54 protein-coding genes and 1 tRNA gene (2 of these 55 only partly in view) are annotated in these 57,099 nt (G+C 64.4%); 28 read left to right on the forward strand and 27 right to left on the reverse strand.

Features of this window, described 5'->3' with window-relative positions:
• Positions 1-1,084: the 5' portion of a 23S rRNA (cytidine(2498)-2'-O)-methyltransferase RlmM gene (gene rlmM, locus GO608_RS07170; protein ID WP_169198736.1), read on the reverse strand. It extends 23 nt beyond the left edge of the window; only the first 1,084 of its 1,107 coding nucleotides appear in the window; its start codon is at positions 1,082-1,084; the stop codon falls past the left edge of the window.
• 101 nt (positions 1,085-1,185) lie between these two features.
• Entirely contained in the window at positions 1,186-1,590 is a 405-nt protein-coding gene (locus GO608_RS07175) for a hypothetical protein (protein WP_247002921.1), read from the reverse strand.
• A gap of 220 nt (positions 1,591-1,810) precedes the next feature.
• Between GO608_RS07175 and GO608_RS07180 the strand changes: the two genes are divergently transcribed.
• From GO608_RS07180 to GO608_RS07195, 4 genes are all read left to right on the forward strand, one after another.
• Positions 1,811-3,064: an extracellular solute-binding protein gene (locus tag GO608_RS07180; protein ID WP_169198771.1), complete on the forward strand. Its 1,254-nt coding sequence runs from the start codon at positions 1,811-1,813 to the stop codon at positions 3,062-3,064.
• Positions 3,065-3,080: 16 nt separating this feature from the next.
• Positions 3,081-3,881 carry a glycerophosphodiester phosphodiesterase gene (gene ugpQ / locus GO608_RS07185; protein ID WP_169198735.1) on the forward strand — a complete coding sequence of 267 codons (801 nt, stop codon included), beginning with the start codon at positions 3,081-3,083 and terminating at the stop codon, positions 3,879-3,881.
• Positions 3,882-3,934: 53 nt separating this feature from the next.
• On the forward strand, positions 3,935-4,903 hold the full coding sequence (locus tag GO608_RS07190) for a polyprenyl synthetase family protein (RefSeq protein ID WP_169198734.1): 969 nt from the start codon (positions 3,935-3,937) through the stop codon (positions 4,901-4,903).
• A 14-nt stretch (positions 4,904-4,917) separates the two neighbouring features.
• Positions 4,918-4,994 (forward strand) — tRNA-Pro (locus GO608_RS07195).
• Between the two features lie 142 nt (positions 4,995-5,136).
• Here GO608_RS07195 and GO608_RS07200 read toward each other — a convergent pair.
• Genes GO608_RS07200 through GO608_RS07215 form a run of 4 tightly spaced genes read right to left on the reverse strand, consistent with a single transcriptional unit; the run spans position 5,137 to position 7,122 of the window.
• Complete coding sequence (locus GO608_RS07200) at positions 5,137-5,595, reverse strand: periplasmic heavy metal sensor (protein ID WP_169198733.1); 459 nt, start codon at positions 5,593-5,595, stop codon at positions 5,137-5,139.
• Positions 5,592-6,047: a zf-HC2 domain-containing protein gene (locus GO608_RS07205; RefSeq protein ID WP_169198732.1), complete on the reverse strand. Its 456-nt coding sequence runs from the start codon at positions 6,045-6,047 to the stop codon at positions 5,592-5,594. The genes GO608_RS07200 and GO608_RS07205 overlap by 4 nt, the downstream gene beginning before the upstream one ends.
• Positions 6,040-6,609 carry an RNA polymerase sigma factor gene (locus GO608_RS07210; RefSeq protein ID WP_169198731.1) on the reverse strand — a complete coding sequence of 190 codons (570 nt, stop codon included), beginning with the start codon at positions 6,607-6,609 and terminating at the stop codon, positions 6,040-6,042. Before GO608_RS07210 ends, GO608_RS07205 begins: the two co-directional genes overlap by 8 nt.
• Before the next feature lie 21 nt (positions 6,610-6,630).
• Complete coding sequence (locus GO608_RS07215) at positions 6,631-7,122, reverse strand: hypothetical protein (RefSeq protein ID WP_169198730.1); 492 nt, start codon at positions 7,120-7,122, stop codon at positions 6,631-6,633.
• A 679-nt stretch (positions 7,123-7,801) separates the two neighbouring features.
• On the opposite strand from GO608_RS07215, the gene GO608_RS07220 reads away from it, so the two are divergent.
• Entirely contained in the window at positions 7,802-8,410 is a 609-nt protein-coding gene (locus tag GO608_RS07220) for a PRC-barrel domain-containing protein (RefSeq protein WP_169198729.1), read from the forward strand.
• Positions 8,411-8,420: 10 nt separating this feature from the next.
• Here GO608_RS07220 and GO608_RS07225 read toward each other — a convergent pair whose 3' ends face one another.
• The 4 genes from GO608_RS07225 to flgA form a co-directional block, all read right to left on the reverse strand.
• Positions 8,421-9,032 carry a retropepsin-like aspartic protease family protein gene (locus GO608_RS07225; RefSeq protein WP_247002924.1) on the reverse strand — a complete coding sequence of 204 codons (612 nt, stop codon included), beginning with the start codon at positions 9,030-9,032 and terminating at the stop codon, positions 8,421-8,423.
• Positions 9,033-9,175: 143 nt separating this feature from the next.
• Entirely contained in the window at positions 9,176-9,649 is a 474-nt protein-coding gene (locus GO608_RS07230) for a flagella synthesis protein FlgN (protein ID WP_169198728.1), read from the reverse strand.
• On the reverse strand, positions 9,646-9,948 hold the full coding sequence (gene flgM / locus GO608_RS07235) for a flagellar biosynthesis anti-sigma factor FlgM (protein ID WP_169198727.1): 303 nt from the start codon (positions 9,946-9,948) through the stop codon (positions 9,646-9,648). Before flgM ends, GO608_RS07230 begins: the two co-directional genes overlap by 4 nt.
• A gap of 145 nt (positions 9,949-10,093) precedes the next feature.
• Positions 10,094-10,744: a flagellar basal body P-ring formation chaperone FlgA gene (gene flgA / locus GO608_RS07240; RefSeq protein ID WP_247002926.1), complete on the reverse strand. Its 651-nt coding sequence runs from the start codon at positions 10,742-10,744 to the stop codon at positions 10,094-10,096.
• Positions 10,745-11,072: 328 nt separating this feature from the next.
• Here flgA and flgB point away from each other — a divergent pair, with 328 nt between their 5' ends.
• From flgB to GO608_RS07300, 12 genes are all read left to right on the forward strand, one after another.
• Positions 11,073-11,477, forward strand: a complete 405-nt coding sequence (flgB, locus tag GO608_RS07245; RefSeq protein ID WP_169198725.1) for a flagellar basal body rod protein FlgB — start codon at positions 11,073-11,075, stop codon at positions 11,475-11,477.
• Between the two features lie 16 nt (positions 11,478-11,493).
• Entirely contained in the window at positions 11,494-11,898 is a 405-nt protein-coding gene (gene flgC / locus GO608_RS07250) for a flagellar basal body rod protein FlgC (protein WP_169198724.1), read from the forward strand.
• Positions 11,899-11,917: 19 nt separating this feature from the next.
• Positions 11,918-12,595 carry a flagellar hook assembly protein FlgD gene (locus tag GO608_RS07255; RefSeq protein WP_169198723.1) on the forward strand — a complete coding sequence of 226 codons (678 nt, stop codon included), beginning with the start codon at positions 11,918-11,920 and terminating at the stop codon, positions 12,593-12,595.
• A 25-nt stretch (positions 12,596-12,620) separates the two neighbouring features.
• Positions 12,621-13,976, forward strand: coding sequence for a flagellar hook protein FlgE (gene flgE, locus GO608_RS07260; RefSeq protein WP_169198722.1), 1,356 nt, complete (start codon positions 12,621-12,623; stop codon positions 13,974-13,976).
• A gap of 74 nt (positions 13,977-14,050) precedes the next feature.
• Positions 14,051-14,791, forward strand: a complete 741-nt coding sequence (flgF, locus tag GO608_RS07265) for a flagellar basal-body rod protein FlgF (RefSeq protein ID WP_169198721.1) — start codon at positions 14,051-14,053, stop codon at positions 14,789-14,791.
• A gap of 139 nt (positions 14,792-14,930) precedes the next feature.
• A complete protein-coding gene (gene flgG, locus GO608_RS07270) occupies positions 14,931-15,713 on the forward strand; it encodes a flagellar basal-body rod protein FlgG (protein WP_169198720.1) in 783 nt (260 codons plus the stop codon).
• Positions 15,710-16,402, forward strand: a complete 693-nt coding sequence (locus GO608_RS07275; protein ID WP_247002928.1) for a flagellar basal body L-ring protein FlgH — start codon at positions 15,710-15,712, stop codon at positions 16,400-16,402. The genes flgG and GO608_RS07275 overlap by 4 nt, the downstream gene beginning before the upstream one ends.
• A gap of 97 nt (positions 16,403-16,499) precedes the next feature.
• Entirely contained in the window at positions 16,500-17,564 is a 1,065-nt protein-coding gene (locus GO608_RS07280; protein WP_247003015.1) for a flagellar basal body P-ring protein FlgI, read from the forward strand.
• A 2-nt stretch (positions 17,565-17,566) separates the two neighbouring features.
• Positions 17,567-18,544, forward strand: a complete 978-nt coding sequence (flgJ, locus tag GO608_RS07285) for a flagellar assembly peptidoglycan hydrolase FlgJ (protein WP_169198719.1) — start codon at positions 17,567-17,569, stop codon at positions 18,542-18,544.
• A gap of 73 nt (positions 18,545-18,617) precedes the next feature.
• The gene (flgK, locus tag GO608_RS07290) at positions 18,618-20,036 is read left to right on the forward strand and encodes a flagellar hook-associated protein FlgK (RefSeq protein ID WP_169198718.1); all 1,419 of its coding nucleotides are present in this window, start codon (positions 18,618-18,620) and stop codon (positions 20,034-20,036) included.
• Between the two features lie 13 nt (positions 20,037-20,049).
• Positions 20,050-20,949 carry a flagellar hook-associated protein FlgL gene (gene flgL / locus GO608_RS07295; protein WP_169198717.1) on the forward strand — a complete coding sequence of 300 codons (900 nt, stop codon included), beginning with the start codon at positions 20,050-20,052 and terminating at the stop codon, positions 20,947-20,949.
• A gap of 6 nt (positions 20,950-20,955) precedes the next feature.
• Positions 20,956-21,402, forward strand: coding sequence for a hypothetical protein (locus tag GO608_RS07300; RefSeq protein ID WP_169198716.1), 447 nt, complete (start codon positions 20,956-20,958; stop codon positions 21,400-21,402).
• 13 nt (positions 21,403-21,415) lie between these two features.
• Here GO608_RS07300 and fliR read toward each other — a convergent pair whose 3' ends face one another.
• The 13 genes from fliR to fliF form a co-directional block, all read right to left on the reverse strand.
• Positions 21,416-22,195 carry a flagellar biosynthetic protein FliR gene (gene fliR, locus GO608_RS07305; RefSeq protein WP_169198715.1) on the reverse strand — a complete coding sequence of 260 codons (780 nt, stop codon included), beginning with the start codon at positions 22,193-22,195 and terminating at the stop codon, positions 21,416-21,418.
• A 16-nt stretch (positions 22,196-22,211) separates the two neighbouring features.
• Positions 22,212-22,481, reverse strand: a complete 270-nt coding sequence (gene fliQ, locus GO608_RS07310; protein ID WP_169198714.1) for a flagellar biosynthesis protein FliQ — start codon at positions 22,479-22,481, stop codon at positions 22,212-22,214.
• Positions 22,482-22,497: 16 nt separating this feature from the next.
• A complete protein-coding gene (gene fliP, locus GO608_RS07315; RefSeq protein ID WP_169198713.1) occupies positions 22,498-23,262 on the reverse strand; it encodes a flagellar type III secretion system pore protein FliP in 765 nt (254 codons plus the stop codon).
• Positions 23,252-23,674, reverse strand: coding sequence for a flagellar biosynthetic protein FliO (fliO, locus tag GO608_RS07320; RefSeq protein ID WP_343316762.1), 423 nt, complete (start codon positions 23,672-23,674; stop codon positions 23,252-23,254). The genes fliP and fliO overlap by 11 nt, the downstream gene beginning before the upstream one ends.
• A gap of 177 nt (positions 23,675-23,851) precedes the next feature.
• Positions 23,852-24,325 (reverse strand): flagellar motor switch protein FliN, encoded by a 474-nt coding sequence (gene fliN / locus GO608_RS07325; RefSeq protein WP_169198712.1) that lies wholly within the window; start codon positions 24,323-24,325, stop codon positions 23,852-23,854.
• Complete coding sequence (gene fliM, locus GO608_RS07330; RefSeq protein ID WP_053422429.1) at positions 24,318-25,325, reverse strand: flagellar motor switch protein FliM; 1,008 nt, start codon at positions 25,323-25,325, stop codon at positions 24,318-24,320. Before fliM ends, fliN begins: the two co-directional genes overlap by 8 nt.
• A 13-nt stretch (positions 25,326-25,338) precedes the next feature.
• Positions 25,339-25,845, reverse strand: coding sequence for a flagellar basal body-associated FliL family protein (locus GO608_RS07335; RefSeq protein ID WP_343316763.1), 507 nt, complete (start codon positions 25,843-25,845; stop codon positions 25,339-25,341).
• 151 nt (positions 25,846-25,996) lie between these two features.
• Positions 25,997-27,409: a flagellar hook-length control protein FliK gene (locus tag GO608_RS07340; RefSeq protein WP_169198710.1), complete on the reverse strand. Its 1,413-nt coding sequence runs from the start codon at positions 27,407-27,409 to the stop codon at positions 25,997-25,999.
• A 19-nt stretch (positions 27,410-27,428) separates the two neighbouring features.
• Complete coding sequence (gene fliJ, locus GO608_RS07345; RefSeq protein ID WP_169198709.1) at positions 27,429-27,890, reverse strand: flagellar export protein FliJ; 462 nt, start codon at positions 27,888-27,890, stop codon at positions 27,429-27,431.
• A gap of 130 nt (positions 27,891-28,020) precedes the next feature.
• Positions 28,021-29,418: a flagellar protein export ATPase FliI gene (gene fliI / locus GO608_RS07350; protein ID WP_169198708.1), complete on the reverse strand. Its 1,398-nt coding sequence runs from the start codon at positions 29,416-29,418 to the stop codon at positions 28,021-28,023.
• A complete protein-coding gene (locus GO608_RS07355) occupies positions 29,418-30,125 on the reverse strand; it encodes a FliH/SctL family protein (RefSeq protein WP_169198707.1) in 708 nt (235 codons plus the stop codon). The genes fliI and GO608_RS07355 overlap by 1 nt, the downstream gene beginning before the upstream one ends.
• Before the next feature lie 57 nt (positions 30,126-30,182).
• Positions 30,183-31,184 (reverse strand): flagellar motor switch protein FliG, encoded by a 1,002-nt coding sequence (gene fliG / locus GO608_RS07360; protein WP_169198706.1) that lies wholly within the window; start codon positions 31,182-31,184, stop codon positions 30,183-30,185.
• Positions 31,181-32,839 (reverse strand): flagellar basal-body MS-ring/collar protein FliF, encoded by a 1,659-nt coding sequence (gene fliF / locus GO608_RS07365; RefSeq protein WP_169198705.1) that lies wholly within the window; start codon positions 32,837-32,839, stop codon positions 31,181-31,183. The genes fliG and fliF overlap by 4 nt, the downstream gene beginning before the upstream one ends.
• A 161-nt stretch (positions 32,840-33,000) precedes the next feature.
• Here fliF and GO608_RS07370 point away from each other — a divergent pair, with 161 nt between their 5' ends.
• The 6 genes from GO608_RS07370 to GO608_RS07395 all read left to right on the forward strand — a co-directional run bounded on the left by GO608_RS07370 (position 33,001) and on the right by GO608_RS07395 (position 38,800).
• Entirely contained in the window at positions 33,001-34,161 is a 1,161-nt protein-coding gene (locus GO608_RS07370; RefSeq protein WP_169198766.1) for a sensor histidine kinase, read from the forward strand.
• Positions 34,158-35,579 (forward strand): sigma-54-dependent transcriptional regulator, encoded by a 1,422-nt coding sequence (locus GO608_RS07375; RefSeq protein WP_169198704.1) that lies wholly within the window; start codon positions 34,158-34,160, stop codon positions 35,577-35,579. Before GO608_RS07370 ends, GO608_RS07375 begins: the two co-directional genes overlap by 4 nt.
• Before the next feature lie 84 nt (positions 35,580-35,663).
• A complete protein-coding gene (gene fliE / locus GO608_RS07380; protein WP_169198703.1) occupies positions 35,664-35,987 on the forward strand; it encodes a flagellar hook-basal body complex protein FliE in 324 nt (107 codons plus the stop codon).
• A gap of 183 nt (positions 35,988-36,170) precedes the next feature.
• Entirely contained in the window at positions 36,171-37,469 is a 1,299-nt protein-coding gene (locus GO608_RS07385; RefSeq protein ID WP_169198702.1) for a tyrosine-type recombinase/integrase, read from the forward strand.
• A 399-nt stretch (positions 37,470-37,868) separates the two neighbouring features.
• On the forward strand, positions 37,869-38,036 hold the full coding sequence (locus tag GO608_RS07390) for a helix-turn-helix transcriptional regulator (RefSeq protein ID WP_247002931.1): 168 nt from the start codon (positions 37,869-37,871) through the stop codon (positions 38,034-38,036).
• Complete coding sequence (locus tag GO608_RS07395; RefSeq protein WP_169198700.1) at positions 38,033-38,800, forward strand: hypothetical protein; 768 nt, start codon at positions 38,033-38,035, stop codon at positions 38,798-38,800. Before GO608_RS07390 ends, GO608_RS07395 begins: the two co-directional genes overlap by 4 nt.
• Before the next feature lie 1,022 nt (positions 38,801-39,822).
• On the opposite strand, the gene GO608_RS07400 is transcribed toward GO608_RS07395, so the two are convergent.
• From GO608_RS07400 to GO608_RS07410, 3 genes are all read right to left on the reverse strand, one after another.
• Positions 39,823-40,287, reverse strand: coding sequence for a GIY-YIG nuclease family protein (locus tag GO608_RS07400; protein WP_169198699.1), 465 nt, complete (start codon positions 40,285-40,287; stop codon positions 39,823-39,825).
• Between the two features lie 899 nt (positions 40,288-41,186).
• A complete protein-coding gene (locus GO608_RS07405) occupies positions 41,187-46,451 on the reverse strand; it encodes a hypothetical protein (RefSeq protein ID WP_247002933.1) in 5,265 nt (1,754 codons plus the stop codon).
• Positions 46,452-46,963: 512 nt separating this feature from the next.
• The gene (locus GO608_RS07410; RefSeq protein WP_169198698.1) at positions 46,964-47,698 is read right to left on the reverse strand and encodes a DNA/RNA non-specific endonuclease; all 735 of its coding nucleotides are present in this window, start codon (positions 47,696-47,698) and stop codon (positions 46,964-46,966) included.
• A gap of 519 nt (positions 47,699-48,217) precedes the next feature.
• Here GO608_RS07410 and GO608_RS07415 point away from each other — a divergent pair.
• The 4 genes from GO608_RS07415 (at position 48,218) to GO608_RS07430 (ending at position 55,158) form a co-directional block, all read left to right on the forward strand.
• Positions 48,218-49,765 (forward strand): class I SAM-dependent DNA methyltransferase, encoded by a 1,548-nt coding sequence (locus GO608_RS07415; protein ID WP_169198697.1) that lies wholly within the window; start codon positions 48,218-48,220, stop codon positions 49,763-49,765.
• Positions 49,755-51,089, forward strand: coding sequence for a restriction endonuclease subunit S (locus GO608_RS07420; RefSeq protein ID WP_169198696.1), 1,335 nt, complete (start codon positions 49,755-49,757; stop codon positions 51,087-51,089). The genes GO608_RS07415 and GO608_RS07420 overlap by 11 nt, the downstream gene beginning before the upstream one ends.
• Positions 51,079-51,828 (forward strand): HEPN domain-containing protein, encoded by a 750-nt coding sequence (locus GO608_RS07425; protein WP_247002935.1) that lies wholly within the window; start codon positions 51,079-51,081, stop codon positions 51,826-51,828. The genes GO608_RS07420 and GO608_RS07425 overlap by 11 nt, the downstream gene beginning before the upstream one ends.
• Positions 51,829-51,984: 156 nt before the next feature.
• A complete protein-coding gene (locus tag GO608_RS07430) occupies positions 51,985-55,158 on the forward strand; it encodes a type I restriction endonuclease subunit R (RefSeq protein WP_169200388.1) in 3,174 nt (1,057 codons plus the stop codon).
• Positions 55,159-55,213: 55 nt separating this feature from the next.
• On the opposite strand, the gene GO608_RS07435 is transcribed toward GO608_RS07430, so the two are convergent.
• Positions 55,214-56,059: an LAPAL motif-containing putative phage structural protein gene (locus GO608_RS07435; RefSeq protein ID WP_169200389.1), complete on the reverse strand. Its 846-nt coding sequence runs from the start codon at positions 56,057-56,059 to the stop codon at positions 55,214-55,216.
• A gap of 790 nt (positions 56,060-56,849) precedes the next feature.
• Between GO608_RS07435 and GO608_RS07440 the strand changes: the two genes are divergently transcribed.
• Positions 56,850-57,099: the 5' portion of a hypothetical protein gene (locus GO608_RS07440; protein ID WP_169200391.1), read on the forward strand. 155 nt of this gene lie beyond the right edge of the window; only the first 250 of its 405 coding nucleotides appear in the window; its start codon is at positions 56,850-56,852; its stop codon lies beyond the right edge, outside the window.

Genomic DNA, 57,099 nt, shown 5'->3' on the forward strand with positions numbered 1-57,099 from the left:
CGAGGTAGCCGGTGATCTCTTCGCGATCGTGATACAGGTGCTTGAAGCGCAGCTCGAACGGACCTGCCTGGGCGAGGCGCTTGGTGATCAGCGCGCGGCACTGTTCGACGGCCTCGAGGCGTTTTTTCATCGGCAGCTTGAGGTTGAAGATCGTCCTGCGGCAGCGGCCGGTCGCAATCCAGTCGGCGACCAGAGCTGCGATCCGTGTCGGCTGTTCGACCATGTCGCAGACCATCCACTCGACCGGTCGCTGCGGGCGCCATGTGAAGCCGTCGGCGCGTACGTGCTCGACCATCTCGGTCGCCATCACTGAAGGCGCCATCGGGCCGTTATCGACTGCCGTCACTCGCAGACCGCGATGCGCGAGCTGCCACGTCCAGCCGCCGGGCGCAGCGCCGAGGTCGACGGCGCGCAGCCCTGCCCGCAGGCTCGCGTTGCGCTCGGTTTCGGTCAGCAGCGTGAAGATCGCTTCGGCGAGCTTGAGCGTCGAACGGCTGGCGGCCTCACGCAGCATGCGCAGACGCGGAATCCCCATCGGCCACAGCGCGGCCTGACCGGGGAGTGCGGCGCACAGCCACGCGGTGGAGGGGTCGGGGAAGAGGATGTGCAGTTCGGGAAGGCCTTTCGCGCCTTCGCGAAACGCGCCGATCCTTTCGAGTTCATGCTGCAGCGGCACGGTGAAGCGGCGGCAGAAGCCGGATTGTTGCTTGGCCTCGTCGGTGTCGGGAGTTTCCAGCATCAGCTGGGCGAAGCGCTGGCCGGCATTGCGCGTCGCCGTGGCGATCGGAGTCGCCCGGTCGCGTTCGGGCAGGTCGGCGACCCGGGCAAACCACGGCAGCAGCTGGCGCGCGAAAATCAGCGTGCGCCAGTCGCAGCGTTCGGCGAGGTCCGCAAATGCGACCGGCTCGTGGGATTCGAACGTTGCGAACGCGCTGCCGGGGCGGGCGCGGACGAAGCCCATCAGCCCGATGCCGGCAGCGAAGTCGTCCAGTTCGGCGGCGACTTCCTTTTCAAACCCGGCGCGGCACAGCGCGAGCAGGCCGGAGGCGGTCAGGCCGAGACGATTCGGTGAAGTGGCGGGCATCGGGTCCGTTTTGCGGCAAGCGTGTTGTTTCGGGTCGCCGCGGATGATAAGGCAAGTCGGCGCCCGGGCGACGGCAAGTTTTCTTTTCGCCCAAGGCAGTTTCAGGACGTCGTGGGTGCGCGGCGCGGGCGACGCTCCCCGTCCGCCGCAGCCGGCGTAGCGGTCTCGTCGATTTCCTTCGCGCCGGCCGCGCCCGACGAAAGCGCCGACGGGGCGTTGGGCTGCGAAAGCTGCGAGGGTATCGACTGCATGTTGTTCTGCATCATGTAGTCGTTCATTTCCCGCCAGCCCGCGAACACCGCTGCCTTCTGCGCTTTGGCATTGAGCAGGTAGCAATCCTCGAGCGAGCGGCCGGAATGGCGGCATGCTCCGCCGATGGCTTTGCCTTCCGCTTCCGCAACGGCCGCCTCCTTTTTCGGATCGGGCAGTTCCAGCAGGATGCCGATCTGCTCGCAGCCGCCGAGTGCGACGAGCAGCAGCAGGGGAGTCAGGCGTTGCGCGAGCATGGGCAGGAGGACACCGGGGTGGGAAGCTGAAGCGGTTAACGTCATCGCCACCGAAATCTTGATGGTCCGCCGCCTGCAGCGGACTCGGCGACATCAGGGAACTCTATACTGTGAAGGTTCGAAGTGCAGGTGTCACGTGAAGGATTGGAGAATGAGAGTGCTGACCGGAATCGCAAGGAAATGGGCCGCGCTGCTGCTGTGCGGAGGAGGTTTGCTGGGGATGGGGGTGGGTGTCGCCCATGCGGCCAAAGCGGTTGTGCGTCCGCCTGCCGCAGTAGCGAGCGAGCCGAAGGAGATCCACCTCGTCCACCAGCTCGGCCCGAAGCGGGAAGAGGCGCTGAAGCAGCTCGTCGAGCGCTTCAACGAGCGCAGCAAGGATTATCGACTCAGTGTCAGGACAGGTACCTGGAGCGATGACGGCTCCCCTCACCTGATGATCCTGCCGGGCGAGGACATGGAACGCTTTCTCGCCGGAAAGCCGCGCTACAAGGCGCTGTCGGCCGTCATGCGCGAAGGCGGCGTGCCGCTGCCGGCACTCAAGCCGCCGGCGATCATGACGCGCGCACTGGTCGATGCGAAGGGCCAGTTGCTCGCACTGCCGGTCGGCTTGTCGACGCCCGTGCTGTACATCAATCGCGGCGAATTCCGCCGCGTCGGCCTGGATCCCGACGCGCCGCTGAAAACCTGGTTCGAACTGCAACAGGCGCTCGGGCAGCTGTTCGATTCGGGTTCGACGTGCCCCTACACAGTGTCGCAGCCCGGTCGGGTGATGATCGAGAACACCAGCGCCTGGCACAACGAGCCGGTGTCGGCGCGCCAGGGCAAGAGCGAGCGCCCGTCGTTCAACGGCATGCTCCAGGTCAAGCACGTGGCAATGATGGCGAGCTGGCACCGCGCCCGCTATCTGCGCATCTTCGGCGCCGAGAGCGAGGCCGAGCAACGGTTCGCGAGCGGGGAATGCGCGGTGATCGCCGCGCCGTCGGCGAGCTGGACCGATTTTCGGCGGACGGCGGAGTTCGAAGTCGGCATTGCGCCTTTGCCGTACCACGAGGACTTCCCCGGTGCTCCGCAGAACACTCTCGCCGACGGCGCCGCGATGTGGGTCGCCGCCGGCAAGCGGCCCGCCGAGTACAAGGCGATCGCGCGCTTCGTCGGCTTCTGGCTGCAGCCCGAGAACCAGGTCGCGTGGCAGCGTGAATCGGGCTATCTGCCGCTGAACCGCGCCGGCGTGTTCGCAACCCAGAGCGAGGTGCTCGGGCCGGACCTGGAGAACATCAAGGTCGCCGTATCGCAGCTGAACAACAAGCCGGCCACGGTCGAGTCCAGTGCGTCGCCGATCGCCGGTCGTGCACGCATGCTCGACATCCTCGACCAAGAACTCAGCGCGGTGTGGGCGGATCGCAAACCGGCGAAGGAAGCGCTCGACAATGCGGTGGCGCGGGTTCAGGCGACAGGGGCGCCGGTTCTGCGGTGATCCGTTTGGCACTACGATGACGCCGCCTCGTTCCTGGCCGCTCGCCCCGGTGCTGGCACATCGCTGCGGCGGTCTGCTCGCGCCCGAAAATACGCTGGCAGGCCTCGCCGCGGCGGCCGAGGCCGGATGTGGGGGCGTCGAGTTCGACGTGATGCTCAGCGGCAGCGGATCGCCGGTGCTGATCCACGACGAAACCCTCGGGCGCACGACTGACGGCCACGGGCGCGTCGCCCTGACGCGGGACGAAAACCTCCGCGCGCTCGACGCGGGACGGTGGTTCGATGCGCGTTTCGCCGGCGAAAGGGTGCCGACGCTAGACGAGGCGGCTGCACGATGCATTTCGCTCGGACTGTCCGTGAACCTCGAGATCAAGCCGGCGACGGGGCAGGACGACGAGACCGCCCGCGTCGTCGCGCGCCGTGCCGGCGAACTTTGGGCCGGGGTTGCGCTTCCGCCGCTGCTGTCATCGTTTTCCGAGCTCGCGCTGGAAGTTGCCGCGCAGCTTGCCGCGCATCTTCCTCGCGGGCTGCTCGTCGAGCGGGCGCCGCCGGACTGGCTGCAGCGCTGTCGCCGCGTCGGTGCGGCGGCCTTGCATGCGGACGCCCGATATCTGGATCGTTCCACCATCATCGAGGCCCGTAAGGCGGGCCTGTGGGTCGCGACCTACACCGTGAACGACCCGGGCCGTGCGCAAACCTTGTTCGACTGGGGCGTCGATTGCATCATCACCGATCGGCCCGATGTGGTACGCGCATCGGTGACGCGACACAGGAGCAGCACGGGATATCCTGCCGGCTTCGGCGTGCAGTCGTGTTGACGCCACGCCGGCCACCCCCATAACATCCGCCTTTTTTCCGCGAGTGCCCCGCCTTGTCGACTCAGCAGCTCTACGCGCCGATTGCCGCCGACATGCAGGCAGTCGACGCGGTCATTCGTGGACGTCTTCACTCGGACGTCGTCCTCATCCGGCAGGTCGCGGAATACATCATCCATAGCGGCGGCAAGCGGCTGCGGCCCGCACTGGTGCTCTTTTCCGCAGGCGCGATGGGTTACCAGGGGCAGTCGCATCACCAACTTGCGGCGGTCGTCGAGTTCATCCATACCGCCACGCTCCTGCACGACGACGTCGTCGATGAGTCCGAGCTTCGTCGCGGCAACAAGACGGCCAATGCGCTGTTCGGCAATGCCGCCTCGGTGCTGGTCGGCGATTTCCTATACACGCGCGCGTTCCAGATGATGGTCGGTGTCAACGACATGCGCGTGATGCAGGTGCTGGCCGACGCGACGAACATCATCGCCGAAGGCGAAGTCCTGCAACTGCTCAATTGTCACAACGCGGATGTCGAAATCGAGGATTATCTGCGCGTGATCCGCTACAAGACCGCGAAGCTTTTCGAGGCGGCGACACGCCTCGGCGCCATCCTGGGGCGCGCAAATGAGGAGCAGGAACGAAAAGTGGCCGCGTTCGGCATGCATCTGGGCACCGCCTTCCAGATCATCGACGACGTCCTCGACTATTCGTCCGACGAAGCGGCCACCGGCAAGCATCTCGGCGACGACCTGGCCGAAGGCAAGCCCACACTGCCACTGATCCACGTGATGAAGCACGGCACTACGGAGCAGGCCGCGCGGGTGCGCAACGCCATCGAAAGTGGTGGCCGCGAGGACTTCGAAGCAGTGCTGGCGGCAATCCGTGAAACCGGCGCGCTCGAGGAGGCACGGCGTTGGGCGCGCGCCGAGGCAAAGCTTGCGACCGACGCTCTCGAGGTACTTCCCCCTTCCATTTTCAAAGATGCGCTGCTACAATTATCAGACTTTGCAGTTGTCAGGAATTACTGATCGCTGCAGGGCGTCGGGGAATAGCTCAGCCTGGTAGAGCACTGCGTTCGGGACGCAGGGGCCGGAGGTTCGAATCCTCTTTCCCCGACCAAGAATTCCCGCAAAAAAGCCACTCGAAAGAGTGGCTTTTTTGTTTCTGTGCGAAGCCTTTTTCGGTGAAGACCGCATCGGAAGCGAATCTCTCGGGGGAGCCCGGCCCCGGCCTCATCGGCACTCTGCATATCGTTCCCCCGTCACCGCCCGTGCAGATCCTGCAGCAGTGACGGTTTGTCCGGCTGCGCGAGCAGGAGTCGCGCGAGACGGGCGCGTTGTGCCTCGTCGAGGATTTCGCGTTCGGCAAGCAACTGCTCGATCATCAGTCGTTGCTGCTCGTGTTGCAGGCTGGCGATGGCAACGCGCTCGGCTTCGATCGCCTTGCGATCCACGTTCGGCGCGAAAATTGCGCGGATCATTTCCGCACGATGAGCTTCGATGCGCGCGGCGGCGTCGCTGAACTGGCGCAGGAAAGGTTGCTCGGCGGCGTGCCAGCGTTCGAGTTGACGCGCCTCGAGGCCGAGGTGGACGGGCAGGGAGGGGGCTGACCCGGTGTCTGGCGAAGCCGGCCGCAGGATGTGGACGCCCGCCGCAGCCACGACGCCGAGATTGACCAGGACCGAACACATCAAGGCGAAGCGCAGCGTGGAAGGTTTCATCTGAAGTCATTTCCGGAAGGGCACGATTTCGGGACGGGGCAAAGATTGCCGGGCGGGATCGGATCGAACACCGCCATCGTCAGCATTGCGGGCCCCTGAGGCACATCGCCGGCAGGGGGCCGGAGCAGCGTGCTGCCGAGGTGGAGACCCAGCGTCAGGGCCGCGGCTCCGCCCAGCGGAAACAGGAGCCAGCGCAGCGCAGGTCGCCGCGTCCTCCCGGACGGGCGGGAGTGGGCCCGGATGCGGGCTTCGATCACGGCGCCGAGATCGAAGCCGAGCCGCTCCGGCGGCAGCGCGTGGAGCCGGTCGCGCAGCGTTTCCAGTTCGCGCAGCATTTCCCCGCAAGCCGCGCAGTGGTCGATATGCGCGAGCAGATTACGGCGCTGTCGCGGCGGGGTCTGGCCATCGAGCAATGCCGACAGCGCGCGCGTTTTCGGGCAACGGTCAGCCATGGCCCTCTCCTGTCTTGCGCCCAAGCCGTTCCAGCAATGCCGCACGCGCCCGCGCGAGGCGCGACTTCACCGTACCGGGGCGGATGCCGAGCGTCTGCGCGATATCGGTGTAGGTGAGGTCCTCGACCTCGCGCAGCAGCAGGATTTCCCGCTGCTCGGTCGGGATCCGTTGCAGTGCTTGGGCAAGCTGCGCGTCGCGCTGGCGAGTCGCGTAGCAGGCTTCCGGACCCATCGCTGTGTCGGCGAGGTCGAGTTCGTCGTCGAGCGGCGCGAACTGGACAACCTGTCGGCGGCGCAGCATGTCGATGCTGAGGTTGCGGGCGATCTGCAGCAGCCACGTGGAAAAACGCGCCTCCGGACGCCAGTCGGGCAGCGCCTGCCACGCTTTCATGAACACCTCCTGCGTCAGGTCCATGGCTTCATCGCGCGTGCCGGTGAGCCGCAGGATGAAGCTGAACACGCGATCCTGATAGCGTCGCACGATCTCGCCGAAGGCCCGCGCATCGCCGGCGCGCGCGAGGACGATGAAGGCGTTGTCCCGCTCCGCGTCCGCATCGTCCATGCCTCTGCCCGGCGTCGCAGCTCAGTGACCGGTAGCGACGCGCGTCCACGCCGGGTGGTCGAAGTAGGTGCCGTAGTTGTCGAGTGCCCTGACCAGGTGCACTACGCCCTTGCTGCGGTCGCCGACGGCCTTCTTGCCCGTGATCACTTCGACCCCGTCACCGAGTTCGGCGATGATGCCGTGCAACACCGAGTCGGCTTCGGGCGCAAGTTTGCAGTTCTGCACGATGTAGGCGATCTCGTTTTCGACGGTGTGGCCCAGGGAGCGGTACTGGTCATCGGTGAACGTGCCGCCGTGAACGGCCGGGAGGCTGTGTTCGACAGCAGCGCGGATTTTCAGCATGCCCTGCTGGAGGGCGGCGTCAGTATGCCATCTGCTGCCGGCGTTGAGTTTGAGGGCGGCAGCACCGTTGTCGTGATCATGGCCGCCGGCGGCAATGGCGGGAGGGAGTCCGGCGAGGCTCGCGGTGACGAGACAGGCAGCGAGCAAGGTCTTGGCAGTGCGTGTTTTCATTTTCCGTATTCCATGCGGGTGGGTTGAAGAGTCAGCGGACGCGCCGCAGCTACGTCGGCGTGCCTGCTGTCCTGTTCACTGAAACGAATGGGGACCGAGAATGTTCCATGAAAATGTTTTGACGACTTGTCGATCCTCGGAATCTGTCGTGTCACAACGACGGCCATCACTCCATGAAAACCTCAAGCCCTTGAAAAGTAACGAAAACATGAGAGTGGAACGGAGATCATGCGGTCGCACCAGGAGCGTAAACGGCTGAAAATACTGGGTGTCGAGTGTCGCCCCTGAACGACGGCAAGGGGTGCTTCGCGTTCATCGAAAGATTGACAAAGCGCGGAGCGGCGCTCTAAAGAATGAAAAAGTATTTTTATTCAGTATCTTGCATGTGTTATGGCGGATGTTTTCACGCTTTCTCCCGCATTGTTGCTAACGCGTTCAGACAAGGCCCGCCACTGTGGCAACGGTGGTCGTCTCCATGAAAAATCCCGGAACGGCCGTTGATGTCGGTAAAAAACTAAATAAAACCAAACACATGAATTAATTATTGAACGTCACCGGGAACTGCCGCGTCGCCGGGTCCGATTTTTGCACGACATGCTCGCAGTCGGACATTCCGACGCCCCGTCGCATTCTGCGGAGGGGGAACTGCTCAACCAGAGCCGCAAGGCAGGAGGACGAGATGAAGATCAGCTATCGCAAGTCGTTGCTCGCCGGCGCAATTGCCGTATTGGTCGCGACGCCCGGGTGGGCTGGTAGCGATGCCTCGAAAACTCACGATAGGATGCCCCAGGCCGAAGGCACTCAGAGTCCGCATCCCGGCATGGACACTTCACGGGCTAATCCGGGCGGCGTGGTCTACACGATGTCGCCTCGCGAACTGCGCGGGAAGGATGTCATCGGCCCGGGGGGTGAGGAAATCGGTTCGGTGAAGGCGGTCGTGCATAGCCGCCACGAGAAGGATATCCAGGCCGTGATTTCGGCTGGCGGTTTCCTCGGGGTCGGCGACAAGGCAATCACTGTTCCTCTGAACCAGTTGCAGTATGTCAATGGCGAGCTTCGCATCAACGCGAGCGAAGAGGAACTGAAGGCGAGGCCCGAGTATCAGCCTGAGCAGTACGTGGAACTCGAGCCGGGCGACCAGCCGATCAGCGAGTTCTCGGCGTTCGAACTGGAAGAGTCGAGCCGCGACGCCGCGCCGCGGTCGCAAGACCAGTCGCTTCGCTGGCAAGACTCCGAACGGGGAGATCGGAGTCCGAACACGGATGCGCAGGGGGAACTGCTTCCCTAACGTTGCTCTCTCAACGGTCGAAGGCTGCGAGGTCGGCAGCCTTCGTACGGGCGGCGGTGGCTGCTCCGCAATTGCTCAGGACGAGGCGCGGCGGATCGAACGAGAAGATGAACGGCGCAGCACGCTGCAGGGCGTTGAGCCCGAGGATGGCGCGAGTCTTTCCGGGGAATACCGCCGCCTCGACATTATTGAGCCAGCATCCGTCGCCGATGCTCACGGCCTTGATCGCATAAACCGGCACGTCCAGTTCGGTGCCGTTTGCAAGCCGGCCGCGCAACTGCCTGATGTATTGCGCCTGGCCGGCGCCTTGAAGGGTGGCAAGCATCTCTTCGTTGATGGTCATGTAGCCTGAACCGGTATCGACCATCAGGTCGACAGCTCCCAGCCCGCCAATTTTTCCCTGTACGTAGAAAGTCGTCGCGCTGTTCGCGCGCATGGCCACAGTGGTATCGAATTCCCCGGCACCGGCAAGGGAGGAGGTGCCCGCCCAAAGTGTGAGTAGCAGGCACATGAACTTCTGCATCGGATCGTCCTCGTCAAATCGCGTCGCGTGGTGAGCGTCCAGCGGATCGGACGCAGGACGAAAGGCAATAATGAAAGCAACAGATTGAAAGAAAGTCAAACATTCCGCGTGTAACAGTGTCGATCAATTCCTGCTCACCTCGCGCTACCGCGTCCACGGTATCCCAAGAGGGATAAGCGGAATCGCTAAGGGCAAGAAGAGTGAAGTCTGGGTGAGGCGAGGAAGGTAAGGGGTGCGGGCCGTCAGGCGCTGCCCAAATGCCGGCCGCTGCTGCGCGGGCGCGTCATGCCCATGGCGTTGTAGAGCTGGGGTTGCCCGGCCGCCGTCAGCAGGACCGAGAGCGCGAACTGATTGTGCTGCATCCGTTCGACGATCAGCTTGCCGTTGATCTGGTTGCGGTGTTGCGCGCTGTAGGCGAGTTTACGAATCTCCTCCCAACAGGCCAGCGTGCCGGGCAGCGACCCGCACAGTTCGCGAATCGACGCTTCGTCGTTCGGGCGCCGCAAGCGGCCGAGCAGCAGGGCGCGGTCGTTGTGCACGCGTTGCAGCTGTTGGTAGTGGTGCGATTTCTCTTGGGTCAGGGTGAGCAGCGCATCGGCCTCACCGGCGATCAGGAGCGTTTCCTCGCGTTCGAGGAGTACGAGAAAGGCCCGCAGCAGTGCCGCTTCGCTGTCGATCAGCGCCGCGAGGCGCTGCAGTTCCGGTTGCGGAGTCACGATTCGCGCCGAGAGTCGAGTATCTGGCGCACGGAGTCGATCAGGCCTTCGGCGATGCGATTGGCGTCGACCTTGAAGCGCCCTTCGCTGATTGCCTGGCGGATTTCGTTTACGCGGCCACGATCGACGACCGGAGTCGAAGCCATTGCCGCTTCGGCCTTGTTCAAGCTCGATGACAGCGACGACAGCTGCACCTTCTCGCCGTCGCTGATGGGTTTGGACGCCACGGGCTGCGACCGTGGCCGGCTCTCCGCGGCAGGTACGGAGCCGGCTGGCTTCGGGGTACCTTCGATCTTCACGGCGCAACTCCCATTAAATATTCTCTAACCGTGTCAACGGTCCGCGCAGCGAAAACTTTAACCCGTGGCGTTGGGCGACCGGCGCCGAGCGGGAACCCCGGCGATCGAAAGCAAGGGCTGTTCCGCCTGTCCATCGGCCCCGCACTCAAAATTGCACTTCGACGACTCCACCAGGGCGCGCGAGGCCCGAAACAACCTGGTCATTGCCGATCCGTACCCGTACGGGTTCGCCTTCGGCTGCGGCATTCAGGGCGCGTCCTTCGTTCGACACGCTGAAGCCGTTGCCGCTGCCGACGACTTTTACCGCCTGGCCCTGCCGCACCGCGGGCGGGAGGCGCAGCATTCCGGCGCGCAACGTGCTGCCGGCGGCGACCGCATAGCGCGCAGGGTGCCCGAGCGCCTGCGTCGGGTCGGCGAGCGTCCCGGACGGTTCCGCCGCGAGATCGCCGTGCCGCCGTTCGATATCGGCCGGGCCGACGATCTGCCCGGCGCGAAGCGCGCGCGCGGTGACGAGATATTCGGCCATCACCGCGACCCGCGCCGGCACATAAGCTGTCCAGGGGGCCGGCGAGTCGCAGCGCACACCGACGCTGATCTGTCCCCACGCCCGTGTGCCGGCCGGCAGGAAGGCTTCGAGCGCCGCGCATGCCGGAAGGCTATTCCGCGCATCGAACGCGCCGACGGAGATTTCGACTTTTCCCGGCAGGCCGGCAGTCTGCTGCTCGAGAAATGTCGTCACTGTCCGCTCGACGGGTTCGGGAGGCTGCTGCGCGCCTGCCGGCAGGGGCAGCAGCATTGCGGTCGTGACAGCCGCCAAGACGGCGGCAGGAAATCGGCGAAGCAAGGATTGATTTTTCAGCATGGGGCGATTGCACCACGCCCGCGTGCGCCCGGCAACCGCCGTCGCATTCCCGCTTCGCCCCTTCGCGGGCGGCAAGTTTTTCCGCCGGCCGGCAGGCACGCCGCCGAAGCCGGCCGCGAAAGCGGCGAAATTGACCGGTAATTTCCAGTCTTATCGGCGCAAGCCCGTGGTGAGGTGACGACTAAGATCGCTGGCATGAAAGGTGCGATGCCCCCACATGTTTTCGGTAACGGCGGCGACAGCAGGACCTTGAGGTGATGCCATGAAATCCCGACTCGACAGCGCGTTGCAGTTTCATCAGACGGCGCTCAACGTGCAGGCCCGACGCCAGCAGATGCTGGCGTCGAACATCGCGAACGCGGACACGCCGAACTACAAGGCGCGCGACCTGGATTTCGGCGCCGCGCTGAAGGGCGCGATGGGCGGGCGTGGGGGACCGCTGGCGCTCGCGGGCACTTCGGCGCGCCACCTCCCGGGCGGACAGGGGACGTCGTTCGAGCCTCATGTCGGCTATCGCGGCGAGTTCCAGGCGAGCGTCGACGGCAACACTGTGAACATGGACGTCGAGCGCGCGGCATTTGCCGAGAACTCGGTGCAATACGAAGCGAGCGTGACTTTCATCAACAGCCTGCTGCGCGGCATGCAGACCGCGATCAACGGCCAGTGAGCGAGGTGGGCGAACCATGAGCATGCTGAACGTTTTCACGATTGCGGGCTCGGCGCTGCATGCGCAGTCCGCTCGCCTCAACGCGACCGCGTCGAACCTCGCGAACGCCGACAGCGTCGCGGGCCCCGATGGCCAGCCTTACCGCGCCAAGCAAGTAGTGTTCACCGCGACGCCGGTAGCCGGGCCGGGGGGAGTGGGGGTGCGGGTCACGGAGGTCGTCGAGAGCGCGGCGGCGGGCCGCCTCACGTACGACCCCGCCAATCCCGCAGCCAACTCGGAAGGGTATGTCGAGATGTCGAACGTCAACGTCGTCGAGGAGATGACCAACATGATCTCGGCCTCGCGCGCCTACCAGACCAACGCCGAAGTCATGAACACGGCGAAAACCCTCATGCAGCGCACGCTGGCGATCGGCCAGTGAGCGGACGACCGGAGCAATCATGACAACCGTCAATAGCGGGACCTCCTCGGCGGCCGATGCCGTGATGTCGAATCTCGCGCGCAACAGCGCCGCTCCCGAAAAATCCGAGGAGCTCAGCCAGACCCGTTTCTTGAAGCTGCTGACCACGCAGCTCAAGAACCAGGATCCGATGAATCCGCTCGACAACGCGCAGGTCACTTCGCAGCTCGCGCAGATCAGCACTGTCGACGGCATCGAGCGGCTCAACACGATGCTCGGCCAGATCATGGAAGGCCAGCAGTCCTCGGAAGCGATGCAGGCGGCGTCGCTCGTCGGCCGCGGCGTGCTGGTGCCGGGCAAGGGATTGCTGCTTACCGAAGCCGGCGCGGTCGGCGGCTTCTCGCTCGATGCGCCCGCCGACAAGGTCACGATGAGCATAAAGGATGCGAACGGCCTCGAAGTCGCGAACGTCGATCTGGGCGCGTTCGACGCCGGCACGCACAACTTCCAATGGGATGGCGCCGCCGCCGACGGGACCCGTGCGGCGAACGGCAAATACACCGTAAGCCTCGCCGCGATGGCGGGCGACACGACTGCCGCGGCCGAATCGCTCGAGTTCGGCGCGGTATCGAGCGTGGTGCGCGGACCGAAAAGCACCGACCTGCAGATAGGCGATCTGGGCATCTTCAGGATGTCCGAGATCCGGCAGATTCTCTGATTACCGAACTCCAAGGGACAGGATCATGGCATTCCAGCAAGGATTGAGCGGCCTCGCTTCGGCGTCGAAAGCGCTCGACGTCATCAGCAACAACGTCGCGAACTCGAATACTGTCGGCTTCAAGGCCGGGCGCGCCGAGTTCGCGGATGTTTTCGCTGCTTCTTTCAATGGTACGGGGGCCAACTCGCAAGTCGGAATCGGCACGACGATTGCCGCCGTAAGCCAGAACTTCTCCCAAGGCAACGTGACCGTCACGAACAACCCGCTGGACCTCGCGATCAACGGCAACGGCTTCTTTCGCGTCAGGGCGCCGGATGGAACGGAAGCCTTCACGCGAAACGGCCAGTTCGATATCAGCAAGGACGGGTTCATCGTCAATGCTCAAGGCTATCGGCTGTCCGGCTATGGCACCGATGCCAATGGGAACATCCTGACGGGCGTCGTCAGTGACATCGTCGTCAATCCGTCGCTGGCAGGAGGGGCGCCGCAACAAACCGGCGTTACGCAGACCGACACTAACGACAAGGCGGGGCTTAGCCTCGGGGTCAATCTCGATTCCAGAAACCACTTGCCCGAGACAGCAGTGTTTTCGGCCGCGGACCCCAAGTCATACAACAATGCCACCTCGGCGACCCTGTACGACAGCCTCGGCAACCCCAAGACGTTGACGATGTATTTCGTCCGCAACGGCGAGCGAGCGGATCCGGAGGCCGACCCGCCAAAGCTCGAAGAGGTGGACAACGATTGGACTGTCTATTATCAGGTCGATGGCGTCGACGTGATGAAGTCCCCACGGCCTGCGCTCCCAGCGGCGCCGACGCCGCTGTCGTCGACGCTGTCGTTCAACACCGGCGGCGTGTTGACTACGCCATCGCCAATAACCGGCCCGGCGTTCGAGGAATTGTTCGGCACCAACCTTGTGCCCGGTCTCGAAACCCCCGAGTTGCGGATCGACTTCAGCGGTACGACCCAGTACGGCGGCGAGTTCGGGATTAATGTTCCCTCGGACCAGGACGGATTCGCGCCGGGCCGGCTGACGGGTGTCTCCGTCGGCGATGATGGCGTCATTGAAGGGCGCTACAGCAATGGCCAGTCCCGCGATCTGGGGCAGGTTGTCCTGGCGAACTTCCGCAGTCCGAACGGGCTGGTGTCGCTGGGGGGCAACATGTGGGCCCAGTCGCCGGCCTCGGGGCCGTCCAGCGTTGGCGTGCCCGGCAGTGCCAACCTCGGGCTGCTCAACGCGGGTGCGGTCGAGGAAGCCAACGTCGATCTCACCGCGGAGCTTGTGCAACTCATCGTCCAACAGCGCAACTACCAGGCGAACGCACAATCCGTGCAGGCTCAGAACACCATCCTGCAGACCATCGTCAATCTCGGATAAATACCGTCTGAATGACTCCCCGATGTCGTCCCGGGGGGCGGGCAGGGAGAGGAAAAGAAAAAAGGGAGCGGGCCATGGACCGTCTGATCTACACCGCGATGACCGGCGCGAAACACACGATGGGCCAGCAGGCCGCAGTGTCGCACAACCTCGCGAACGCGACGACGACCGGTTTTCGTGCCGAACTGCACAAGCTGCGCGCGGTGCCGGTGCAAGGCGACGGCCTGCCGACACGCGCCTTCGTCGTCGATGCAAGCGTCGCGACGAACTTCGAAGCCGGACCGCTGCAGCAGACGGGGCGTGCGTTCGATGTCGCGGTCGAGGGCAAGGGTTGGCTGACGGTGCAGTTGCCCGACGGCTCCGAAGGCTATACGCGCAACGGCAGCCTCGAAGTCAGCCCGAACGGCGTGCTGCAGACGCGCAACGGCCTGCCGGTGCTCGGCGACGGCGGTCCGATCACGATTCCGCCGGACAACGAAGTGCTGATCGGCAAGGACGGCACGATCTCGGCGATGCGCGGCGGCGGCGCGCAGAACGTCGTGAACAACCTCGGCCAGCTGAAGCTCGTCAATCCGCCGGAGCCTTCGCTCGTGCGCGGCGACGACGGGCTGTTCCGGCTGCGCGACGGCGGAGCCGCACCCCGTGACGAGGCCGTGCAGGTCGCTGGCGGCTACCTCGAAGGCAGCAACGTCAGCGTCGTCGACCAGATGGTGTCGATGATCGGGCTGGCGCGCCAGTTCGACATGCAGACCAAGATGCTGCAGACCGCGCAGTCGAACGACCAGGCAGCGGCGCAGGTGCTCGCGGCCCGCTAGCCGGCAGCGGCGTCTCGCGACGGAATTAACGGGCCTTTTGGGCGGGTGTTCCGGCGATTGAAGCGGCCGGCCGCCGCCTAGACTGGCCACGACACTTGCAGGCAGATCGCCTGCCTGCCCAGGAAAGGGAGCCAGCATCATGATTCGTTCATTGTGGATCGCCCGGACGGGCCTCGAGGCCCAGCAGACGCAGCTGGACGTGATCTCGAACAACCTTGCCAATGTCTCGACGAACGGCTTCAAGCGCTCGCGCGCGATCTTCGAGGATCTGCTGTACCAGACGATTCGCCAGCCCGGCGCGCAGAACACGCAGCAGAACCAGATCGGCAGCGGCCTGCAGCTCGGCACCGGCGTGCGTCCGGTCGCGACCGAGCGCATCCATACCCAGGGCAACCTGCAACAGACCGGCAATGCGCTGGACATGGGCGTGCAGGGCGCCGGTTTCTTCCAGGTGACGCTGCCCGACGGCACGTCGGGCTACACGCGCGACGGCGCGTTCCAGCTCGACGCGCAGGGCCAGATGGTCACCGCCAGCGGCTATCCGCTCGAACCGGCGATCATCATCCCGAACGACGCGCAGTCGGTGACCATCGGCAAGGACGGCACGGTCAGCGTGCTGCAGGCCGGACAGGCGACGCCTACGGTCGTCGGCAACATCCAGCTCGCGACTTTCGTCAACCCGGGCGGGCTGTCGAGCGCCGGCGAGAACCTGTTCCTCGAGACCGCATCGAGCGGCGTCGCGACGCCGAATGCGCCGGGCACGAACGGCGCTGGCGTCATCAACCAGCAATATGTCGAAACCTCGAACGTCAACGTCGCCGAGGAACTCGTCAGCATGATCGCGACGCAGCGCGCCTACGAACTCAATTCGCGCGCGATCCAGACTTCCGACCAGATGCTCGGCAGGCTGACGCAGCTGTGAGCGCTCGCGCGACCAAGGCGGGGCGGCATGTCCTTGCGGCACTCGTTGCCGCGCTGCTGCCGGGCTGCGCGTCGATCTATTCGACGCCACCGACGGCCGTGCATCAACCGATGACCGCGCGGCCGGAAGCGCGCGCGCAGAGCGTTCCGGTAACCGGCGCGATCTTCCAGCCGGGGCAGGCAAGGCCGCTGTTCGAGGACAGACGAGCGCGGCTCGTCGGCGACACGCTGACGATCAACCTCGTCGAGCGCAACGCCGCGCAGAAGGCCGCGAACAGCAGCGCGACGCGCGACTCGGACGTCGAAGGCGGCATCACGGCGGCGTCGCGTGTGCCTTTCGCCGGGCTCGCGGGGATGAATGTCGAAGCAGGCGTCGAGTCCGAGTTCTCCGGCGAGGGTGCCTCGAAGGCGAACAACCAGTTCAACGGCACGATCACCGTCACCGTCATCGAGGTGTATCCGAACGGCAACCTGCTGGTATCCGGCGAAAAACAGGTCGCGATCAACCAGGGGAACGAGTTCATCCGCTTTTCCGGCGTCGTCAACCCGACCACGGTGACCGCTGCGAACACCGTGCAGTCCACGCAGGTCGCCGATGCGCGGATCGAATACAAGGGCAGCGGCTATATCGACGAGGCGAACACGATGGGATGGATGCAGCGCTTCTTCAATATCGTGCTGCCGTTCTGACTGACCGCTGCTGATCGGGGAGTGAATGATGTTTCGCAATGACGCGCAGAAGATTCCGGGCAAGCGCTTTCGCGCCGCTGCCTGCGCGCTCGTGCTGATGCTCGGCTGCGGCGGAGCGGGCGCGGAGCGGCTGAAGGATCTCGCGTCAGTTGCCGGCGTGCGCGACAACCAGCTCGTCGGCTACGGCCTCATCGTCGGCCTCGACGGCAGCGGCGACCAGACGACGCAGACGCCCTTCACGGTGCAGAGCATCATCAACATGCTTGGCAACATGGGCGTAACGTTGCCGCCCGGTACCAACCTGCAGCTCAAGAACGTCGCCGCGGTGATGGTGACCGCGAGCCTGCCGCCGTTCGCGCGCCCGGGCCAGCAGCTCGACATCACGGTTTCGTCGGTCGGCAACGCGAAGAGCCTGCGCGGCGGCACGCTGGTGATGACGCCATTGAAAGGGGCCGACGGCCAGGTCTATGCGATGGCGCAAGGCAACATGCTGGTCGGCGGCGCGGGCGCATCGGCGGCCGGCTCGTCGCAGACGATCAACCACCTGTCGGCAGGGCGCGTGCCGGGCGGCGCGACAGTCGAGCGCGCGGTGCCGACGACGCTCGGCCAGGGCGAATTCGTGCTGTTCGAGCTGCATGACAACGACTTCGGCACCGCGCGGCGCGTCGTCGATGCGATCAACCTCGCAACTTCCGCCGGCACCGCACAGGCGCTCGACGGGCGCAGCATCCAGGTGCGCGCGCCGCTTGACGTCTCGGATCGCGTCAGCTTCCTCGGCAAGCTGGAAGACCTCGAGGTCACGCCGGTGCAGCAGGGGGCGAAAGTCATCGTCAATTCGCGCACCGGCTCGGTCGTCATGAACCAGGGCGTGATGCTGCAGAACGTCGCGGTGGCGCACGGCAACCTCACGGTGACGGTCGGCGTCGATACCGCAGTCAGCCAGCCCGAGCCGTTCTCGCGCGGCGAAACCGTCATCACGCAGCGCGGCACCGTCGACATCCAGCAGGACCAGGGCAGCCTGCACAATGTGCGCGCCAGCGCGAACCTTGCCGACGTCGTCAAGGCGCTCAATGCGCTCGGCGCAACGCCGATGGACCTCGTCAGCATCCTGCAGGCGATGAAAGCGGCGGGATCGCTGCGCGCCGAACTCGAGGTGATCTGAGGATGACGATCCCCGCGCAGATCAACGCGATCGACCCGAACGCGCTCGCCGACCTGAAGCGCCTGTCGCGGGGCGGCGACTCGCCAGCGGCGCTGCGCGCGACGGCGAAGCAGTTCGAGGCGCTGTTCCTGCAGATGGTGTTGAAGTCGATGCGCGACGCGGTGCCGTCCGAAGGAATGCTCGACAGCGACCAGACGCGGCTTTTCCAGGCGATGCAGGACCAGCAGACGGCGATGAACATGGCCCAGGGCCGCGGTACCGGGCTGGCCGATGTGATCTTTCGCCAGCTCGGCGGCGAAGCGCTGGAGAAACCGGCAGCGGCGGGCGCGGCGGCCCCCCCCGCCGTGCCGCCACGCACGGCAATCCTTGCCGTACGCCCTCCCGCCCCGGCAAACGCCACCGCCGAGGGAGGCGATGGCGCCGGCGCAATGAGCGACGTGCCCGCCGAGTTGCCTGCCCCACCCAAGGCGGCGCAGGCTCTTACCGACCCCGGTGCACGCGCCGTGCCGGGCGGCGCCCGCGAGTTCGTCGACCGCGTGTGGCCGCACGCTGGCAGCGCGAGCCGCGCAACCGGCATCCCGGCGCATTTCATGGTCGCGCAGGCGGCGCTCGAAACCGGCTGGGGGCGCGGCGAACTGCGCCGCGCCGACGGCACGCCGAGCTTCAACCTGTTCAACATCAAGGCCGGGGCGGACTGGAAGGGCGCCGTGGTCGAAGTCCCCGTCACCGAGTATGCGAACGGCAGGGCGTACACGGAAAATGCGCGTTTTCGTGCCTATGGTTCGTATGCCGAGGCTTTCCGGGACTATGCGAACCTGCTGAGCAACAGCCCGCGCTACGCTGCCGTGCTCGGCCAGACCGATGCTGCCGGTTTCGCCCGCAGCCTCCAGCACGCCGGCTATGCGACCGACCCGATGTATGCCGACAAGCTGACGCGGATCATCGGCGGCAACACGTTGCGCACGGCGCTCGCGGGTTGAATCGCCGGCTGCACAGTCTGGCAAAAGTTTTGCTTAGAGATACGTCAAGCGCAGCGGGAAAAAGGAAACGAGCATGGCTGGACTCCTCGGCATTGGCCTGACAGGGATCAACAGTTCGCAAGCGAACCTGTTGACGACCAGCCACAACATCACCAACGCGAACACGCCGGGCTACAACCGGCAGACGGCGATCGTCACCACGAACGATCCTCACTTCACCGGCGCGGGCTTCTTCGGCCAGGGATCGAGAGTCGAGACGGTGCGCCGTCAGTACGACCAGTTCCTCGGCCAGCAGGTGCTCAGTGCGTCGGCGCGCAAGGAAGAGCTTTCCGCATACAACACGCAGCTCACGCAACTCGACAACCTGCTCGCCGATCCGTCGGCGGGCCTCGCGCCGGCGCTGTCGGATTTCTTCAAGGGCGTGCAGGACGTAGCCACCAACCCGGCCAGCATCCCGGGGCGCCAGGCGCTGATTTCCCGCGCTGAATCGCTCGCGTCGCGCTTCAACGGCCTCGATACGCGGCTCGACGAGATCGGCAGCCTCACTGAAGGCCAGATCGCGGGCGCGGTCGAGTCGATCGACACGTACGCACGCCAGATCGCCGAAATGAACCAGCAGATCGGCACGGTGCAGGTCGCCGGACCCTCCCTCCAGGCCAACGACCTGCTCGACCAGCGCGACACGCTCGTCGCCGAGCTCAACAAGCTCGTCAAGGTCAGCACGGTGAGCGAGCGGGACGGCTCGCTGAGCGTGTTCGTCGGCACCGGACAGGCGCTCGTCGTCGGTACCACAGCTTCGGAACTCGCCGTCAAGCCCGATCCGTCCGATCCGCTGCGCGGCACGATCGAGCTCAGGACGGCCGGCGGCGGCGCGGTGCCGCTGCCGGATTCGCTGTTCACCGGCGGGCAGCTTGGCGGCCTGCTGAAGTTCCGCAGCGAAACGCTCGACCCCGCCCGCGACAATCTGGACCAGATGGCCTACGATTTCGCGGGTGCGTTCAATACCCAGCACGGGATGGGTCGCGCCCTGAACGGGGATGCGGGGGGCGCGTTTTTCACGCCGCTGGGGGGAGTGTCCGGGGCGGCAGGCGCGCTGCGGGTGGCGATCTCGGACCCGCAGGCCATAGCCGCCGCCACGTCAGATGCAGGCCCTGTCCGCCCTTCTGATAACCGGAATGCGCTGGAACTGGCGAAGCTGCAGACCAACCGCTCGGTCGTCACCCTTGGCACGGGGGGTACCGCAGCCATCGGATCGGCGTATTCCCAGTTGGTCAGCTCGGTCGGCAACAAGACGCGTGAAGTCCAGATCGGGCTGAAGGCGCAGGAAGCGCAGCTCGACCAGGCGACTGCTGCGCAGCAAGCGCTTTCCGGCGTCAATCTCGACGAAGAGGCGGCCAACCTGATCCGTTACCAGCAGTCCTACCAAGCGGCGGCGCGCGTGATGTCGGTCGCGGGCACGCTGTTCGACGAAATCCTCTCGATCGCGCGCTGAACCGGGTGACCTCATGAGAATCTCCACGAGCATGATCTTCGACTCCGGCCGCGACGCGATGCTGCGACAAAGCGCCGATCTGCTCCATACCCAGCAGCAGCTCTCGACCGGCAAGCGCGTGCTGACGCCGTCCGACGACCCGATCGCGGCGGCGCGCGCACTCGAGGTTTCGCAGACCAAAAGCATCAACGAGCAGTTCCAGACGAACCAGGGCCATGCGAGCGACGCGCTCGCCTCGCTCGAAAGCAGCCTCGGCAGCATCGGCGACATCCTCACGTACATCCGCACGCGCGCGATCCAGGCCGGCAACGCGGCGCTGTCGCCGACCGAGCACGAGGCGATCGCAGTCGATGTCGAGGCGCAGTTCAACGCGCTGGTCGGCCTCGCGAACAGCAAGGACGGAAGCGGCGAATACCGGTTCGGCGGTTACCAGTCGGGCGGCAAGCCCTTCTCCGACCAGCTTGCTTACGTGGGCGACGCCGGCGTGCGCGAAATCCAGGTGGCGCCGTCGCGGAGGATGGCGGTCGGAGTGCCGGGCAGCGAGGTGTTCATGGTCGACGGGGATCAATCCCGGATGTTCGCGGCGATTTCCGGGTTGATCGACGGCTTGCGCAGCCCGCCGGCAGGGGGCGTCGCCGCGGTGGTCGCGAACGCGATCGACGGCATGGATGCCGCGTTCGACAAGGTGAACACGCTCCGCGCGTCGGTCGGTTCGCGGATGGTCGAACTCGACGCGCTCGCGGACGTCTCGGCGACGCAGGACGTGCAGTATGCCGAGACGCTGTCGCGGCTGCAGGATCTCGACTATGCGGAGGCGATCTCGCGTTTCTCGAAGCAGCAGGCGATCCTCGAGGCCGCGCAGCAGTCGTATGTACGCACGACTGGCTTGTCGCTGTTCGACCTGCTGCGCTGAGCGACAGTGACGCTCCGCCGCATCGCGCTGTGCCTGATTTTCCCGCTCGCCGGCGGCTGCCTCGCGTTGCCGCTGCCGCGTCATGCCGGCGCGGATGCCGCGGGCGAAAGCGCCGCGGCGCCGCGGCTGAACGACGGCGATTATCCCGTGCCGGCTCCGGTCGCGTATCTGCCCCACGACCCGCAGTCGCTCGCCTGGGACTTGGGCATCGTGCGGCTCGACGCCGAGCGCGTGCGCTTCGACCTGCGGATGAAGTCCCTCGTCACCGGCGGCGAAGGCGAGGCGCGGCAGGTGTTCGCGCGCGCGGCGCAGCGCTTCGCGGACGCCGGAGGGTTTGCCGGGTTCGAGGTGGTGCGCTTCGAGGAGAGCGTCGAATCGAGCTGGCCGTTCGCCCACCGTGTCGCGGTCGGCGAAGTGCGTCTCGTGCGCTCGCGCATCTGGCCGGGAATGTAGCGGCGCGGGCCGCTCAACCGAACGCGCGGAACAGCTCGTCGATCGCCCCGAAGCCGCGTTCGAAAAGACTCTGCAGCACCGGCGCGAGCGTGTCGAGGCTCAGCAGCAGCACGAGGAATCCGACCGACAGCGTCACCGGAAAGCCGACGGCGAACAGGTTGAGCTGCGGCGCGGCGCGCGTCAGCACGCCGAGCGCGGTGTTCGTGATCAACAGCGCCGCGACCATCGGCAGCGCCATCATCAGGCCGGACGCGAACATCACCGCGGCGTAGCGCACGATCAGCAGCCAGCCGTCCGCTCCCGGCACCGCCCCCACCGGCAGCCACTCGAAACTCGCGACGAGCCCTTGCACGAGCATCAGGTGGCCGTCGAGCGCGACGAACACCAGCAGCGCGACCAGGCCGAGGAATTCCGCGATCACCGACGTCTGCCCGCCGGTCTGCGGGCTGAAAAACACGGCGAACGACAGGCCCATCTGCAGGCCGATCATCTCGCCGGCGACGTCGACCGCCGCGAACACCAGCCGCATCACGAAACCCATCGCGATGCCGATGAACGCCTGTTGCGCGAATATCGCCAGTTGCTCCATCGAGCCTCCCGGCACCGGGGGCATCGGCGGCAGCGCCGGCAGCACGGCCATCGCGATCGCCAGGCCGACGGCGAGGCGGACCCGCACCGGGACCATGCGATTGCCGAACAGCGGCGCCGCCGACACCAGTCCGAGCACGCGCGCGAGCGGGAACATCAGCGCCGCGATCCACGCATCGAGCTGGGCGGAAGTCAGGCTGATCATCGTCGCCGCGACGCGTTCAGCCGATCAGCGTCGGGATCGATTCGAACAGGCGGCGGGTGAAATCGGTAATCAGCGCGATCATCCAGTGCCCGGCGACGACCATCGTCGCAAACACGGCGACGAGCTTCGGCACGAAAGTCAGCGTCATTTCGTTGATCTGCGTCGCGGCCTGGAAGACGCTGACGATGAGGCCGGTGATCAGCGCGGCGAGAAACAGCGGCGCCGCCATCAGCAGCGTGATTTCGACGGCCTGGCGGCCGATGTCGACGACGATGCCGGGAGTCATGGCTTGCCTTTACGGGTTAGAGAGCGAAACTCTGGACGAGCGAGCCGATCAGCAGCGTCCAGCCGTCGACCAGCACGAACAGCATGATCTTGAACGGCAGCGACACGATCACCGGCGACATCATCATCATGCCCATCGACATCAGCACCGAGGCGACGACCATGTCGATGATCAGGAACGGAATGAACACGACGAAGCCGATCTGGAACGCGGTCTTGAGTTCCGACGTGACGAATGCCGGCACGACGACGCGCATCGGCAGGTCCTCGGCCTTTTCGACCGGCGGAGTCTTCGACAACCGCGCGAACAGCGCGAGATCCGGCTCGCGCACCTGTTTCAGCATGAACGCCTTGACCGGCACCGTGCCACGCTCGAGCGCCTCGTCGAAGCCGATCGTGCCTTGCGACATCGGCAGGTAAGCGTCGGCATAGACGCGCTCGACGACCGGCGACATGACGAAGAAAGTCAGGAACAGCGCGAGGCCGAGCAGCACCTGGTTTGGCGGCGAAGTCTGCGTGCCCATCGCGGTGCGCAGCAGCGCGAACACGATGATGATGCGCGTGAAGCTGGTCATCATCAGCACGACCGCCGGCAGGAAGCTCAGCGACGTCAGCAGCAGCAGCGTTTGCACGCTCAGGCTGTAGGTCGTGCCGCCTCCCGGGGCAGGTGTGCCGGTGATCGCGGGCAGGCCTTGCGCCGCGGCGGTCAGCGGCGCGAGCAGCAGCAGTGCGGTGAGGGCACGGGCGAGGGCGCGGGCGAACATCGGGCGCTCAGCGCGCATCGTTGCGGCGCTCCATCGCCCGCCTGAGCCACCCCGGAAAATCGCCGGAAGCATGCGCCGACGGCTCGGCAAGCGCTGCGTCGGCGAGCTCGGCGGCCGCGACGGTATGCAAGGTGCGAACGTTCGATGCGGTGACGCCGAGCACCAGCACCTGCCCGGCGATTTCGACGAGGACGACGCGTTCGCGCGCTCCGACCGCGACCGCGCCGAGCACTTTCAGGCCGGCTGCGGCCCCGCGCGGCGCCGACAGACGCTTGAGCAGCCACAGGCTCGCGAGCAGCAGCCCGATGACGATCGCGAGCCCGAAGAGGGTCTGTCCGAGGCTGCCGGCAAAGTCGGGGCTCGCGTCGGCGGCCTGCAGCGAAGGGGCGGCGGTCGCCAGGAAAAAGGGGAGGATGCTGCGTGCGTTCACGACCTGCTCGACGGCTTTGCGGATGGATGAACTTTAAGCGCCGCTGCATCGCCGCCAGCCTGCGATAAGACGGGCAAAAAGGTGATTGTTCGGCGCTTCGCCTGCCCCCGCGGCCGAGGCTTCGCCGGCCGAAACGGCCCGGCACAGGATCGTGATGCGAGAGTGTTTGCCTTGCGGTCAGCCGCGGATTTTCCGCATCCGTTCAGCCGGCGTGATGATGTCCGTCAGACGGATGCCGAACTTGTCGTTGACGACGACCACTTCGCCTTGCGCGATCAGCGTGCCGTTGACCAGCACGTCCATCGGTTCCCCGGCGAGGCCGTCGAGTTCGACCACCGACCCGTGCGCGAGCTGCAGCAGGTTGCGGATCGAGATCTTCGTGCGCCCGAGTTCGACGGTCAGCTGGACCGGAATGTCGAGGATCATGTCGAAATCGTTGAGTGCGCCGGAGCGCGGGCCGGGGGCGCCGAAGTCGGGGAACAGGTGGCTCGCCGGCTTCGCCTGGTAAGGCGAGTCAGCCGCTGCGGCCGCGAGATCGGCGGCGACGCGGCGCGCTTCGGCGTCCGCGCCGTTTTCCGTTGCGGACTGTTCCATCATCGCCGCGGCCCAGTCGTCCTCGGTGATCTGGCCATCGTTGTCGTGCTCAGCCATGGTGGCCTCCGGGTGGTGAGTTGTCGGCGTTGTCGCTGGCGAGGAAGCGTTCGACTTTCACGGCATACTTGGCGCCCTGCCGGCCGTAGCCCAGTTCGAGGATCGGAGTGCCGTCGACTTCGCCGTGCACGTGTTCCGGGACGTCGATCGGGATCACGTCGCCGACGCGCATGTTGACGATGTCGCGCAGCGAGATTCGCGCGCTGCCGAGGTTGCAGACGAGTTCGACGTCGGCCGCCTGCAGCTGCCGCGTCAGCAGCTTGATCCAGCGGTTGTCCTGTGTCAGGTGGTCGCTCTGCATCGTCGAGTACAAGAGGTCGCGGATCGGTTCGACCATCGAGTACGGGAAGCACACGTGCATGTCGGCCTGCGAGCCGCCGAATTCCAGCGAGAAGCTCGCCGAGATGACGATCTCGGACGGCGTCGCGATGTTCGCGAACTGCGAGTTCATCTCCGAGCGGACGTATTCCATCTCGATCTTGAACACCGGCGCCCACGCGCGCGAATATTCGGCGAACACGACGCCGAGCATGCCCTGGATGATGCGCTGCTCGGTCGGCGTGAAATCGCGCCCTTCGACGCGCGAATGGAAGCGCCCGTCGCCACCGAACATGTTGTCGACGACGAGGAACACCAGGTTCGGGTCGAACACGACAAGGCCGGTGCCGCGCAGCGGTTTCGCCAGCACCAGGTTGAGGTTCGTCGGCACGACGAGGTTGCGGACGAATTCGCCGTATTTCTGCACCTTCACCGGCCCGACCGAGACTTCGGCGTTGCGGTGCATGTAGTTGAACAGGCCGATGCGCAGGTAGCGGGCGAAGCGCTCGTGGATCAGCTCCATCGTCGGCATGCGCCCGCGGACGATGCGTTCCTGCGTCGCGAGGTTGTACGGCCGCACGCCTCCCGGCTCGACGGCATCCTCTTCGAGTTCCTCCGGTTCCCCGGCGACCCCTTTCAGCAGGGCGTCGACTTCCTCCTGTGACAGAAAATCGGAAGACATGGCTGCCGTTTCCCTACTGGATGATGAACGAGTCGAAAAGCACTGCCTGAATCGGTCCGGCCGGTCTGTTCCCGCCACCGCTTTTGGACGGCGGAGCGCCGAGCATGCTGTTGGTGCGTTCGACGATCTCGTCGGCGAGCGCTGCGCGATCTTCGGGAGTCGATAGTTCGGACGGCAGTTTGCCGGCGAGCAGCAGGTTGATCTCGTGCCGGATCGAGGGCATGAAGCCTTTCAGGTTTTCACCGGTTTTCGCGTCCGCAGTGCGCAACGCCAGCACGACCTGCAAATAGCGCTCACCCTCCGCGGGGGAAAGGTTGACGGTGAACGGTTCGAGCGGGACGAAAGTCGGCGGCTTGCTCAGGTCGACGACGGGGGCGGCGACATGCTCCTCGGCATGTTCGTCGGCCCGGGCGTTGTTTTTCTTCAGCATCAGCAGGCCGACGACTCCTGCAGCGAGCAGGAGCAGGATCACGGCCAGCGCAATGACAATGACCACGAGCTTCTTCGGCCGTCTGCGCATCCGTGCAGGTTCTGCTGCTGCATCTGCCGGGGCGGCAGGGGGAGCCTTGGCCATCAATCATTTCTCCAATATCGACAATCGAGAGTATGTGCGCGGCAGACGTTGCGCGAAGGGCCGAAAAGTGGGGTACAGCGGCCGCAATTCAGGCGCTTCACGCAAAGGTATCGACCCTTCCCGTGCCGGCGCGCGACCAGTCGACGGACATCGGCACGGGCGCACCGGTCTCTACGCCGGATGCGGCGCCGGATGCCGGGCCTCGCGCATGGCGTCCGGACGGGCTTTCCTGTCCGGCTTGCTGCCCGTCCGATGTGCCGACGCTGGTCTCGCCGAGGCTGATGCCGGCCTGCTGCATCATCTCGCGCAGGCGCGGCATCGCCTGTTCGAGCGCGTCGCGTGCCGCGGACGTCGCGGCGACGAAATGGGCGACGGTCTGGTCGCCACTGACGTGGATGGAGACTTCGAGTTTGCCCATCTGCGGCGGCGTGAGGACGAGCTCGGCCTTCGACTCGTTGCGCCCGACCAGCCACACCACGCGATTTCCGATCTCCTCGGCCCACGCGCGCTGCTGGCCGGCAGGTGTGTGCACGGGCAGCTGCGATACGGGTTCGCTGCGCACGGCTGCGTTGAAGCCGGCGCCGGGCACACTGGTGGCGGGGCCGCCAGTGGTGAAGGACGCATCGCCGGGCGGGCCGGGAATCGCTCCGGCAGAGTCGGGAAGCTGCGCTTCGACGGGCGCCGGCAGTAGAGCGGCCAAACCGCGATTCGCATCTCCTTGCGCGGATCGGCCGGCAACATTGAGGCGCTCGCCGCTGCCGCCGTGCGCCTCGCCTGGCGCGGCGGTCACTTCGGCAATCAGTTTTTCGAGCAGCGGCACTGCGGAGGCGCGTTCGGTGCCGTCCTGCAGCACGGGCGCTGAAACGGCCTGATCGCCGGCTACGGCGGTTTCAGCGGCGATCACGGCGGCAGGAGGGGGCACGAGGCCGGCAAAGCTTGCCGTGAACGCCGTATCGGGCGGCGGCGCTGCGCTTTCGCCTGTGACGATGCTTTCGGCCGCAGGCACGAGCGACGAAGTCGGCTGCTGCTGCACCTCCACAGCACTCGCGCGATCCTCGCTGCCTGTTTCGCCATCACTGGCGGATGTGGCATTCACGGCTTCGGCAGGGGTGTCCCGGTCGATGCGAGGCTGAACCTCCTGCGCCCGGTCAGCGGTCGCCGCGTCCTCCTTTCGGCGAAGTTCCCGGCCCCGATCCCGGTCGGAGACAGGCGGTGTTTCCCGGCGCTCCGGCCCACGTCCGGTGGCGACCGCTCGTGTGCGGGCAGGCTCGCGCTCGGCCGCACTCATCCGCCGTTCGAGCGCGTTTGAAAAGCTGTTGCCGCCCGCGCTCGCAGAGCCCGCAGCGGGCGACGGCCGACCGGAAGTTGCCGCGGGAGTCGATGCGGGGGCGAGGAGCAACTTGTTCAACAGGGGATCCGGCATGTCGGGTTCTCTTCCGCGGCGAATGGCGCGTGGCGAATGGCGCGTGGCGAAGGGGGCGAAGGGGGATGGATTGGTCGCGATCAGCAAGCCTTGTGCCAGTCGCGGCTCACATCCCGGCGGCCTCGTCCTGGCTGCGATCGCGAAAACGCTTCGCTGCGTGCTCGTCGGACTGGCGCTGATCCTGACGGGCGGCTTTGCGCGCTTGATCGGTTTCATGACGTTCCTGCAGCGTGCCGAAAGCCTTGACCTTGTTTCGCTGCGCCATCCACGCGTGCTGGCCGGCGGCGGTGTGGCGGCGCGCGTTGGCGACGTTAGCCGCCTGCAGCGCGATCGCCTCGTCGATGCGGCCGATGAACGCGCTGTAGTTGCGCCACGCGTCCGGGCTGATGCCGTTGCGCGCGGTTTCCTGGAAGCGCGCTTCATACTCGGCACGATAATTCTGCAGCAGCTCGAGCTTGCGGCTGCCTTCCTGTTCGGCGGCGACCAGCTCGCCGAGCCGGCGCGCCGCGTCGTCCATGCGGTTGCGGGTCAGGTCCAGCAGAGGTTGCAGCGGAAAAGGTTGGCTCAAAGGTTGGCTCGTCGGATCAGATCGGTTTGCGACGCCCAGCGGGCGCGGAGAATGGTGTTTGCATGCCCGGCCGGGATCGAACAGGGGGCGTCATTTTATGGCCCGACGGCCTGCGCAACCGTGCCACTTGTCACCCCCCGGAGAACAAAATGCGCAAATTCGCGGTCGCCTGTGCATAGGTTTCCTGCTCGTCGATGCGCTGCTGCAGGAAGCTTTCGAGTTTCGGGTAGAGCGCCACCGCGCGGTCGAGCATCGGGTCGGAGCCGGCTTGGTAGGCGCCGACCGCGATCAGGTCGCGCGCACGCTGATAGCGCGAGAACATCTGCTTGAAGCGCCGCACGAGGTCGAAATGCTCGGCCGTGACGAGCCCGTGCATTGCGCGCGAGATCGACTGCTCGATGTCGATCGCCGGGTAGTGGCCCTGGTCGGCAAGCGTGCGCGACAGCACGAAGTGGCCGTCGAGGATCGCGCGTGCGGAGTCGGCGATCGGGTCCTGCTGGTCGTCGCCTTCCGCGAGCACGGTGTAGAACGCGGTGATCGAGCCGCTGCCTTCGAGCCCGTTGCCGGCGCGCTCGACGAGCGCCGGCAGGCGCGCGAACACGCTCGGCGGGTAGCCGCGCGTCACCGGCGGCTCGCCGATCGCCAGCGCGATCTCGCGCTGCGCCATCGCGTAGCGCGTCAGCGAATCCATGACCAGCAGCACCTGCTTGCCCTGGTCGCGGAAATATTCGGCGATCGTCGTCGCGTACGCGGCGCCCTGCAGCCGCATCAGCGGGCTGGTGTCCGCGGGCGCGGCGACGACGACCGAGCGTACGCGGCCTTCGGCGCCGAGATTCTGCTCGATGAATTCCTTGACTTCGCGTCCCCGCTCGCCGATCAGCCCGACAACGATAACGTCGGCCGACGTGAAGCGCGCCATCATGCCGATCAGCACCGACTTGCCGACGCCGGAACCGGCGAAAAGCCCGAGGCGCTGGCCGCGGCCGACCGTCAAGAGCGCATTGATCGCGCGGATGCCGACGTCGAGCGGGGTGTCGATCGGCGCGCGCGTCAGCGGGTTGAACGGGCGGCTCTGCAGCGACCGGACATCCGTCGTGCCGAGCGGGCCGAGGCCGTCGAGCGGGCGGCCGGCGCCGTCGAGCACGCGGCCGAGCAGTTTGTCGCCGACCGGCAGGTGCTTGGCGCGGTCGGACGTGCGCCGGCGCGGCGGCGACGTGGCGCCGAGCGTCGGGCGCGACGGGTGGACTTCGAGCGGCAGTACCGGCGCGCCGGGCGCGAGCCCGAACACGTCGTCGGTCGGCATCAGGTAGAGGCGGTCGCCGCTGAACCCGACCACTTCGGCTTCGACCGTGCCGCCGCCGCTCGCGACGATGCGGCAGTCGGCGCCGAGCGGCAGCTTCAGGCCGGACGCTTCCATGACGAGCCCGTTGATGCGCGTCAGGCGGCCGGACACTTCGAACGGCGCTGCCGACGCCGCGAGATCGCGGTGCTCGGCCAGGTAGGCGCGCCACGCATCGGCGTGGCGCATTACCCGGGCTCCTGCCACGCGGCATCTGCGCGGCCGAGGGTTTCGAGGATGCGCCGCCAGCGGGTTTCGAGCGTCGCGTCGAGCTGGCTGGCCGCAGTCTGGACGACGCAGCCGCCGCGGCTGATCGCGTCGTCGTCGATCAGCGTCGGGTGGCCGTGGCTGGACTGCTCGGCGAGGTGGGTGCGCACCAGCGCGACATCGTCGGGATGCAGGTGGATGCGGGCCTGCCCCTGCGGCAACTGGTTCAAGGCCATGCGCACCGTCTCGATGACTGTTTCCGGCTGCTCCGTGAGCGCGTTGCGCACCATGCGTCGCGCCACTTCGATCGCCAGCCCGACGAGCTCTTCGGCGACGTCACGATCGAGGCGGGCGAGCGCCTCGTCGAGGGCGTCGGCGAGCGCGGCGATCCGCAGCGCTTCCTGTCGCGCCTGTTCGGCGCCTTCGCGGTAGCCGGCTTCGTGCCCGTCACGGCGCGCATCCTCGAACATCGACTCGATGTCGGCGGCGGTCGGCAGGCGGACTGGCGGTCCGGGGTCCGGCGGCAGATCGGGCGGCGGCGCGGGTTCGGGTTGCGGCGGCGCAGGCGGCGGGGCAGGCTCGGCGGCGTGGGGCGCGTCGGCTTCGGGGGCGGGCGCGGCCTCGCCGCCGAAAGCGGGCGGCTCCCAGCGACGGTATGCCCCGACCGCCTGATGGCGTGAAATGCTCATCGACGGCTCCGGCGGTGCGCGCGGCACCCGCTGTACGGCTTGCACGAACTACACGCGCTACACGAACGCATCGTCGCTCCCCTTGCCGCCGAGCACGATCTGGCCTTCCTCGGCGAGGCGACGGACGACCTTGAGGATCTCCTTCTGCTCGGCTTCGACTTCGGACAAGCGCACCGGACCTTTCGACTCGAGGTCCTCGCGCAGCATTTCGGCCGCACGCTGGGACATGTTCCTGAAGATTTTCTCGCGCAGCTCGGGCGCCGCGCCTTTCAACGCGATGATCAGCGAGTCCGACTGCACTTCGCGCAGCAGCGCCTGCACGCCGCGGTCGTCGATGTCCATGATGTTCTCGAAGACGAACATCTCGTCGAGGATCTTCTGCGCGAGGTCCGGATCGTATTCGCGCACGTTGTCGAGTACCGCGGTTTCCGCGCCGACGCCGACGAAGTTCAGGATCTCGGCCGCATGGCGCACACCGCCCATCGACGCCTTCTTGACTGCCGAAGCGCCCGACAGCATGCGCCCGAGCGCTTCGTTGAGTTCCTTCAGCGCCGTCGGCTGGACGCCGTCGAGCGTCGCGATGCGCAGGATCACGTCATTGCGCAGGCGGTCGGGAAACTGCTTCAGGATTTCGCCCGCCTGGTCGAATTCGAGGTGCACGAGGATCGTCGCGATGATCTGCGGATGCTCGTTCTTGATCAGGTCGGCAGCGGTGGCCGGGTCCATCCATTTGAGGCTCTCGATGCCGGCAGTGTCCGATCCCTGCAGCACGCGCGCGATGATGTGGCCGGCGCGCTCGTCGCCGAGCGCCTTGGTCAGCATCGCGCGGATCTGCTCTTCGTCGGCTTCGATCGGCGCGCCCTTGAGGCGGTGTTCGTCGAGCTGATCGAGCACCGCTTCGACGCGCGTGCGCTGCTGCGATGGCAGGCTCGCCATCGCGGTGCCGAGCTTCTGCACTTCCTTCGGGCCGAGCAGCTTGAGCACTTCGGCGGCGTGATCCGCCCCCAGCGCGAGCAGCAGCGTCGCACTTTTTGCGAGTCCTTCGTCAGGAGTGTTCATTTCTTGTTCTCATCGTTCGCACCCATCCATTCCTTGATCAGGTTCGCGACCACTTTCGGGTCGGACTGCGCGAGCTCCTTCGCGCGGACGAGTTTCTCGTCGAAGCTCGCGAGCCGCGGGGTTGCGGAAAGGCTCAGCAGCGCGTGTTCGTCGTTCCCTTGTTCGACGATCGCTTCGATCTCTTTCGGGGGAGGGGCGACGCTGCGCAGCAGTGGCCGGATCACGCCGAAGTACACGAATCCGACCGCGGCCAGGAGCGCCGCGTATTTCAGCAGCTCCTTGCCGAGGTCGATCATCGTCGGATCCTTCCACATCGGCAGCGCGGCTTCGGCTTCTTCCTGGGGCGCGGTGAACGGCGCGTTCGACACGTTCAGGCTGTCGCCGCGTGCCTGGCTGTAGCCCATCGCTTCGCGCACGAGGTTCGTCAGCCGCGCGATCTCCTCGTCCGTCAGTGCCACGGTGCGCGTTTGGCCGTTCGGCAGGGTCTCGCCGCGGTGGTTGACGACGACTGCGACCGACAGCCGCCTGACTTGGCCGAGCGCCTGGCGCGTGTGCTGGATCGTGCGGTCGAGCTCGTAGTTCAGCGTCGAGGAACGGTTGCTGTTGAGCGGCGCTCCGGGGGCGTTTGCGGCGCCGGGCAACGCGGGATTCGTGATCGGGGCGGTCGCCGGGGCAGGCGGCTGGTTCGTCAGCGCGCCCGGCACGCCCTGCGCGCCCGGTTGGCGCGTTTCCTGTTCGCTGCTCTGCTGGCTGCGGATCGCCTGGTCGGACGACGGGTTCGGCTTGTACGTCTCGGCGGTCTGTTCGACCTGGTTGAAATCGACGTCGGCATTAACCTGCGCCTTGAAATTGGCGGCGCCGACGATCGGCGTCAGGATCGCCTCGATGCGGCGGATGTAGCTCGCCTCGACTTCGCGCACATAGCTCAACTGCGTCGCGTCGAGCCCCGCGTTGCGCAGCGGATCGGCACGCGTCGTCAGCAGCGCACCGCTCTGGTCGATGACGCTGACGCGCTCGTTCGCGAGCTGCGGCACGCTCGACGCGATCAGGTGGACGACGCCGGCGATCTGCGCCGCGTCCATCGTGCGCCCCGGATGCAGGTTCACCATCACCGAAGCGGTCGGTTTCTGCTCGTCGCGCAGGAAACCGGATTGTTTCGGGATCGCCAGATGCACGCGCGCGGAGGCGACCGACGCGATCGACTGGATCGTGCGCGCCAGCTCGCCTTCGAGCGCGCGCTGGAAATTCACCTGTTCGTGGAACTGCGACACGCCGAGCTTCTGGTTTTCCATCAGCTCGAAGCCCACCAGGCCGCCTTTGGGCAGCCCCTGCGCCGCGAGCCGCAGGCGCACGTCATGGACCATCTGCGACGGGATCAGGATCGCGCCGCCGCCCGGGGAAAACCGGTACGGCACGTTCTGCTGCTGCAGCGCGGCGACGATCGCGCCGCCGTCGCGTTCCTCGAGGTTCGAGAACAGCACGGCGTACTCGGGAGCACGGCTCCAAAGCCACACGCCGACCACGAGCGCGATCGCAAGCGCGACGGCCGCGGCTGCCGCGAGCTTCTGGCGCTGACCGAGTTCGTTGAAGCGCTGCAACACCTGCTGCGGTGCCGGCAGCGTTTCCCGTGCGACGGCGGTGACGTCGGTAGACATAGTCGAGTCCTTCAATCGTCCGACTTTTTCGGGTGACGCATTGTCCGCTCGCGGGCGCAACTTCCCCGGCGGGATAAGCGGCAGTTTTTGCCGCCTATTTGCCGGTTGCGCGGTGCCGCCGCACCGTTAATCTGCCGTTCGTGAAAACCCATTCCGTCACGATGCCCGCCGAATCCGGCGTGCCCGAGCCGCCGAGCGCCGGCCAGCGCCTTGACGCGGCGCAGCTCGCCGAAGCGTTCGCGCTGTTTTCACGCGCTTCGGAAGAGCTGTCGACGGCCTACAACGCGCTGCAGGGGCAGGTGTCGCAGCTCACCGAGCGGCTCGACGTGCTGCTCGGCGCGCTCCCGGCGGGCGTCGTGATGCTCGACCGGACAGGACGCATCGTGCAGTTCAACCGCGCCGCCGAAAGCCTCCTCGGTGGCGGGCTCGCAGGCGAGCAGTGGGACGCGGTCGCACGCCGCTTCGGCGACACCGGGACACCGGGCGAACTGACCGTCGAAACCGACGTGGGCGCGCGCCGCGTGTCGCTGTCGGACACCGCGCTCGAATCCGGCGAAGGGCGCATCGTGCTGCTCCACGACGTCACCGACACCCACCACATGCGACTGCAGGCCGAGCGTAGCGAGCGGCTCGCGGCGATGGGCGAGATGGTCGCCGGGCTCGCGCACCAGCTGCGCACGCCGCTCGCCGCCGCTTTGCTGTACACCGGCAACTTGCGCCAGTCGGAGCTGGGGGCCGCCGATCGTGCGAAAGTCGCCGAGCGTGCGATCGAGCGCCTGCGCCACCTGGAGCGGCTCATCCGCGACATGCTGCTGTTCGCCCGCGGCGACAGCCTCGGGCGCGAGCGTTTCGGCATCTGCGAACTGGTCGGCGAAATCGTGCACACGCTGGAGCCGCTCGCGCGGGCGCGGCAGCTGTCGTTCGTATCGCGCTGCGACTGCGACGATCTGACGCTGCTCGGCGATCGCAAGGCCCTCGGCGGGGCGCTGACGAACCTCGTCGAGAATGCGCTCCAGGCGACCGGCGCCGCCGGCGAGGTGTCACTCAGTGTGGTGCGCGACGGCGAGTTCGTGAATTTGCGCGTCGCCGACAGCGGGCGCGGCATCGAACCCGCGCGCCAGGGGCGCGTGTTCGAGCCGTTCTTCACGACGCGCGCCGAAGGCACCGGGCTCGGGCTGGCGATCGCGCGCGGCGTCGCGCGAGGCCACGGCGGCGACATCGCGTTCGAATCGACGCCCGGCAAGGGCTCGCTGTTCACGCTGACCCTGCCGCTGCCGCCCGCGGAAGACGGCGCCAAGCCGGCATCGAAGGAAGTTTCATGATCGAACAGCTCCACGTCCTCGTCGTCGAGGACGACGCCGCGCTGCGCGACGCCGTGTGTCTCACGCTCGAAATCGGTGGCCACCGCGTCACCGGCGTCGACGGCGGCGCCGGCGCGCTGCAGGAGATCGGCCGCCAGGCGTTCCACCTCGTCGTCAGCGACCTGCGCATGCAGCCGATGGACGGCTTGCAGCTGCTCGCCGAATTGCGCGCCCGCCTGCCGCAATTGCCGGTGCTGCTGATGACCGCATACGGCGACGTCGACAAGGCGGTTGCCGCGATGCGCGGCGGCGCGTGCGATTTCCTCATGAAGCCGTTCGAGCCGGACGTGCTGCTGGCGCACGTGCGCCGCTATGCCGCGACGCCGCCTTCGGCCGACGACACGATCGCCGAGGACTGGCGCACGCGCAACCTGCTCGCGCTCGCCGCGCGCGTCGCCGACACCGACGCGACGGTATTGCTGACCGGTGAATCCGGCACCGGCAAGGAAGTGTTCGCGCGCTACATCCACGCCCGTTCCGCGCGCTGCGACGGCCCGTTCGTCGCGATCAACTGCGCCGCGATTCCCGAGAACCTGCTCGAAGCGACGCTGTTCGGCTACGAAAAAGGCGCATTCACCGGCGCGCAGACAGCGCAGCCGGGCAAGTTCGAGCAGGCGCAGGGCGGCACGATCCTGCTCGACGAGATCTCCGAGATGCCGCTCGCGCTGCAGGCGAAGCTGCTGCGCGTGCTGCAGGAGCGCGAAGTCGAGCGCGTCGGCGGCCGCAAGCCGGTCGGGCTCGACATCCGCGTGCTGGCGACGAGCAACCGCGACATCGCGGCGGAAGTCGCGGCGGGGCGTTTCAGGGAAGACCTGTATTACCGCCTCAACGTGTTTCCGCTCGCGGTCCCCGGCCTGCGCGAACGGCCCGCCGACATCCTGCCGCTGGCCCGGCACTTCCTCGCGCGCCACGCCGGGCGGCTCAAGCGCAGCGCGCATCTGCTCGCCGACGCCGAATCCCTGCTCGTGCGCCACGCGTGGCCGGGCAACGTGCGCGAACTGGAAAACACAATGCAGCGCGCGCTGATCCTTGCCAGCTGCGACACGATCGGCGCCAACATCGTGCATCTTTGCCTGCCGCACTGGAGCGCGGCGCGCGGCGCCGCGGAAAGCCGGTCGGACAGTGCGTCCTGCACGGCGCCCGCTTTCCTGCCGGCAGGGCTTTCCCCCGTCATCGGAAGCCTTGCCGGCACCGCTGCGCGAGTCCCGCTCGAACCGCCGCGTCCCGCAAACATGAAGGACCTCGAACGCGAGCACATTCTCGCGACGCTGCGCGAGCACGGCGGCTCGCGCAAGCGGGCGGTCGAGAAGCTCGGGATCTCGGAGCGGACCTTGCGATACAAGCTGCAGCAGTATCGTGACGGCGGGCACGAAGTGTGATGCAGAGCCGGACTCAGTCCTGTGGCATGACGATTGCTCTGCTAGACTGCGAGCAACAATCACTCGCTCCCCGGGGTCGAGATCATGGATACGCGCGGAATTGAACAGATGATCGGCGAGCTGCGCTCCGCGGCGCAGTCCGCAGCAGGCAAGCCAGCAGCCCAAGGCGCGCAGGCAGCCGGCGGCGTCGACTTCGCCGAAGTGCTGCAAGGCGCACTGAAGGACGTCAGCGCGGCGCAGCAGGAAGCGCGCGGCATGGCGCAGGAATTCTCCACCGGCGACCCGAACGTCAACCTGCAGGACGTCATGGTGAACCTGCAGAAAGCGAGCCTGTCGTTCCAGCAGATGGTGCAGGTGCGCAATCGGCTTGTCACCGCGTATCAGGACATCATGAACATGCCGGTCTGATAGGCATGTCACGTAGTCTCACGAAGTCTCGCTTTTCAAGAAAAATCATATAAATACAGCAAGTTAGTTGAACGCGACGCGAAGGCCGATGTCTCGCGCGTTCTCAAGTTGCGTCGCTGCATCCCATTGCGCTGTGTGTAAACCTGTGTGTAAGCTATCCGCCATACACACAGTGAGGTCGCCATGAGCACCGTTCTGCACAGGCTGCTGAAGATTGCTGAAGAGCAGCGTTTGACTTCGGATGACTTCGCCCGCACGCTGAGCTTCGTCAAGGTGCGCGCGCTCAAGGCAGCAGGACAGCACGCCGATGGCGGTGGACTGGTCCTGCATGTGTCGGCGTCGGGATCGAAGTCGTGGCGCCACAGGTTCCGGCTCGATGGCCGGCCGCAAACGCTCACGATCGGATCGTTCCCCGCAGTCGGGCTTGAAGAGGCGCGCAATGCACACCGGGCCGCTCGCTGGCTGGTGGCGCGTGGTTTACATCCGCTGAAGCATGTCGAAGGCGAGATCGAGCGCGAGCAGGCCGAGAAGCAAGCCCGTACGGAGAACACGTTTGGGGCGATCGCCGAAAACTGGATGACGGCTACAGCCTCGAACCTCTCGCCTCGCACAGTCAAGCACCGGGAGGCGATGTTGGCGAAGCACGTATTCCCGATATTGGGTGAGCGCCCGATCAAGGAAATCGTACGAAAGGACCTCCACACCCTCCTGACCAAGCTAGACCAAGTTTCGCCCGTCACTGCCAAGCACTGTCGCGGTTACATCGGGCAGATTTTCGAGTATGCCGAGGACGCCGAGCTTGTGGAGGCGAACCCGACACCGCGCGCCGGTGTGCTGGTGAAGGCTATGGGGCGGTCGGTTAAACCACGTAAGGCGCTGCCGTTGAACCGGCTCGGCGAGTTTCTGCGCACCCTCGAAGATGCTCCCGAAACCGACCCGCTAACGAAGACCGCGCTGAAGTTGCTTGTGCTGACGTGGTCCCGCACCAGCGAAGTAACGGGGGCGCGCTGGGAGGAATTTGACCTGGATGCCGGTACATGGGTGATCCCCGCCGACCGCATGAAGGGCAAGGAACCGCACACTGTTCGCCTAAGTCAGCAAGCGGTGAGGCTGCTGCGTGAGCTGCGCGAGCGCTCGAAAGGCGAGGTGCTGTTCCCTAACCGACGCAAACCCGGCGAAACCATGTCGCGCACGACGCTCTATCAGTGGCGAACGCGGTGGGGATTCGCCGACATCATGGACGTGCATGGACTTCGGGCGGTCGCGTCGACCTGGGCGAACGAGGCGGGCAAGTACCGGCCGGACGTGATCGAGGTTGCGCTTGCTCACAAGGAGGGGGATCGCGTTCGCGCTGCCTACAACCGTGCCCAGTTCGTGGATGAGGTGCGCCGGCTGTGGCAAGACTGGGCCGACGTGTGCGACGAGAAGCTGAAGATCGCGCGAGCCCAGAACGTGGTGGAGCTGCCGAAAGCGGCAGCATGAGACGACGAGGGGCGAGCATCGCAACCCGCCCACTTTATTTTGCTCGGCCTCTTGTCGCGCCCGAACCGTCTCGGATAGAATCACGCCGCGCCGAAAAAGCGTGGGCTCTACAGGTGACTCGTGGCTAGGCTGCCTCGATCGCTCGCATCCCGGAAGGAATCGACCTTTCAACTTTCCCCTCGCAATTGCCCCGTGAGCACACCGGGCGTGGGCAGCAGCATCCGGACTTAGCCCGACCGGGAGCGCCAAGAGTCGCCGCACCCACTCCCACAGCCAACCCCAAGGTTCCGCGTATACAGGCCGCGAACCCCTCGGGATCACTGGCTGCCTGTGGGAGTTCAATCGATGAACATATCTACTGCGGACGCACAGGCGTCCGCATCTTCCGCTGTCCCGCGCATGCTATCGCCGCGTCAAGTGTGCGACCTCCTCGGAATCAGCCGGGCGACGTACTACCGCGTCCGCGAATGCGGCGACTTTCCCGCCCCTGTCGCCGTGAGCAAGCGTCGCGTGGCGCATCCCGAAGCCGACATTCTCGCTTTCCTGAACCGCGCGGTGTTGCAATGACGTCGCAAGCCGAGCGCGAACCTCAACCCTCCATCCGCAGGGCGCCAGTAATCGAGTTTCTGCGCGCACCTGTCCTGGCGGTCGCCGAAGGAAAAAAGTTTCCCGAACCGGTAGTGTCAACGCCCGCAACGGCATACCCGCAAATCGCGCCCGCGTTTCGCTCTTATCCCCCATTGCCGGAGAAGAACAGCGGACGTGCCTACGCTCCAGCCGATGACGAGAACTTGATCCGGCAACAGATCGACGACCTCGAACACCTGCATGCCCGTGGTCATCGCGTCGAAATCGAGCACCCCGATGCCGACATTCGTGACCTCCTGCTCGGCGAGCACCTCGACATCTCCGCTGCGCGCAAGTTTGCGACGCTGCGCGTCTGGTATGGGAAAAGCCGTGGGCAGTTCATGAAGGTGGCAAACAAAGTCGCCTTGCTCAAGATTCCACAGCACCTGCAAGCAGAACTTTCCCGGCTGTATGACGACGAGCACAAAGCCGTCCGTGCCAAGATCAGGCGACGCGAGGCAACGGTGAGGAGGCGTCTGGAGAAGGCCACCGCTCCGCAGAATATGAAGTACATTCCGCTGTGGCTTGATATTTGGAAATGCGCGCAACTCCTAGGGGACAAGAGTGAGACGAAGGTAGCTCATCTGTTCAAGGCGATGACGGGGCGCACGATGCACCGGAAGAACGTTTGGACGAAGCTTCGTGCGCTTGATCGCATTCTGGGCGAAGACTGGCTGGATGAAGTTACGGTGCCTCGTGTGTGATGCCTGCTGCCCCAAAGCAACGGGGCAGGCTCCAGGGTAGTGTCTGGGGTAGTCCGTGTGGTACGCCCTGTGGTAGGGTCTGTGGTAGGTCAAAGCAATGTAAAGCGTTGAAAGAAAAAACGAATACTTGTTTCGTTTGTCTCCCAGGGTTACAGGGTTCCAGAGTTTCAAAAACATGAAGCGCGCCTTCGGCGCTGCATCGCCTTCGGCTCGCCACCGGCTCGCGCTTCGCGCTCGCGCCGTCAAGCCTGCGGCGATGCACCGTGAGAATCATCCTCCGGAGGGGGGGGCTCTTCAGAAAACCCCTCGGGAGAGGGTTTCCCCCTCTCACAGAAAGCTGCGGCTCGCGCGTTGCGCGCGCCCACGGACATGAGTTTGCCGTCCCCCGCGCGCATCCGCGCGCTCCGCTCGCCCCGGTTCTTACCTTGTAGCTCTCGTGCCGCTGCCGCTCGTATTGTCTTTTGCTCCTGGATTGCAATCGACGCGATAGCGCCCCAACGCGTTAAATCGCTCTATGAGACGATGTTGTCACCGTATCGTAGGAGGGCATGTATAGACGGATGGCGCCCCTCTGAGAGCGTTTAAACGCTTCGCTCCCGACTCGTTGTCATCCCGGACCCGTTATGGGAAAAGCTGACGAACGTCTTCCCCTTGCCGCGCCTTCTGTCCGAGTCGTCGATTGGTGTGAGCGTTGGCAAGACGGGCCATCAGCGGCCGGTGAGGAAGACGGTCGCGCCGTCGTAGTCGAAGGTTCGCTTTCGAGGGTCGCTGCATCCGCGTTTTGCGCACGGAGAACGGGCGAAACAGCCGTAGCTGCCGCCCACTGGTCCGTCCAGCGCGCCGCTATCGAATTGCACATGTAGCCGATCTGCAATGTAGGTCGATGACTCCGTGTCGAAGTAGTGCTTGCGAGCGCAGTACCCGTCTAGATACTCGCTTGTCGTGCCGACGACACGGCGGCGTCCGGAGCAAACGAAGCTTCGGGCAGAGTTGTTCCGGGAGCGTTGCTTCGATGGAGGCTATCAAGTTTCGACGTCATCCGGTATCGAGTCGGACTCCTTATCCTCATCGGGTTCGGGGGGCTTCCATTTATTCTTCCGTCGCCGTTCGGCCTCGTCGCGACGTGCTTCGGCGGTCCATTCTCCACGCAGCATCCGGTTGTATCCATACTTCGGCTCGTGTGCCCGGAGTAATTCAATGCAGTCATCCTCCGCCGATGCGTCGATCCGCCGCTCTCCAATCCGTAAAACGTAGGCAAACACAAACTGCTCCGCACCATAGCGATTCCAGTCATCTTGCATGCGTTGCGTAGGGTGCCTGCCCTGTCGCAGGGCGTAGTAGTGTTGCGAGGGCCGGTTGCCCTTCGGGCCCTCCTTGCCGACCCATGTTTTTCCATTCTTACGGCAGATGATTACGTATACACGACCAGCCTTCAGTTTCTCGAGATATGTGAGGCGGCGTTGACTGTTGCCAGAACTTCTTTTCATGCTACTCGCTCAGTGAAAAACGAGTTTGCACATTAGCGTGGCTGAGCAATTACAAAAATCACTTTTACAATCGGAAATCTATAAATCAGTACTGAATGAATAAAAAAGGTGCGGGATTAATTGACGCATAATATACCCGAAAAAATGCTTGCTGTGGTCGACAACGTGTTGTTTATATAAAACAATCAGGAATAAAAGAAGGGGCCGATCGCATCACAGCAAAGTTATCATAATGCAATTAATGTGTTATAAAAGAGGGGGGGAGAAGAGATTGCTTTTAGTGCAATCGGTACCGAATAAGATCGAACGAGTGGTTAAACTTACGAATAATGATGCATGTGAATGAGGCGAGCGGTCGCCATAATGTCATGCCAACGGAGGTTGTATAGTCCTAGAAAACCAACAATTGTGGCGGGTGACAGGGATCATAAGAACGTAGCGAAAACCGTAACCTTATAGAAAGCTTCGCTTTGACCGGCTGCCATCCTTGATTCGTTTTGTCGCCGATACGTTATGACCTCCCCTACAACCCCTTAATCACAGCGTCGAACATTCCCGCCGCACAGCAACGAAGCCGCTCAGTCACCGACATCATCCTTTGCTCTGCTGGGGACTGAACAACTACGGTCGATCTCCTTCTCGTCTACCGGATGCCCTTACATGCGGAACCCACTGCTTCCCTTCCGCCGCGGGCTGCTGTTCGTCGGTCCCGTGAACAACATCCGGACGACTGCTTGCCTCTGAAACCTGCCCGACCGTAGGCTTCTGCTACTCGGCTTAGCTGCCGTTGGATTACGTCGCTGCGAGAGACTGTACCGTCACGGTTAGCGGACGGAGTGCCCCCGGCTCCGGATACGTCTGCTTTAACGACGACGCTATAGCCGGACTCGTAAAGCGGTCTATCGAAGCTTCTTAATGCGCTCTTGAAGAGCTAGGGCGGTTGGGACGTTCATAGGTGCAAGTGCAGCAGCTATCTCGACAAGCGCCTCCCGCGCCTGAGCGTGTTGCGACAGGGCCTGCCCGTCGGAACTCAACGCCGTCGCAACGAGTTCCACCAGCGCGTCGCCCGTGCCCTCGCGGTACCAGCGACCGGAAAGCTCGCCTTCCTTCAGCACGGCAGCGACCCAGCGAAGTCCGTCAAGGCGAAGCGGGGCTCCGAAGTTCGTCGTCAGAAAGTGGCAGAAGCGCGTGACGCATTCTTCGTCACGAGCCAAGTGTGCAGCGGCCCAGCGTCTGTAGAGTTCCTTCATCCGCAGAGCCGCGTCCGGATGCAGCCTGGACAGGGCGTCCTCGTTCCCGAAGCCGAGCAGGTCACAAATCAAGCGCTCGCCGTAGAACCAGAGGCCCGGTTGTGACCAATCGGCTGCGAGGCCGTACTCTGCGGTGGCACGCCAGACGCGCTCGAACGCTACTGGGTCGTCACCTTTCCCGAGACGCAGGAACAAGCCGCGAATGAAGTGTTGCAGCGCGTAGTGTGCGGCTGGACCGTGGGAGAGAACGGGTTCCCAAACTGCGCGCTCATTCCCTGCGGGCGCCGCGATCGACAGCGCTCCAAGCTTCAGAAGGATGTCGTAGCCGAGGTTCTGGCTCGGCAAGTCGTACTCGCCATACTTCTTCTCGCGCGACTTGGCGCGCGTGGCGTCGTAATCCCAGATGCGCAGCGCCAAGCGCGTGTCCAGGTTGCGGTCGCCAGTGCCATCGCCTTCGATGAGCCAGTTGAACAGGACTTCGAGGAAGTGACCGTCTAGCGAGCCGCCCCGTTCACGCTCCGGCACCCCCCGCCAAGTCTGGTGGCCCGCACGGTAGAGCGGCATCCGGCGCTGGAAATCCAAACGTTCTAGGCCCGCGACCACACGCTCGAAGTCGAGGTCGTCCGGCGTCGCGTTCGATCCACGGAGCGGAAAGCGCCGCAGCCGCGCGAGCCACACCTTCCAGGCGCGCTCCGCGCCGCCGCCATAGCCGTGGTGCGGAGCGAGCAGGTTAAGGCCCGACCAGAACAGCCCCGCGCAGAGCAGCCGCCACCACGCGGTGCCAAGGTGCTCTCTATTGGTGTAGGCGACGTCAACCACAACGGCGGCCGCTCGCATGTCGCCGCTCGTCAGAAGGGGCAGGACGGCAGTCTCCCATTCCTGAACGCCGTCTCCATCGGCGAGCCACAGATGCATGACCGCGTGGGCGACGAACTTCAACTCGTCGCGGCAGCTCCCCATGCGCAGCCCACGGATATCCTCTCCTGTCGACGCAAACGCCCCCACACCGGCGCGCACGACTTCGAGGGTGTCCTTTTGCGCTTCAGGGTTCTGGGACAGCCAAGCGCCGCCCAATGCGATAAGCGTGCCCGCTGCAGCGAAACGGCATCTCGATCTCGCGTCTTCATCTTCGCCCTCCGCTCCGGCGTTACACTCTTGGAGCAGCCTGTAGAGGTACGCGGCCTCTTCGTCGCTGAGCGATTGACCGCCCCGAAGCCGCTGCTCGCACTGGTGCGGCACGAAAAGATGCGCGAGGGTTGGTGCGCTGTCGGTTTCCCACGACTCCACTTCGAGGCGCAGTTTCTCGGGGTACACAAGGCCCTGGGTTTCCGCGCCCGTCGCTGGGTCAGTCAGGGTCTGATAGTTGGCCCGGTCGAGCGCGGCGAAGAGCAGCTTGAACTCCAACGCCTCCTTCTCGTCTTCAGGCAGCGCCCAAGTCGGCAGCAGCGCTTGAAGACGCCGCGCAACGTCGTCGTCGGCCAACAGGAGTTTGACAACGACATCGAGGAACTTCTGCTTGCGATGGGGCGCCAGGGTCCAGTCACGGGCGAAGTTGAACATCGTCTCGCCGCCACGGAGCCAGCTCCAAGCGATGAAGTTGTTGCCAACCTGCTTCACGCGCGCGCTGTCCCAATAGAACAGGTTCGGGAACGTAATCAGGGCCGCAAGTGGCCCCGTCAGCAGCGACGGCTGATACTTGGCGACGTTGAGAAGCACGCTGACGAGCGCCGCAGAGTTTCCCTCTCGGAGTATCGTCTCGGTATAAGGAGTAATGTCCTCACCCGCGTCGAGCCGCATTGTAAGCCAGCGCTCCAACGCATCGAGAGAGCAGAAAAGGTTTCCGTTGCGTATCGAGTCATTGGACTGCGGCCAGTCGAATACCGGCCACCAGCCAGGGAAGGTCTTCTCCGACCCGTCCGCAAATTGCAGTGTTACCCCGGGAGCCGCCCCGGTTCGATCCTTCAGTACCTTGGCGACCCAGCGCTCCGTGCAAAAGTTCACCAGCGCAATGAGCGAGGTGAGCGCCGCTTCCGGGGCCAGTTGCAAGAAGGGGAAGAACGGGCTCTTCCAGAAGGCTGTCGGGTACGCGTCCTCGGGGTATGCGAGGCCAAGTTCCATGTCGAACCGCTCGGACCCGTACTCCCGTTCCGGCTGGTCTTCGATGATGAGTGCGAGCAGGACTTCGGCCGCCAGCTCAGGCTTCGCACGCATCAGAGACCGGATGCCGTTCTCCTTGATGCAGGCGGTCCGGAAACCCATGTCGACCTTGTCGCTGGCCCCTAGCGGCCAAGGCGGCAGGCGCTCCCGGATCGACCCGATGGAGCACGGCATCCGCTTTCGTTCCTCGTGCCGCGCCTTGTATTCGGCATCGGTCTTCAGACGCTCAGCGTGCGCCCTTGCCTTCTGTAGCTGAACCTCGGCGATGCGCCGTTTGACGTCAGCGTCGATCTCTCGGCGTCCCGCGAGTTCGAGCGCCCAGTTCCCGACCTCGGCCGGCAGGTCGGCCGCGCCAGCCAATGGTGCCGTGTACAGGAACGGCTCACGCGCCAGGTACATCACCCCGTGGCCCTTCTCGACCTGCACGGTCCGAGCCATGGCGAGCGCCATCTCCGCCAGCTCCAGGCGGAAAGGCATCAGATCACCGCTGCTCAGCGTGTGCGGTGTCTTCTTCAGCCAGGTCTCGATGACCTTCGCGAGAGCAGATGAAACCAGCCCAGCTAGTCGCGCCCGCTGCGCGATGAGGAAGCGGAGAACGGGCGGCCAACGGCCGAGAATAATCGAGCGGTACTGCGCTTCCATGTACAAGCCGACCGCCGCGCTCAGTCCCATTCCGCCGCCGCTCGGCACTGTCGCGATGTGGTGGAAGCGCAGAAGCAGCCGCGTGAAGTGTTTCGCGCCGTTGTCGAGCAGGAGGTCGACGCGTTCGGTCAGGAAGCGTTCGGCGTCGGGGTCCAAGCAGAGTGCATCAAGGAGGATATCGCTCGCCAGCTCGTTCCTCGCAGCCTCCGACGCCTCGAAGGCGACGTCCCAGGCTGTGGCCGTCTTGGCCGGCTCTCGCAGCAGGAACTGGCCCAGCATCCGGAGGGCGTTCGTCCAGAGCGGATTGCTGGCCAGAGCGGCCCATTGGGGCGTGTCAGTCCAAATCTGCTTTAGGAACTGGAAGCGCGCCCAATCCGCCGCGAGATCGTGCTCGAACTCGATGCGGTTGGTCCGCTCGTTCAAACGCAGCGGAAGCTCGTTGGGTCGCTTCGTGAACGTCGCCGTGTCCGCCGGCTCCAAGTCGGTTAGCGCAAAGCTGCGCTCGAACAATGCTTCTCGCTGGGCGAGGCGCATCATCAACGCCTTCACGTCGGCCAAGTCCTTCGTCCAGTGCTTCCAGAGGTGATCGGCGATGGCGGTGTGAGACGCCAATCCACCGGCGTTCGACCCAAGCGCCGCACCTGCCTTGACGACCCACGCCAATGTCCGCAGGTTCGTCAGCGCCGCAATCGTGTCGTCATGCGCGGCCAACCAGCCTAAGGTGGGCGACGGCAGAAGCGCCCGCTTCACAGCATCGCTCTTGAGCGCTTCGACCTCGACGAGATGCGCTTTCCGCCCGCCGAGTATCGTCTCTGCGCCTTCGCCCCAACTCGGAGTCTGCGTCACGATGAGGATCCGCCACGCACCCTCGGTCTTTTCGCCTTCATTCGGCAGGATGGCTTGAAGCAGCTGGCGGATGACGACGAACTCGCCGGCTTCGATGTGTTCCGCAGAGTCGATGACCAGCACGTTCTGCGGCTTCACCGTGGCGTTCAGCACCAACGAAAGCTCGTGCGCCAGTGGGAGGGCGCTGCGGCGCGCTGCGCTGAGCGCCATTTTCAAGTGTTCCGGACCGAACCATACCTGGTCCCAAGACGGGTATACGCCGTCCAACACGGACTTGACCAGCGCCGACTTGCCCGAGCCCGACTCCCCGAAGACCACCGTGACCGCGTTGTCGGCGACCGCTGCCTGGAGCGACGCTTTCTCCGCCGTACGGGGGACGGCATAGCCCGAGGGCAGCTCCATCTCTATCCGCGCCTTGTGGTCCGCTGTGATGTTGGAGAGCGTTTCCCAATCACGCTCAAAATCAGGGTGATGGCGGAGGCCGTACTGTCCCCGGAGCGAGGACAACAGGTCGGGGATGGTAATGGTCCCGCTGCGAAGGCGCACCTCTTTGGCGACATTAATGAGCCCCTTCCAGAGAGCCTGCGCTTCGTCGTCACGGCCAGACGCGAGCAAGCGACGGCATTGCGCGATAGCCTGCGTCTCGTTCTCGGAGTGCGCGAACTGCAAGTCGGTCGGCAGCACGTGCAAACGGCGAATAAGCTGGATGGTCTCTTCATCGGACGCGCCGCCGGGCTTCTGGATGCTGTCGAAGACGTGTGACTGCCTCGTATTGCTGCGGATGCGGCTCATCGTGAGCGCCGTATCCGTGCCGCTGCACGCGTTCTTCACTTCTCGCCACGCCGGGTCGAACGCCTGATGGGTGCCGAGCGTCACCAAGGCCAGCCCGTCGGTCGCGCGATTGAACGGTCCCTGCGGGTCACGCCATTGTTCCCAGGCGCGCGTCACGAAGTCAGCTGGGAGGCCGGCCCCAGTCACCTGCAAATTGCCCTTCGCCGAGATCGCAAGTCGCCGCGTGGTCGTGGGCTGGGCCGTCAGCAGCAGGTCGTCAATGCGCCAGCCCAAGGTCGAGACTTGGGCTTGGACCTGCGTGACGCCGCCGATGCCTGGTGCCTGCTCACCCGATAGGGCTTTCACCAACTGCCAGGCGCTAATCAGGTCCTCGAATTCAAACCCGGCACCGCTCGTCGACCGCAGCGTCGCGGGCGCGCGCCTCGCGCTGGCGCCGTGAGAGGCCTTCAGCTTCGATGTGTTCTTTGACTGGGCCATTCACTTCCGAATGCGTGTAGCTCTGAATTATTGCCAGATCTGTCGGAGAGAAGCAGGGGGCAGGCTCGTAGCAGCCTTATGGTGGGCTAGAAACCCTCCCCGATTGCTAGTTCAGCGCTACCAAGTAGCACCGATAAACTGTACCGCTAAGCCGGCTCCGATGCCACCGCCCCTGCAGTAAAGACCTGGGGTGCTCATCTGGACAGGCCTCCGGAACGTCTCCAAAGGATCGAGAGCGAGAACTCGTCGCGTCAGGAAGCTGACGGCCGACAACTTGAAGGCCCGAGCGTCTGCTGACCGATACACTCGTGCCGTTCAATCAGCATGCTTCAAACGTCCCTTCCGACCGAGGAGGCGTCACCGGCCAATCGTCTAGAACGGCCGCTGTACTTCGTCACCGGCACTTCGGTCGGACGCGGCACGAAGGTCTGCATCGGGTCGGAAGCACCCAGTCACCGTCACTCGACAGCCGCCATTCCTGATCCCAGCTTCCCGCCGCACGACCACCGGGTTTAGGGGGAAGGGCGCTTCCCCGGCAACAGTTCAAACCCCAGGTGCTGCGTCAACGCCTCGTACGAGATGGGCCTGCCCAGGCGAGCTTCATCAGTGTTGGGCAGCCAGTGCGCCCACGCGCGGTTCTTGGTAGCGTCATACACGAGCTTGTAGACATGGGTTGGTACCGCGACGGGACTGGAGCCAATGGTGGCTTGGTGCCCTTGCCATGCCGGGCCTGTAAACACGTGAACGGTCGAGCCGCTGCGCTTCACGTAGGCCCGGGTATCCCGCTCGACTTTGGCCCAAACCCGCCTGTTGTTGTTCGGCGCTTGGGGAACCACGTTCGCCAACGAAAAACTCTGCGCCATCGCCCGAGCGGTTGGCATGTCAGCTGCCGGCGCCATGTGACCACGGTCGAAGCCCGACTGGTGGTAATCCTCGAGGTGCGCGCGCTCTAATCTGGGCAGGCGGGCGTCGGCGAAGAACCGATTGGTCCGTTCCTCGTCGTCCGCGTCGGTCAAGCTTGCGCGGGTGAGCTTCTCAACCACGAACAGCGGCGTGCGGGTTTTGCCCGAATGCAGAAGTGCGAACGCGTCGTAGCACAGTTCGCGCAGCTTCCAATCCGCGGACCGCTTGATGACCGGAGGGGGGCCCGGGAAAGCGTCCGGGCAACTGCGAAAGCCGTTGCCTGCGGCATAGTTAGTGGTTGTCAGCAGCAGGGCGGCTAGGGCAACGACGGAACGCGTTCGCATACGTTTTCGTGGGTCAGTCTTGGGCGGGGGGCGCCACCATAACCCACTGGCCGCTGTTGGCGTCAAGCTCCGTGGTCGCTTTGGCGCGACGAGGTCGTTCGTGGCAGGACCCGGGCCGTCGGCGTGCCGCGCATCGGTTGGACGACCGCTGCGCGCAGGCACGTGAGCGAGGTGATGGCAAGGATCGTTGGAACAGGGGGCGCAGGGCCGGGCGCAGTCGGCCGAAGCGCCCGCGCGCCGACCCAAGGCAGTAACGAGCCGTAGAGAAAGCAACCGGACCGGGGTGACCTGTCGGTCCCTCCGGCCTTCTGCCTGTTTTTCCGGCAGCTTGTCACTGTGCGGCACCTCTTCTGCTGGGGAATGCCGCCTTCGCTCGCACGGTGCGCACCGGATGAGTCGTGTCAGTGTACCCTTATGTCTTCAAGCAGAGGACAACGACATCGCATAATGGCGCTTCCGAATGCGGATTCAGCCTAACCAAATCGTGCAACACATCCCCACGGAGCCCGTTCTTTCGGCATGCTCGACGACATCAAGAAAACCCTTTGGGCCGCTGCAGACAAGCTGCGCGCCAACATGGACGCGGCCGAGTACAAGCATCTCGTCCTCGGCCTGATTTTCCTCAAATACGTCTCCGACACCTTCGCCGCGCGGCGTGCCGAACTGGAACGGCGCTTCGCCGACCCGGCCGACGACTACCACCTCGACGATCCCGAACTGCTCGCCGACGAGCTTGAAGACCGCGACTACTACCGCGAGGTCAATGTCTTCTGGGTGCCCGAGTCGGCACGCTGGGAAGCACTGCGCGCCGCCGCCAAGCAGCCGGATATCGGCAAACAAATCGACGAGGCGCTGGCGACGATCGAGCAGGAGAACCCCAAGCTCAAGGGCATCCTCGACAAGCGCTACGCTCGCGCCCAGTTGCCCGACGGCAAACTAGGCGAACTGGTCGATCTGATCTCGACGGTCGGTTTCGGCGACGATCCGGGCAAGGCCCGCGACGTGCTCGGCCAGGTGTACGAGTACTTTCTCGGCCAGTTCGCGAGCGCCGAAGGCAAGAAGGGCGGGCAGTTCTACACGCCGGCCAGCATCGTCAAGACGCTCGTCGCCGTGCTCGCGCCGCACCACGGCAAGGTCTACGACCCCTGCTGCGGCTCGGGCGGCATGTTCGTGCAGAGCGAGAAGTTCATCGAGGCGCACGGCGGCAAGCTCGGGGACGTGGCGATCTTCGGGCAGGAATCGAACCCGACGACATGGCGGCTGGCGGCGATGAACCTTGCGATCCGCGGTATCGACTTCAACCTTGGCCGTGAGCCGGCCGACACCTTCACGCGCGACCAGCACCCGGACCTGCGCGCCGACTTCATCCTCGCCAATCCGCCGTTCAACGTCAGCGACTGGTGGCACGGGAGCCTCACCGGTGACCCGCGCTGGGTTCACGGCCAGCCGCCGGCCGGCAACGCCAACTATGCGTGGCTGCAGCACATGCTCTGGCACCTCAAGCCGAATGGTCGCGCCGGCATCGTGCTGGCGAACGGGTCGATGAGTTCGAGCCAGAACTCCGAGGGCGACATTCGCTGGGCAATGGTGGAGGCCGATTCCGTCGAGGTCATGGTCGCGTTGCCGGGGCAACTCTTCTTCAACACCCAGATTCCGGCCTGCCTGTGGTTCCTAGCGAAGGGAAAGACGACGCGCCGCGGCGAGGTGCTGTTCATCGACGCCCGCAAGCTCGGCCGCATGATCAGCCGGGTGCAGGCGGAACTGACCGACGAAGTCATCGAGCGGATCGCCAGTACCGTAGCCGCGTGGCGTAGCGATGCGGGAGCGGGCGAGTACACCGACCAGCCGGGCTACTGCCGCAGTGTCGGGTTGGCTGAGATCGCCAAACACGGCCACGTGCTGACGCCGGGGCGCTATGTCGGAGCGGAGGAAGTCGAGGACGACGACGAGGCGTTCGCCGAGAAGATGCAGAAGCTGACCGAGAAGCTCGGCGAGCAGATGGCGAAGGGGGCGGAACTCGACCAGTTGATCCGGCAGAAGCTCGGAGGGTTGGGGTATGAGTTCTGATTGGCCTTGGACTAGGCTCGGCGATCTGCTGGAGATCAAGCACGGGTGGCCATTCAAGAGCGAGTACTTTACCGTCAGCGCAGATGACCTCGCCTTGCCGATCGTCGTTGCGATTGGAAATTTTGAGTACACCGGCGGATTCCGCTTTGACCAAACTCAAGTAAAGCGATACTCGCACACGTTTCCCGCTGATTATGCGCTACAGCCCGGCGATATCTTGTTGGTCATGACATGCCAAACGGCAGGAGGCGAAATTCTTGGGATTCCTGCCTGCGTGCCTAACGATGGGCGAATCTATCTGCATAACCAGCGACTCGGCAAAGTCGCGCTCAAGACAGAGCTGGTTTCTCGCGATTTTTTGTACTGGCTCTTCTTGTACACGGAGTTCAATCGGCACCTGGTTAACTCTGCCTCTGGTACGAAGATTCTTCACACCGCACCAAGTCGCATCGAATCTTTTCGATTCAGATTGCCCTCGTTGCCGGAGCAACGTGGCATCGCACAATTTCTAGACGCCATTGCCAATCGCATCGCTCTTCTGCGCGAAACCAACGCCACGCTCGAAGCCATCGCGCAGGCGCTGTTCAAGTCGTGGTTCGTCGACTTCGATCCGGTCCGCGCCAAGCAGCAAGGCCTTGCGCCCGAAAGGATGGACGAGGCGACGGCTGCACTGTTTCCGGATGCCTTTGAAGAGACGGAGTTGGGGGCGGGGCCGAGTGGGTGGCGGATTGGGACGCTTGGGGAGGTTGTCGAAACTGCCGGCGGAGGTACACCCGACACGAAGGATCCCAGCTATTGGGAACCGCCTGAATATTGCTGGACCACCCCGAAGGATTTGTCTGGCAACTCTGCTCCGGTATTGCTTGGTACCGAAAGAAAGCTCTCCCGCCAAGGGTTGAGCAAGGTCAGTTCCGGCCTGCTACCAGTTGGCACTCTGCTGATGTCTTCGCGTGCTCCGATTGGCTATCTGGCGATTGCACAGGTTCCGCTTGCCATCAATCAGGGCTACATCGCCATGTTGCCGCAAAGTACCTTGCCGCCGCTGTTCCTGCTTTTTTGGTGCAGGCAAAACATGGAGAACATCAAGGGCAGGGCTAACGGATCGACCTTCATGGAAATTAGCAAAAAGGCTTTTCGCCCCATATCTGTGCTGGTGCCATCGCCACAAGTGATTGCGGCATTCATCAATATCACTGCCACCCTGTTCGACCGTCTGACCCAAAACGAACGCCAGGCCCAAACCCTGGCCACCCTCCGCGACACTCTGCTCCCGCGTCTGATCTCCGGCCGGCTTCGCTTACCCGAGGTGGCGGATGAAAATTGACCCGTCCGTTTTAAATGCCTTGCCGCATGAGCAACGAGACCGCTTTGTTCTCAACGCGAATGAAATTATCATCGAGTCGTTCATCTTCACTGGTGACAGGGATTACCTGACTGCAAGATTTGCCTTTTTTCAGAGGCAGTCACATTTGTTTCTTTGGTCTGCGGCACAGGCGCTTGAGAAGTACCTCAAAGCCAACATCCTGCTGCTTGGTAGCGGTTCAGTCCGAAGAATTCATCAGCACACCAAGCTGGCAAAGAACCTGAAAGAAACGAACCCCGAACGTCTCGAAATTGATACGACCATTCCAGGTGGCTGGGCAGAACAGGGTGTGGCGGACTGGCCCCGTATCGACGTTGATGGCTACTTACAGCGCATCGAAACTCTTGGCTCACCCGATGTGAGGTACGACCAGGTACAGCTTGAGTTGCATTTGCGGGACCTCTTGCTGCTTGACCGACTGGCTTTCCGTTTGCGTCAACGGCTCATTGCTGAGCCTGTGGAGAGCTGTGGGCTGGTAGGAGAACAGTTGAAGCAGTGCTTCTATGACCTGAACTACGCTTTTGCTCCTGCAGATTTTGATCATCCCCCATTGGTGGGTCTGACACTGCAGCATTCTTCCGTCAGCACCCTTGAGGCGGCCTTGAAGGGGTGTTTTGGGGATGCCAGCGTGTATCAACTTTGGGCCTGCAAGAGCATGAGCTTAAGCAAAGGGTGCGTGGAGAGGTTTGCAAAACAGTAACTGTATGGGAATGCAGGGAAAATGATCGAACATTCTAAAAATCATAGTGTGGTCTAGTCGATGGCGTCGACAAATCGACCAGATATGTCGATCACTCGAAACAATGAACATGTTTTTTAATCGTGTCGATGGAGCGAACATGAGGGAGGTCGCTGCATGACCGAAGACCAACTTGAACAGGAAGCATTGAGCTGGTTGTCCGATATCGGCTATACGCCGATCCATGGACCTGAGCTGGCTCCAGATGGAAGCACTCCGGAGCGTCAGAGCTACCAGCAGGTACTCCTGATCGAGCGTCTTCGAGGAGCAATCGCCCGCCTGAACCCGCACCTCACCCACGCTGCGCGTGAGGATGCACTGCAGCAGGTGCTGGAACTAGGCATTCCTTCGCTTCTGTCGGCAAACCGCCGCTTTCATCAGTTGCTGGTGACCGGCGTGAGAGTTGATGTTCAGCGCAACGGTGAGACCGTGGGCGACTTTGCCCGGCTGCTCGACTGGACGGATCCGTCGCGTAACGAGTGGCTGGCCATCAACCAGTTCACCGTGAAGGGATCACATCACACTCGTCGTCCGGACATCGTGCTCTTCGTGAATGGCTTGCCCTTGGTGGTCATTGAGCTGAAGAACCCGGCTGATGCCAACGCCGATATCTGGAAAGCATTTGAACAGCTCCAAACCTACAAGGTACAGACGCCAGACCTGTTCCAGTACAATGAGGTGCTGGTCATCTCCGATGGCTCGGATGCCCGCATGGGTTCCTTGTCGGCAGACATCGAGCGATTCATGCAATGGCGCACGATCGATGGCGTGAACCTGGATCCCTTGGGGGAGTTCAATGAACTCGAGACCCTGATCCGTGGCGCGCTCGCCCCGGCCACCCTGATCGACTACCTGCGTTTCTTCGTGCTGTTCGAGGACGACGGCGGACTGGTCAAGAAGATCGCCGGCTACCACCAGTTCCACGCAGTACGTGCGGCGATCGCGCAGGTCGTCGCGGCCTCGCGCCCCGACGCCGGTTCGACGCAGAAGGGCAAAGGCGGCGTCGTCTGGCACACGCAGGGCAGCGGCAAGAGCATCACGATGACATGCTTCGCCGCACGCGTCATGCAGGAAATCGCGCTCGAGAATCCGACGCTCGTCGTCATCACCGACCGAAACGACCTTGATGGCCAGCTGTTCGGCGTCTTCTCGTTGGCGCAGGATCTGCTGCGCGAGCAGCCGGTCCAGGCGATGACCCGTCAGGGCTTGCGTGCCAAGCTCGCCAACCGCCCGTCCGGCGGCATCGTCTTCGCGACGATCCAGAAGTTCATGCCAGGCGAGGACGAGGACGTGTACCCGCTACTCTCCGACCGTCACAACATCGTCGTCATCGCCGACGAGGCGCACCGGACGCAGTACGGCTTCGAGGCCAAGCTCAAGACGATCAAGGCGTCGAAGACGCGCACTGTTGCCAACGCGAACGCCGCCAACGATGCCGTCGCGACGCTCGCCGCCGAGCCGATTGCCCGCTACCAGGTTGGCTACGCGCACCATCTGCGCGATGCGCTGCCGAACGCCACCTTCGTGGCTTTTACCGGCACGCCCGTGTCGAGCGAAGACCGCGACACCCGCGCCGTCTTTGGCGACTACATCCATATCTACGACATGCAGCAGGCGAAGGAGGATGGCGCGACGGTCGCGATCTACTTCGAGTCGCGCCTCGCCAAGCTCGGGCTCAAGGAGGACGAGCTGCCGAACGTCGACGCCGAGGTCGATGAACTCGCCGAGGACGAGGAGGAAAGCCAGCAGGCGAAGCTCAAGAGCCGCTGGGCGGCCTTGGAGCGCGTCGTCGGTGCCGAGCCGCGCATCGCCCGCGTCGCCGCCGATCTGGTCGCGCACTTCGAGGAGCGCAACAAGGCGCAGACCGGCAAGGGGATGGTCGTAGCCATGAGCCGCGACATCTGCGTGCACCTCTACAACGAGATCGGGAAGCTGCGCCCTGACTGGCACGACGTCGACCCCGAGAAGGGCGCGATCAAGATCGTCATGACCGGCTCGGCCAGCGACAAGCCGCTGCTGCGGCCTCACATTTACCGCGGGCAGGTCAAACGCCGGCTGGAGAAGCGCTTCAAGGACCCAGCCGATCCGCTGCGCATCGTCATCGTCCGCGACATGTGGCTGACCGGCTTCGATGCACCGTGCGTGCACACCCTCTACGTCGACAAGCCGATGAAAGGGCACAACCTGATGCAGGCGATCGCCCGGGTGAATCGCGTCTTCAAGGACAAGCCGGGCGGGCTCGTCGTCGACTACATCGGCATCGCTAACGAGCTGAAGAGCGCGCTCAAGGACTACACCGCCAGCCAAGGTCGCGGTCGACCGACCGTGGACGCCAACGAAGCTTACGCCCTGCTCGAAGAGAAGCTCGACATTCTGCGCGGCATGCTGTACGGCTACGATTACAGCGACTTCCTGACCGCCGGGCACAAGCGGCTGGCCGGCGCCGCGAACCACGTGCTCGGCCAGAAGGACGGCAAGAAGCGCTTCGCCGATCAGGGGCTCGCGATGAGCAAGGCCTTCACGCTCTGCTGCACGCTCGACGAGGCGAAGGCAATCCGCGAGGAAGTCGCCTTCTTCCAGGCGGTGAAAGTCATCCTGATCAAGCGCGACATCACGCAGCAGAAGACGACCGACGAGGCCCGAGAACTGGCGATCCGCCAGATCATCAGCTCAGCCGTCGTGTCTGACGAGGTCGTGGACGTTTTCAACGCGGTCGGCCTCGACAAGCCGAACATCGGGATTCTCGATGAGGCGTTCCTCGCCGAGGTGCGCAACCTGCCGGAGCGCAACCTCGCGGTCGAACTCCTGGAGCGGCTGCTTGAAGGCGAGATCAAGTCACACTTCGCCGGCAACATCGTCCAGGAGAAGAAATTCTCCGAGCTGCTCGGCAACGTCATCAAGCGCTACCAGAACCGCGCGATCGAGACGGCGCAGGTCATCGAAGAGCTGATCGAGATGGCGAAGAAGTTCCACGCCGCCGCGCACCGGGGTGAGGAACTGGGCCTGACCGAAGACGAGATCCGTTTCTACGATGCGCTCGCCAACAACGAGTCGGCCGTCCGCGAGCTGACCGACGAGACGCTGAAGAAGATCGCCCACGAGTTGACCGAGAACCTGCGCCAGAACCTGACCGTGGACTGGGCCGAGCGCGAGAGCGTTCGGGCAAAGCTACGGATCATGGTCAAGCGCATTCTTCGCAAGTACAAGTATCCGCCGGACCAGCAGGAGGCAGCCATTGACCTCGTGCTGCAGCAGGCACGTGCGTTCGGTGAGGGGTGGATGCCGATGTGAACGCTCGTGCTCGTCGCGAAACGAGAGCCCCAATTGGGCGGTGTGGCTGACGCGGCTATAGTAGGCGTGTTTGCTGGGCTGCTTCTCGGTGCTCAATAACCTTTAGTACGGAGCGATCAAGGCTGATCTTGCTGGCGCTTCGTGTCTGCACGATGAGCATCTCGACTTCAAGTGCATCACCCTTTCCGAATCGCTCGCCGCCGTTCACTCGCTCGAGGAATGCTTCATCGAGGATCGCGGCCGAGAATGTCGTCGCACCGTCGCTGAAGCGCCACTTGTTGCCGTCCTGAAACACAGGCGCAACCAGGATCAGCGTCATTCGGACGACGTTTTCAGACACTAGAGCTTCCTTGACGACCGGCACAAACGAGGCTGCCTCGGCCTGTGTAACCCACGCGATCGGGTCCTTTGCTGCTGCAATCTCGACCGCATCAACTCCCTGCTGGTTAACTGCTTCGCGTACGAAGCGGCCAACTGCATCGGTCGCTTTTTCGTTGAAGACAAGGTTCAGCGTATCCGTTTGCACCTGGATGACCTGACCGGAGTTGTTCGTCACGAAAACATGCTGACCGGCCTGAGTCACCGCTGCCGGTGGGCTACCCTTCAGGTGCTTCCAGAGGCCAAAGGCCTCTTTGACGACTGTGATGAGATGGTCAGGCGTCAATGCGGAGAACAGCGATGCAGCCGGCCCGCCGACCGTGAAGACTAGGTCCGTGACGAACGAACCTTGGGCAAATCCGGCTACTTCGGCCCGCGCTTCCGTCGAATTGCCGTAGGACGTCTTGACTGCAGCGACCATAAACTCCGAAAACGCGATCATGTTGGCTGACGCTTCATAGACGTCCATGGCGCCAGCATCAACGGCGGGACCGGTGTATCGAAGAGAGAGGCGAGTTTCCATGCGCCGGATTATGACGCAAGTGAGTATCTATACGGAGTTGGCCGGAGCGATCAGTTCAGGGTTGTGGATGTCCCACTGACCAACCCCTGCCCCAGGCGAAGCCGACGCCCCTACTGAGGCTGAAATATCGAGACTTGATCGCCGACGCCATTTCCGAATTGGGACGTCCGGACGAGATCGGGCGCGTTTTCGCGGGGTTCCAGAAGTATTTGTATGAGCGCGACGTTACCCTTTGACGGGTGGACGCTTCAATGCGGAAGCAGCATCCGGCCAGGGGAGGCGAACTTGCCTGTCAGATCGAGGGCGCCGTGATTGATGTGATCGTCAAGCAGAAGCGACCCGGCGGACTCCTTTACAAGTAAGGGAAGATCCTGACGACACTTGCATGGGTGGCGAGCTACGGAAGCTGCGAGAAACCAAGCGACCGTTCATCCATCAAAATTAGGCGAGGGTTACGAGCAGGGGGTCGCGCTCGGCCTCAACACCCTGCTCCAGACGTGCCAGCTCGAATTCACGAACAAGCCGCTACTGATCGCCGATGCGATCGAAGCGTCTTGTGCGATCACAACGCGGTTCAGTCCTTCTGGACGCGGTCGCACGACGCGCCGGGGCGATGGGTGTGCCGCGAATGGTCCGTGCAGCCAACCAGCCCGCGGCACCGGGCACTCATGTGTACGTTTGAGGAAGTGTTCAAGGTGGCCTTCGGTTAACTGTAGTCGCAGCAGATCGACGGGGGCGCAGACCACCATGTGTCATGTATATTCGCGTCAAATACTGTATGGGTGCAGACATGGGTTTCCAGTTCGGCAGGGCTTTAGGGACGTTACTTTGTCTTGTGTGCCTGTTCGGCTGCCAAGGGGTGCCGCTCCATGATCTCCGCGCAGCGGCTCCGAATTTTGAGGTGGACACAGCACGGCCTATCGATGCGGTGCTTGGCTGCCTTACCGAGCATCAGGACGTCAACAACCTCCGAGGCGCTGGAAGTCTGCATGTCACAACCCAACCCAGCGGTCAGCAAGCTGAAATCACGATCGGTGCAT

It is taken from the genome of Aromatoleum buckelii (assembly GCF_012910785.2).
Classification (GTDB): domain Bacteria; phylum Pseudomonadota; class Gammaproteobacteria; order Burkholderiales; family Rhodocyclaceae; genus Aromatoleum; species Aromatoleum buckelii.

Coding starts and splice junctions, on each gene's coding strand:
- GO608_RS07175 (WP_247002921.1), bottom strand. CDS start 1,590: ATGCTCGCGCAACGCCTGACTCCCCTGCTGCTGCTCGTCGCACTCGGC.
- GO608_RS07180 (WP_169198771.1), top strand. CDS start 1,811: ATGGGGGTGGGTGTCGCCCATGCGGCCAAAGCGGTTGTGCGTCCGCCT.
- ugpQ (WP_169198735.1), top strand. CDS start 3,081: ATGACGCCGCCTCGTTCCTGGCCGCTCGCCCCGGTGCTGGCACATCGC.
- GO608_RS07200 (WP_169198733.1), bottom strand. CDS start 5,595: ATGAAACCTTCCACGCTGCGCTTCGCCTTGATGTGTTCGGTCCTGGTC.
- GO608_RS07205 (WP_169198732.1), bottom strand. CDS start 6,047: ATGGCTGACCGTTGCCCGAAAACGCGCGCGCTGTCGGCATTGCTCGAT.
- GO608_RS07210 (WP_169198731.1), bottom strand. CDS start 6,609: ATGGACGATGCGGACGCGGAGCGGGACAACGCCTTCATCGTCCTCGCG.
- GO608_RS07215 (WP_169198730.1), bottom strand. CDS start 7,122: ATGAAAACACGCACTGCCAAGACCTTGCTCGCTGCCTGTCTCGTCACC.
- GO608_RS07220 (WP_169198729.1), top strand. CDS start 7,802: ATGAAGATCAGCTATCGCAAGTCGTTGCTCGCCGGCGCAATTGCCGTA.
- flgA (WP_247002926.1), bottom strand. CDS start 10,744: ATGCTGCTGCCCCTGCCGGCAGGCGCGCAGCAGCCTCCCGAACCCGTC.
- flgB (WP_169198725.1), top strand. CDS start 11,073: ATGAAATCCCGACTCGACAGCGCGTTGCAGTTTCATCAGACGGCGCTC.
- flgC (WP_169198724.1), top strand. CDS start 11,494: ATGAGCATGCTGAACGTTTTCACGATTGCGGGCTCGGCGCTGCATGCG.
- GO608_RS07255 (WP_169198723.1), top strand. CDS start 11,918: ATGACAACCGTCAATAGCGGGACCTCCTCGGCGGCCGATGCCGTGATG.
- flgE (WP_169198722.1), top strand. CDS start 12,621: ATGGCATTCCAGCAAGGATTGAGCGGCCTCGCTTCGGCGTCGAAAGCG.
- flgF (WP_169198721.1), top strand. CDS start 14,051: ATGGACCGTCTGATCTACACCGCGATGACCGGCGCGAAACACACGATG.
- flgG (WP_169198720.1), top strand. CDS start 14,931: ATGATTCGTTCATTGTGGATCGCCCGGACGGGCCTCGAGGCCCAGCAG.
- GO608_RS07280 (WP_247003015.1), top strand. CDS start 16,500: ATGCTCGGCTGCGGCGGAGCGGGCGCGGAGCGGCTGAAGGATCTCGCG.
- flgJ (WP_169198719.1), top strand. CDS start 17,567: ATGACGATCCCCGCGCAGATCAACGCGATCGACCCGAACGCGCTCGCC.
- flgK (WP_169198718.1), top strand. CDS start 18,618: ATGGCTGGACTCCTCGGCATTGGCCTGACAGGGATCAACAGTTCGCAA.
- flgL (WP_169198717.1), top strand. CDS start 20,050: ATGAGAATCTCCACGAGCATGATCTTCGACTCCGGCCGCGACGCGATG.
- fliR (WP_169198715.1), bottom strand. CDS start 22,195: ATGATCAGCCTGACTTCCGCCCAGCTCGATGCGTGGATCGCGGCGCTG.
- fliQ (WP_169198714.1), bottom strand. CDS start 22,481: ATGACTCCCGGCATCGTCGTCGACATCGGCCGCCAGGCCGTCGAAATC.
- fliP (WP_169198713.1), bottom strand. CDS start 23,262: ATGCGCGCTGAGCGCCCGATGTTCGCCCGCGCCCTCGCCCGTGCCCTC.
- fliN (WP_169198712.1), bottom strand. CDS start 24,325: ATGGCTGAGCACGACAACGATGGCCAGATCACCGAGGACGACTGGGCC.
- fliM (WP_053422429.1), bottom strand. CDS start 25,325: ATGTCTTCCGATTTTCTGTCACAGGAGGAAGTCGACGCCCTGCTGAAA.
- GO608_RS07335 (WP_343316763.1), bottom strand. CDS start 25,845: ATGCGCAGACGGCCGAAGAAGCTCGTGGTCATTGTCATTGCGCTGGCC.
- fliI (WP_169198708.1), bottom strand. CDS start 29,418: ATGCGCCACGCCGATGCGTGGCGCGCCTACCTGGCCGAGCACCGCGAT.
- GO608_RS07355 (WP_169198707.1), bottom strand. CDS start 30,125: ATGAGCATTTCACGCCATCAGGCGGTCGGGGCATACCGTCGCTGGGAG.
- fliG (WP_169198706.1), bottom strand. CDS start 31,184: ATGAACACTCCTGACGAAGGACTCGCAAAAAGTGCGACGCTGCTGCTC.
- fliF (WP_169198705.1), bottom strand. CDS start 32,839: ATGTCTACCGACGTCACCGCCGTCGCACGGGAAACGCTGCCGGCACCG.
- GO608_RS07370 (WP_169198766.1), top strand. CDS start 33,001: ATGCCCGCCGAATCCGGCGTGCCCGAGCCGCCGAGCGCCGGCCAGCGC.
- GO608_RS07375 (WP_169198704.1), top strand. CDS start 34,158: ATGATCGAACAGCTCCACGTCCTCGTCGTCGAGGACGACGCCGCGCTG.
- fliE (WP_169198703.1), top strand. CDS start 35,664: ATGGATACGCGCGGAATTGAACAGATGATCGGCGAGCTGCGCTCCGCG.
- GO608_RS07385 (WP_169198702.1), top strand. CDS start 36,171: ATGAGCACCGTTCTGCACAGGCTGCTGAAGATTGCTGAAGAGCAGCGT.
- GO608_RS07390 (WP_247002931.1), top strand. CDS start 37,869: ATGCTATCGCCGCGTCAAGTGTGCGACCTCCTCGGAATCAGCCGGGCG.
- GO608_RS07395 (WP_169198700.1), top strand. CDS start 38,033: ATGACGTCGCAAGCCGAGCGCGAACCTCAACCCTCCATCCGCAGGGCG.
- GO608_RS07400 (WP_169198699.1), bottom strand. CDS start 40,287: ATGAAAAGAAGTTCTGGCAACAGTCAACGCCGCCTCACATATCTCGAG.
- GO608_RS07405 (WP_247002933.1), bottom strand. CDS start 46,451: ATGGCCCAGTCAAAGAACACATCGAAGCTGAAGGCCTCTCACGGCGCC.
- GO608_RS07410 (WP_169198698.1), bottom strand. CDS start 47,698: ATGCGAACGCGTTCCGTCGTTGCCCTAGCCGCCCTGCTGCTGACAACC.
- GO608_RS07415 (WP_169198697.1), top strand. CDS start 48,218: ATGCTCGACGACATCAAGAAAACCCTTTGGGCCGCTGCAGACAAGCTG.
- GO608_RS07420 (WP_169198696.1), top strand. CDS start 49,755: ATGAGTTCTGATTGGCCTTGGACTAGGCTCGGCGATCTGCTGGAGATC.
- GO608_RS07425 (WP_247002935.1), top strand. CDS start 51,079: ATGAAAATTGACCCGTCCGTTTTAAATGCCTTGCCGCATGAGCAACGA.
- GO608_RS07430 (WP_169200388.1), top strand. CDS start 51,985: ATGACCGAAGACCAACTTGAACAGGAAGCATTGAGCTGGTTGTCCGAT.
- GO608_RS07435 (WP_169200389.1), bottom strand. CDS start 56,059: ATGGAAACTCGCCTCTCTCTTCGATACACCGGTCCCGCCGTTGATGCT.